The organism is Haloarcula halobia, assembly GCF_029338255.1.
Taxonomy (GTDB): Archaea; Halobacteriota; Halobacteria; order Halobacteriales; family Haloarculaceae; genus Haloarcula; species Haloarcula halobia.
Window position 1 is genome coordinate 224,983 of the sequence record NZ_CP119787.1, and the last position, 56,196, is coordinate 281,178.

Here is a 56,196-nt window from a genome sequence, read left to right on the forward strand (position 1 = left end):
CTGCGAGTACAATGGCACCACCACTCACGAGTACTATTGTTGAAGCCGAGAGATTAATATCAAATCGAGTCTGTAACCTTCGCCGGCTTAGAGGGAACGCAAGCACGCCGGCGAACATGGTTAATAATCCGACAAGTATGAGAGTTGCTCCACCGGTGTGTGTTCCGACCAGTATCGCATTACCGCCGACCCACCATGTAGTGGTACTTGCGAGCACCAAGCCGAAACCGAACAGATAGCCTACAATCGTTCGGAACAAGATGTTCGGATATGATAGGACAGTAAAATAAAATTTGGCACAAATGAGTATGCTCGGATACAATACGGTTCTCAACAATCGGTGCGGATGGATTTCCCACTTGCTGACTTCACCCTCCGTATCTTGCACAGCATTCGTATCTGATGGTGGAGAGTGCAGGACAGTTGTTTGAACCGATTGGCCACTGCACCTCTGCAAGACCCTCCGGTAACCCCTGCTTTCGAGACTGCACCTCGATCCAGATCGAGCGTGACAAGCTGCCCGGCGAGTGCTGCGGGGTCGTCTCGAGACTCCACAAAAGAGCCACCGCTCAGGAAGATCCCCGGCACCGAATCGAGCGCCGGCGATGGCGCCGGTACCCGCACCGACCGTATCCGTATCGCCACCGCGGTTCACAACGACGCCATCGTTCGCGCTACTCGCTTTCGGGCGTCGTAGAGCGCTGTCTGGAGTGTATGGACAACGTAGCCCGTCGTTTCTAATTGCGAACTGTCGGCGATATCTGGGACGGGTCTGAGTGGTTCGGCGAGTTCGACCGGAGCGTCACCTGTGACACGATCGAGCGCATCTGGCAGTGGGTCGCTGTCGTCTCGCAAGTGGCCGGCGATCGGGAGGTCGCGAACGAGCTCTACGCGACAGGATACACGGTGAGAGTCGGCGATCCCGAATCGGACTCGGCACTCCGACGTGCCCGGGCTAGAACGCGCCGATACGCTGATAGCAACCGTCGATGACGAAACGAATCCGGGTGTCCTCCTCTCGGCCCGCGAGGTCGACCCCGACGTACGGGCGGTGAGCCTGACAGAGGAGCCGACCACCGCGGACGCTCACCGGTATGGGGGGCAGACCACGTGATCTCGCCCGAACAGATACTGCGGGAACAGCTCGCGGGCAAAGCAGTCGGCACATTCGATTCGGCGGTCATCGATGTCATCGAGATCGACGAGAGGATTCGCTCCCCGGGCACGCAGTTGAAACTCGTCCGGACGACGGCCCCGGATGCTGATGGTGGATCACCCGCCGACGCGGACGTCCGGAACCGGACCGGCTGTACAGTGGTCGCCGTCGAACGGGACGGCAGCGTCGTCACGACGCCAGGAGCCTCGTTCGTGATCGAGCGCGATGACCAACTCGTTGTCGCCGGGACCGACGAAAACAGCACCCGGTTCCAGACCGAGTTCGTTCGATGGGTCTTCTGCCGGCTGACGACGATGCAGGCGTCCCGGAGTGCTCCAGCTGATCGAGAGAATCGGTCGGGTGGCCGGCTTACAACAGGAAAGCGAAGAGGAGATACGATCCCACGACCGAGAGCGACGGCGTGAGGACCCAGAGGATGACGATTCGGCTCGTTGCTGCCGGGTCGAACAGGCTCTCGGCGGTCAGTTCTTCGATGTCCTCCTCGCCGATCGGGGGGACTGACGGGGATTCGCTGTGCTGCTCCGCGGTATCCGGGGTCTTTCCGGACGCGAGGTCGCCCACAGTTGGACCTACTGGATCGTTCTCCTCGGTCGACGGGGCTGCGAGGGCGCCAGTCGTGAGATTCGGCCCCGGCTTGGCCCTGGACGGCGGTGTCGCGAGCTCCGCGAGCGTGACGGCGCGACTTGCCCGCCCCCAGCCCAGGCCGATGATACAGCAGGTCGTGCTCACAGCGAGACTCGCCGGAATACCGTAGTACGAGAGGACGGTGATGATCGTCGCACCCACGGTGGAGACGATGAGTGCTGCCAAAATGGGGAGGTCCGTGATGCCGTCACCGACCGTCGCGAGGGTACGCCTCGCGATCGTGAAGCCACCGAGGCTGATGGCGCCGACGGCAAGAAGCACACCCTGGTCGATAGTGACCGCGCGGTTGCCGACGAGTGGGGCGACAGCGTTCGCGGCGTTCGAGGCACCCGCGCTGAAGCCCATGTAACAGGCGATGCCGAGCACCAGCGCCGATCCGACGAGGTCACGTGGTGCAGCGTTCGTGTTGAATCGGATGCGCGGCACACGGCCCGAGCGGTCGACTTGGAGCAACTGTCGCTGGAGTCGCGTAAACGACAGTCGAGCTTCGAGTTGCGGATAGACGTACCGTCCGATGACGGCACCGATCGCCAGGCCGACGAGCGGAGCGACGATCCACGCGGAAACGATCGTGAACATCAACGCCTCGTTGAGCGACCCCGTCGCGAGGCCCAGACCCACGATTCCCCCTACAGCCGTCATCGAGGTCGAGGCGGGGACGCCATAGACGTTCGAAATTAGTAACGAAGCCCCGGTGAAAAACAGCACACCGACACCGGCTACGGGAGTGAACTGTGCAGCCGGCACGATCCCCTCGCTCATCGTCACAATGACGTTGCGGCCGACCGTCCACGCCCCCAGAAACGCGAAGACGCTGAAGAGCGCTGCCGCGGTCGCCTTCCTGACGAGTCGGCTCCCGACGGCCGGCCCGAACGCGACGCCTGTCGACGACCCGCCGATGTTGAACCCGACGAACGCTGCGACCAGCAGACCGACGATGACGAGCAGTGAGACCATGGTGAGCGTCCTAGAAACTCCATTCAACGTACAGACATATTGGCCTGTTCATCCGCAGCCTGTGCCCCAGACCACCGAGATGACTCCGTCAGTTCCGGACGACGTTCAGCGCAATTCTGGGCCAGTACGCTCCTGCTCCCCGTCGAACTGCTTTGCGTATACACGCGGCCGGGCAACCGTCGGCGGTTTTATCTGACAGATGGAACTATCGTCGTCGTATGACTGAACAGCCTGTCGACGTCGAATCAGCGGGCGAGAACGTCGCCGGTGAGACGCCCGTCAAGGAGCCAGAGGCCGTCACCGACGACGCGACCGTCCACGACGACGACGTCGAGCTCGAACGGACCATCGGGCTGGTCGGCGGGCTGGCGATCGGGATCGGGACCATGATCGGGGCAGGAATCTTCGTCTTCCCGGGACTGGCGGCGTTCAACGCGGGGCCGGCTGCTACACTCTCGTTCGCAATCGGCGGCCTGATCGCGCTGCTGGTGGCGCTGCCGACCTCGGAACTCGCCACGGCGATGCCCCGGAGCGGTGGCGGCTACTATTTCATCTCGCGGGGAATGGGGACGGCCTACGGCTCGATCGTCGGGTTGGGGCTGTGGCTTGGTCTGATGTTCGCGTCCGCGTTCTATCTGGTCGGACTCGGTCACTACGCGAGCGCCGTGTTCGCCGAACTCGGCGTCGGATTGCCGTTCAGTCCCGTCATCGGCGTCGGGCTGCTGTTCGGCGCTGCACTGACGGCATTGAGTATCGGCGGTACGGAGAACACCGCGAAGATCCAGAACGCGGTCGTCGGGATCCTTCTCGTGGTGCTCACGGGCTTTCTCTCATACGGGGTCCTCGACGCTGTGGGCGTGTTCGGGGGCGGAACCGTTCCGGAGCAGTTCTTTTCGAGAGGATACTTTCCGGTGTTGACGACCGCGGCACTCGTGTTCACGTCGTATCTGGGGTTCGCCCAGGTCGCGACCGTCGCGGGCGAGATCAAACAGCCGGGCCGGAACCTCCCGCTGGCGATGGTCGGCTCGGTCCTCATCGTCACGGTCTTTTACGTCGTGACGATCTTCGTCGCGACCAGTGCGTTCGGAGCCGACCGGCTGGGCCAGTACGGGGAGACGGCGATGGTCGAGGTCGCCCGCGACTTCCTCGGGCTACCCGGTGCGGTCGCAATCCTGGGTGCCGGGTTACTGGCGACGTTCTCGAGTGCGAACGCGTCGATACTCAGCGCCTCGCGGGCAGTGTACGCGCTGAGCCGTGACGCCCTGCTCCCGCGCAAGGCGAGCGAGGTCAACCTCCGCTACGGGACGCCACATATCGCCCTGCTCGTCGCTGGCGGTCCGATACTCGTCCTCGTGGCGACCGGACAGGTCGAACTACTCGCGGAGGTCGCCTCGTTCCTCCACCTCATCATGTACGGGCTGATGTGTGTCGCGCTGATCGTGTTGCGACGGCGGAATCCGGACTGGTACTCACCCAGCTACCAGGTACCGGGCTATCCGGTGGTTCCGGCAATCGGCGCGCTGGCCAGCTTCGGACTGATCGCGTTCATGCAGCGCGAGTCGATCGGTATCGGTATCGTGGTCATGATCGTCTCGTACCTCTGGTACCGTTATTACGCTGGAGACGTCACACTCAAAGGAGATATCTGATCATGACGGACCGTCCATCGATACTCGTCCCGATTCGCGTACTCGAAGGGGAGTCGGTCCCGGAGGGTGTTCCTGAACTCCTCGCGAACGCTCACGTCGTCCTCCTCGGGTATCACGTCATTCCGGAACAGACAGCACCGGGGCAGGCACAGATGCAGTTCGAGGAGCGCGCCAAGAACCGTCTCGACGAATACGAGACGATATTCGAGGAGGCGGGAGCGACCGTCGAGCGGCGGCTCGTCTTCACTCACGACGGCCAGAAGACGATCGACCGGATGACGACCGAGCACGACTGTCTGGCCGTGCTCGTCCCGAACGCCACCGGCCCGGTAGAGGACGTCCTCGTCGCCGTCCGTGGTGCCGTGGGAATCGACCGCCTCGCCCGTGTCGTCGCAGGCCTGTTCGCGGAGACGGACGCGTCGGTGACGCTGTACCACGTTGCAGAGCCCGACGAGACGGACGAGGACGTCGGGACACTCCTGGATGGGATGGTGAACCGGCTGGAGGGGCTGGATATGGACGCCTCGAGAATCGAGACGCGGGTCGAGCGCGAACAGGCGGCCCTCGACGCGATCGTCGATGTTGCCGACGCGTTCGACGTCGTCGTCATGGGTGAAACTGATCCGTCGTTAGCGACGTTCGTCTTCGGTATGCCGGCCGATCAGGTCGCCGACCGGTTCCTCGGTCCTGTTCTCGTCGTACAGCGCGAACCTGCCCCGAACGAGGGGGAAATGGAGATGGACGATTAGCGTCAGAGTGGTGAGTGCCGATGCGCGGCACCCGGGGAGCCGTTGAAATCGTCAGAGTCCCACCCGATAGCTATCGCCCACGTCTATATCATAGACCTGGTGTTTGATCTGTGACTGCTGGAACTGGGCTTCTCCCTCTCGTCGTCATCTTCGTCGGGACGGTCGCTCTCGTTCCCCAAGTCGGTGACCGGCCACTCGCTCGCGTCGCAGTCGCGTCGGGTGCTGGCCGGTCGCATCGACTCGTCGAGGTCGTCGGCTAGGGTCGCGACGTCCCGGTCCGCGACGACGTGATAGATGCCGCCGGTCAGATGCACAGACCCGACGCGACCACAGACCAGTTCTCGGCGCGTATCTCACCCAGGTTGTCGCCCACGCGGTCGTTCCTGATTCTGTAGAACTCGACCTCACAGTGGAGAAACACGAAAGGGGGCGGAGAGATGACGTCTGAGGAGACCTCGCTTGCGTCGAAGGAAGAATTAAACGCGGAACTGAAAACCCACCTTCGCAGGGCCTGCGAGAATGGAATCGATGTGGAAGGCGGATTCGAATGTCGGAATGGGGTCGAACATCCTGACTGGGACGTGATCGTCACCGAAGTCGAAAAGAACGAGCATTCGGAGTGAACGACTTCGAGCGTGGCCGAATCGGTAGCAACTACTGGAAAGAAGAGTCGACAGAATGCCAGAGGGCGGTAGAGCCAGTGGATATTTGCGGATAATATAGAAGAGTAGCCAATGGCCATAAACCGGCCCTGTCTGGGAGTCTGTACGTCTATTTCTGTATCCCAGAGATAGCCAATTCTCAGCGTGTCATAGAAGGGTTCGCAAACCCTGTCGCGTTCAGCAAGGAACGCTCAGTACAGGTGGCCTACTGAGAGGTGAACGAGCACAGACCGTCATAATCACGATCACAGCCACTCCCAATTTGAAATTCCAGCCCATCGAAGCGATACCTGACGCCCACAACTACACAGTCGGTTTTGGAACTCACTACGCTATCTGCGGGAAGTAGCGACTGGTTCTTCCATTCATTGCTGTCAACCCGGGCGGAGACTGTATAGTTCCCGGCGGTACTCCCCCATGTACATTCGACTGCCTCACTGTGAACGACGTTTCCCTCTTTTCCAGCAATGCTGTGAGAAGAAGAGTGTACTTGTGTACCGTTCCGTTCGACTTGAACCTCGAATTCGTGCTGCTCACCGTCGAAGTTTCCAACGTCAAGATACCCCAACTGAATTGAAGAATCATCTAACAGAGACAAGCAACCTCCACCAAACAAACTCACCGAAGTACCGACAGTCGTAAGAAACGAGCGTCGATGCATGCTCCGAAGATATTAATGGTAGAGTTATAAATCGGGATGTTTGCAGACACATTGAGCGTCTATTTCGTTCTATCTGGGTCGAAATCAAATCCCTGTGAACGTTTCTATGACAGGCTCAATTCTGGTAGGTTTATTGTGTATCGTGGTGGGATTGCGAATCATTGAGCCCACGAGCACCCCATCCCACGATAGATTATTAGGTCCGTAGACCCGATACCTACGTACGATGGCCTCTTCCAGTAGTGGGCCCTCGGACGAACTTGCGACCGCGGTGGGCCGGTACGTTCTCGGCGACCTCTCGCTCGGACGTGCTGCCCAAGTGGCCGGACTGTCCCGGTGGGAGTTCGAAGAAGTGCTGGAAGACGCTGGCTTCACGGCGCTCTACGGGCCGCGAACTGACGACCAGCTACAGCGGGAGATCGACGTTGCACCCGACCTCGACGAATAGATGCCGGACGGATACCCGCAACCGGTTTTCCTCGACGCGACCGTCATCAGTAATTTCGCTAGTACGAACTTGATCGGGTTTATCGTCGACGTACGCGAAGCACCAGTCGTGACACCCGCAGTCCGTGACGAAATCGAACAGGGGGTCGATTTCGGCCACGAGTATCAGACCAGCGCCGTCGATGCGTTCGACGGCGGACTGACAGTCAGTGGCGTTCCACCCGAAACAGGTGGGGAGAGTCTCGGTAAACGACTCGATCCAGGCGAGACAGAAGCGTTGCGGGGAGCATTTGAACAAGACGGAACACTCGCCACTGACGGTCTCGCAGCACGCCATCTCGCGACGGAACTAGACGTACCCGTCACCGGATCAGTCGGCCTTCTCGTTCTCGGCATCAAGCGCGAGTACGTCGACAGTGAAACTGCAGACGAGTGGATCGATATCTGGCGGAACGAACGCGGATACTACGCCCCCGTCGAGAGCGTCACCGAAGTACTAGACGAATAGAGCCACGACCTAGCGGGAACAGGATCAACGAATCGGCCCCAGTCATGGACCTCAACAACGCAAAAATTCGGGAGACCTGTACCGACGCGGTGTTCGAGCGCGGGCAGGACTACCGCGACGAAGGGCACATCCAGCGAATTGAACGGTTTGGCGACGTGGTTACAGCCGCGGTTCGAGGAACGAATCTGTACGACGTGACCGTCGATCTGAGCGAATACACCATCAATTCGCAGTGTACGTGTCCCTACGAGGGTACGGGCGAGTGTAAACACGTCGTCGCGGTGCTGCTGGACGTCGTCGCCGATCCGCCCCAAGACGAGAGCGAACGCGTCGAAATGGTTATTGAAGATGTCTCGTCCAACGATCTACGCGCGTTCGTGCGCGATGCACTCGCCGAAAGCCCGAACCTGCGTGAGCAGTTCCTCGCACGGTTTGGCGACGGCGGCAAGTCGGTCGAAGCGTACCGTGACGAGATCGAGGAGCTGTTCAACCAGCACACACAGCACTATCCAGTCGTCACGGAAGCCATCGACTTTTCTCACTTCTTCGAAGTAGCTGAGCAGTACCGCGAACGCGAGCGCTACCGGGCGGCCGCGACCGTCTACCGTGCCTGTTCGAAGGAATCGACGACAACCACGACCGCATCGATGCCGCATACGACCACTACGCGAAGACCTTACGTTCTGCGCTCGATGAATACGTCGACTGCGTGCTCGCTGCCGACCCAAGCGACGACGAATTCGAACAATACGCCGGCGCACTCGAAGCTCAGTCAATGTCCGAACCGCGAATCAACGAGGAGCAGTTCCGACGTGCGTTCGACGCCCTCGAAGAGAGACGATGACCTTACTCGGTCCAGAAAGCCCGCTGTCGATCATCGATTTCGCCGAGGACCATCGACAGCGCGTCACGCCATTCCTCCGGATGTGACGCGTCGTCGCCGGGTGTTCGCGCGTCAGGACCCGGGTGAACGTGATCGCGAGTGTTGTGATCCGAGGGATGCCGATCCCATCGGTAGTCAAACGCGCCATCCCCGAGCTCTTCGTGGTAATGTAGCGAAAAGTCCCCGTTCTCGAACCACACGATCTCAAGGCGAGCACTCTGCACACGCTGCGGATAGAATCCGGAATCGTAGCGACAGACGATGCGATCCGGTGCGAATTCTGGTTGGATTTCGATCCCAGTGAAGCGATCGTCGGTAGCGAATCGCTCCGCGATGATGTTCAGACGGGCGAAGTCGATCGGTGTACCGCTGACGTCGTCCCTTCCGCCGCTCATGCGACAGGGCGCTGCCCGCCAGCGCCGTCCGTGTCAGTCTGCAATGCCCGTTCGAAAAGAGAAATTCGGCGGCGCGTCGTCTTCCACGCTGACACCTCCCGCCACACCGCCTCGACAGAACGATCGGTGTCAGTTGCGTGTGCAACGATCGCTACTGCGTCCGGAAATTTGACATCGAACTCCTCCGCAAACGACTCATCACGCTCCACTGCGTCTTCGAGGAAGACGAGGAGCTCGTCGTCGTCGTACTGGTTCCGGAGCTGTTGGACACGCCGCCAATTCAGGTACTCCTGATTCCGTTCGTACGTCGCGGGAGAGTCTGTGACCTGCGTGACGATCCCCATGCGTTCGAACCACGCTAAATACTCACGGGCAGCGTCCACCCCGTGTCCCGCGAGATCAGCAACCTCACCTGCAGTCGCGGGGCTGTCCAGTCCGAGCACGGCATCGAAGAAGTCGTCCCGGGTGCGGTCTCCAGAAACGAGTTCTTCCGGAGGGACGAGGTCGTCGAACTCTGGCGCGTCCCGACGCTCGTCTGAATCTGCCTTTAGTTCGGTACGTGGGTCGTCCATACTAGAGACACGTTCCCCTAGCGGGATAAATCTTTTCGCGGGCGGGATATTCCGAAAATATGGTTTCAAAACAGGCTAGTAGCCAGCGTGATCACACTGTCCGATCTCCGAGAAGTTGAGACCAGAGAAGAAACGTGCCAAGACAAGGTCGTCTTGGGCTTTAGGGTACCGTTGAGAGCCAAGGGCCGGATTTGAACCGGCGATGGGCGGCTCTGCAGGCCGCTGCGTTAGGCCGGACTCTGCCACCTTGGCGCACTCATCAGTAGTCGAGTCGCTCGCTTAAGGCTAGCGAATTCGACTAGCCCTCGCCTTCCGATTGCCCCGGTTCGTCGACGCCCGCAACGGGGACGACGTTGAGAATCGACGACCGCACGTCTTCGACGAGTCGAAGCGCTCGTCGGGGACCCGCTCGAGTAATTCGGCCAGCGGTTCGTCACCGTCGGCATAGACGAGCTGGACGTCGTCGAACTGCTCGTGTACGTCGGTTTTCGAGAGCGGAAAGTCGCGGTCCCGACCAGCGAGTCCAGTTCGTTCAGTTTGACGGTGCGAGTCATAGACGACGTTGGACCTCCAGGCGCTTGGTTACCTATCGCCTATCTGCGCCTGGCCGTGGGTAAGCGCTGTGGGTCCTGACGCTGATCTGTATATGAAAAGAGCCCTCGCGGAGAGTCGGTGATGACTCTCTGCGAGGGCTGAAAGTATGAGTGGTCGGCGGCGAACCGAGTTTCCCAGAGGCTCGCGCACTCCAGTACTCACCGGAACGCTGGCGGGCTTATCTTCCGTGTTCGGGATGGGTACGGGAGGCAACCCCGCCGCTATGGCCGCCTTAACGCCGAGTCACGGAGTCGAACCGTGATGATACCGGTCTCGGTCGGTCCTAGAACCGTGTGTCCGTGCGATCCAGTTTGCGCCTGGACTCGTTCAAATACTCTCGACGAGTCACAGTGCGTATGATTGATGGCTTCAGGTTGTTAGTACTCGTAGGCTCAACACTTCGTTACCTCAGTGCGTACACCTCGAGTCTATCGACCGCGTCTTCTACGCGGACCTTCAGCGGTGTCTCTTTTCCAGGTGGGTTTCGAGCTTAGATGCGTTCAGCTCTTACCCCGTGTCGCGTGGCTACCCGGCACGTGCTCTCTCGAACAACCGGTACACCAGTGGCGACCAATCGTAGTTCCTCTCGTACTATACGATCGTTCCCGTCAGACACCATAACACACCCAGTAGATAGCAGCCGACCTGTCTCACGACGGTCTAAACCCAGCTCACGACCTCCTTTAATAGGCGAACAACCTCACCCTTGCCCGCTTCTGCACGGGCAGGATGGAGGGAACCGACATCGAGGTAGCAAGCCACTCGGTCGATATGTGCTCTTGCGAGTGACGACTCTGTTATCCCTGTGTGCTTTTCTGTCATCAATTGCCCGCATCAAGCAGGCTAATTGGTTCGCTAGACCACGCTTTCGCGTCAGCGATCCTCGTTAGGAAGATCACTGTCAAGTCATCTTTTGCTCTTGCACTCTTCGCCGGGTCTCTGTCCCGGCTGAGATGACCTTAGGGCGCGCTCGATATCTTTTCGAGCGCGTACCGCCCCAGTCAAACTGCCCGGCTACCGGTGTCCTCCTCCCGGAGTGAGAGTCGCAGTCACCGACGGGTAGTATTTCACTGATGGCTCGGTGGCCGCTGCGCGGGTACCTGTGTACCGCCTCCTACCTATGCTGCACATCGGCGACCACGTCTCAGCGACAGCCTGCAGTAAAGCTCCATAGGGTCTTCGCTTCCCCCTGGGTGTCTCCAGACTCCGCACTGGAATGTACAGTTCACCGGGCCCAACGTTGGGACAGTGAAGCTCTGGTTAATCCATTCATGCAAGCCGCTACTGATGCGGCAAGGTACTACGCTACCTTAAGAGGGTCATAGTTACCCCCGCCGTTGACAGGTCCTTCGTCCTCTTGTACGAGGTGTTCAGATACCTGCACTGGGCAGGATTCAGTGACCGTACGAGTCCTTGCGGATTTGCGGTCACCTATGTTGTTACTAGACAGTCCGAGCTTCCGAGTCACTGCGACCTGCTCATTTCCTGAGCAGGCATCCCTTATCGCGAACTTACGGGACTAACTTGCCGAATTCCCTAACGTCGGTTGCTCCCGACAGGCCGTGGCTTTCGCCGCCATGAACACCTGTGTCGGTTCTCGGTACGGACATCATGCTCGTCTTTTCACGGGCCCCAGGTTGAACCACGTTTCCCTGTCTCGCCGTTCGTCCGCTTCGTGCCGTTATGGCTTCCACGGAGTTGGACGATTCGACCGGGCGAAGGCCCGGCGTGGTCGACCCCAGGGCGTCAACTTTGAATGCATGATGGCACGGGAATATTAACCCGTTTCCCATTTCGTCATAGTCGAGTTGCGGTATGACTTAGGACCGGCTAACCCCCAGCTGATCAGCAGTGCTGAGGAACCCTTATTCATGAGGCCGTCGGGGTTCTCACCCGACTATCGCTGCTACTATGGCCAGGATTTTCGTCACTATTCGGTCCACAGGAGTTCTCACCCCTGCTTCCACCCAAATAGAGCGCCAACCTACTCGGTCACCCTGTGACGGGTGCGGATAGGTCTCGGTGGTGGATTTGAGTCCCGATCATTTTGGGCGCCTCAAACCTCGGCCGGTAAGCTGTTACGCTTTTCTTAGAGGGTAGCTGCTTCTAAGCTCACCTCCCGGCTGTCTAGGGCTCGAGACCACCTTCAGAGGATTACACTTAATCCACACTTGGGGACCTTAACCTATCTCTGGGTTGTTCCCCTCCTGGTGCACAGGCTTACCCCGCACACCGGAATCCCCGCGTCAGCGGCGTTCGTAGGTTTGGAGTTTGACAGGTGTGCCGACTCCTCTCGGAGGCGGTCACACCAATCGGTCGCTCTACCCCACGAACTACCTCGGCGGAGGTCATGCTTCGACATGTTTCGGTTGGAACCAGCTGTTGCCGGACTCGATGGGCCTTTCACCCCTACACGTAGATCACGAGAGGGTATTGTAGGACACCAACTCTAACAGGCCTCCACGTGCCTTTCGGCACGCTTCACCTTGTCCACGCGTAGATCGTCCGGATTCGGGTCGTGTCCATATGGCTCCCCGCCCTTGAAGACGGCGGCCCTCGCCGTGAGGCTGCGGCCATGTCGGTTTCCCTGTGCCTCCCCGGATGCTCCGGTTAGACTTGCCATGTAGACACACTCCCTGGCTCGTTTTTCAAAACGTACGATAGAACATCGGCTTCCCGTGAGTCTTACTGGAGACTCGCGTCTCGGTCATTCGTCAGGGGACCTTGTATGCCCTATCGCTCCATCGCCAGCTGAGTTCAAGCTCTATTTCACCTCCCTTCTGAGGGTACTTTGCAGCGTTCGTTCACACTACTTGTGCACTATCGGTCTCGAGGAGTGTTTAGCCTTCGCAGTCGATGCCTGCGACATTCGCGAGGGATATCCAACCCCCGCTACTCTGGAACCACCGCACAGCGTACTGACCTCGAGTACGGGACTGTCACCCTGTTTCGTGCTCTGTTCCAAGAGACTTCGTCGAGATGGTCGGCTGATGAGGGGTGGCCCTGACACCACATTGCCCGTGAGGGCTTCGGTTTGGGCTGTATCGCGTTCACTCGCGGTTACTAACGACATCGCGTTACGCTTTCTTTTCCTGCCGGTACTAAGATGTTTCAGTTCCCGGCGTTCCTCATTGCGCGAGGCAATTGCTGAGGAGATTCTCATTCGGAAATCCGTGGTTCTTGGCCTCCGTGCGGCTCCCCACGGCTTATCGCAGCTTGGCACGTCCTTCATCAGCTCTCGAGCCGAGCTATCCACCAGCTGGCATAGTAGCCAACGTCAATTGTGACTCGTTGAACTGTAGTTGAACGAGTCCAGTGGACGCCTGGATCGCACGTACACACGGTTTCATTCTCGCCCCCAAGGTGGGAGAGGTGGGCGAGTCGACCCTTCCCAACCGCGGTTTCACCCGGGTTGGTGCATCAGTCGTCGTACCAGTCCCGAATCCCGTCCCACACTTAAGGGGAGCGATTCGGGGCCGGCACGTCGTATGGACCCACTGGGATTCGAACCCAGGGCCTCCGCCTTGCAAAGGCGGCGCTCTCCCGCTGAGCTATGGGCCCGGCAGATCCGCATTCGTTAGCCCTGATAGTTCTTAGGTGCTCGGTCGGCGACAGTCCTCGAACCCCGTGTAAGGTGGGCTGGGGCAGTGCCCCAGTCCCGTTCTGTAGGAGGTGATCCAGCCACAGATTCCTCTACGGCTACCTTGTTACGACTTAAGCCCCCTTGCGGAGCCCAGATTCGACCTGGGTATCCAGGCCTCATCCGGACCCCACTCGGGTGCTTTGACGGGCGGTGTGTGCAAGGAGCAGGGACGTATTCACCGCGCGCTTCTGACACGCGATTACTACCGAATCCAGCTTCATGCGGGCGAGTTTCAGCCCGCAATCCGAACTACGATCACGTTTGGAGATTAGCTCCGCCTCTCGGCGTCGCATCCCACTGTCATGACCATTGTAGCCCGCGTGTTGCCCGGTCCATTCGGGGCATACTGACCTACCGTTGCCCATTCCTTCCTCCGTTTTAACAACGGCAGTCTCCGTAGTGTACCCGACTATCGCTAGATATCGCTGGCAACTACGGATGTGGGTCTCGCTCGTTGCCTGACTTAACAGGACGCCTCACGGTACGAGCTGACGGCGGCCATGCACCTCCTCTCAGTAGCGTCGAGTAAAGTCGTCAACCTGACTGTCATCACTACTGTCGGGACCGGTGAGATGTCCGGCGTTGAGTCCAATTAAACCGCAGGCTCCTCCGGTTGTGGTGCTCCCCCGCCAATTCCTTTAAGTTTCATCCTTGCAGACGTACTTCCCAGGCGGCTCGCTTCTCGGCTTCCCTAGGGCGCAGCGCAGGCTCGTAGCCTGCGGCACACCGAGCGAGCATCGTTTACAGCTAGGACTACCCGGGTATCTAATCCGGTTCGAGACCCTAGCTTTCGTCCCTCACCGTCGGGTCCGTCCTCCTGAGGTGCTTTCGCCATTGGTGGTCCGTCCAGGATTACAGGATTTCACTCCTACCCCGGACGTACCCCCCAGGTCTTCCGGCCCCAAGCCAGACAGTTTCCGCTGGACGCCGACGTGTTGAGCACGTCGATTTCCCAACGGACTTGTCTGGCCGGCTACGGACGCTTTAGGCCCAATAATATCGGTCATCACTCGTGCTGCCGGTATTACCGCGGCGGCTGGCACCGGTCTTGCCCAGCACTTGTTCCTGTACCTCCCTACGGTACAGAAAAGCGAGGACTATATGCCCTCGCACTTGGAGTCCCCTTATCGCACTGTCGTGCAGTGTAAAGGTTTCGCGCCTGCTGCGCCCCGTAGGGCCCGGAATCTTGTCTCAGATTCCGTCTCCAGGCTCTTGCTCTCACAACCTGTACCGATTATGGGCATGGTGGGCCGTTACCCCACCATCTACCTAATCGGCCGCAGCCACATCCTATGGCGCCGGGGCGTTTCCAGCTCTCGGCACTCCAGCGTGAGAGCTGTATCAGGGATTAGCCTCAGTTTCCCGAGGTTGTCCCTGTCCATAGGGTAGTTTGGCCACGTGTTACTGAGCTATACGCCGCGGGTCTAACCCGCGCGACTAGCATGGCTAAATCGGACTCCAATAGCAATGACCTCCGGCAGGATCAACCGGAATGTATCCCGGCACAATGCCGGGGGGTTAGGCGGGTCACACCCACTGTGGGGTGTGGTCGCTATCGAAGGGTGTTCGAGGACACTCGCCGACCGAGTGTCACCGAACTATCAGGGCTAACATCAGATTCCATCTTGACGGCGGACCGCAGGGGTGGAATCCTCATGTACTCCGGACCTGTTCGTTACGTCGTAGCCATCTTAAAGGCTTCGAGTCACGCCGGCGAGTCGACCTCGCCGCGGTCCGATCGTGGACGGGTTTCGGTGGCCCCGACCAGGCCTCGTTCGCGTTCAATCCGAGTGCCCTGTTACACTTAAGGGCATCGGAACGGAGCTCGCGTCGGAACCGCCCGACGCGAATCGCCTTCGCGTTTGCATCCGAACGCCCTGATGTAGTTAAGGGCAACGGATGCCGTCCGACCTGGCGGGGGGGCGTCGCCCCGCGCCACGTTCGCATTCGATTCCGATGGCAGTGTCACACTTAACCCCGTCGAACCGGACCGGCTTCGGCACGCGATTACACGGGGGAGGGAGTCCCACGCGGTCGCTGGTGACCCGCCGGGGCCGACCGCCTCGTGCACTGCAGGCCGGCCGGTGGGACGCTGCCGCGGTCCGGCCCCTGAGTATTCAGCGTCCGGGGAGGCACGGAGCGGGTGTGGTGGGGCAGTGAGCGTCGCGCGCGCTGCGCGCGAGGAGAGGAGCATCCGAGGGCGAGCGCAGAGACGCCGGTGCCACACGAGACGAAACACTGCCGGGACCGGGCGGTGCCCCTCGCCGCCTGCTGGAAACCACGACGTCGTCACTGCCTGTGATTGCGCTGTCGGAAAAGACTCGTCCGGAACGGATGGGTCTAGATGTCGTCGAGGTGTTCGACCCCCTGCTTCGAGACGTTCCCCTTCGTGATGTCGCCGGGCATCCAGTCGGGCTTGTCGTCGGGGGCCTCCTCCACCCAGGCCCACGCCTCGTAGATGTGGACCTTGTGTGTCCCCTTCTCGCGGAGTCGAATCTCCTGGCGCTCGGCCGCCTCCTCACTGCTTGCGGGTTCGAGCCGGCGGGCCGCCTTCAGTGCGGCCTGTCGGGGTGTCCCCCCAGAGAAGACGCTCGATTCGTTGCCATCCTCACGGAGCGCAAAGTTGCGCTTATCACTGTCACGTGCCATGGTTTTCACCGCTCCATGTCAACTCAACACATGACCGAACATAAATATACCCCCGGATTCGCCGGTCCTGCTGCGGTACTGTTATATACCAGAAACCGACAGGATGGAATCGCCCCCCCTGAAGCGGGCGATTCTGACGGGGTCGCTCGCTCGCGCGCGCCGGTTCGAGGCGGTGGAGCGGCGTGGCACGGTAGACTTAAGTGTATCCTGCAGCGAAGCACCGTGTAGGATAGCTCGATGGTGCGAAAAAAGAAGCTTCAGCCCGAGTGGCGCCAAAGACGAAGACGGCGAGTACCACAACGTACACATCAACATCCACGAAGACGAACTCGCAGTCGCCGGCATGGAGATCGGCGACGAAGTGTTCGTCCGGGTGCGTGACAACAAGATCATCATCCAGAAGGCCGACCCCGACGAGGTCGAGCACGACTTCTGACGCCGGTGTTCTCGCTCGAATGACCTGACGACGATACGCCCCTATGAGACCCTACGATATCGCCAGACCGCTCCTCTTTCGGCTCCCGGCAGAGACCGCCAACGGCGCGGTCCACCGCCTGCTCGAGACGGTCGACGGGACGCCGGTCGCGACCGCGATGGCGCGTCGATACACCGTCGCTGACGACCGCCTGACCGTCGCGGCGATGGGGCAGTCCTTCGACAACCCCGTCGGCGTCGCCGCCGGGTTCGACAAGAACGCGACGATTCCGACCGTGCTGGCGTCGCTCGGCTTCGGGTTCGCCGAGGTCGGCGGCGTCACGGCCGAGCCACAGTCCGGCAACGCCCGCCCGCGGATGTTCCGCCTGCGCGAGGACGAGGCCATCATCAACCGGATGGGGCTGAACAACGACGGCGCGGACGTCGTCGGTCAGCGCCTGGCGAACACCGACGCGCCGTTCCCCGTCGGCGTCAACATCGCCAAGAGCGAGCACGTCGACACCGGAGCGGCCCCGGAAGACTACCGCTATACCTACGAGCGGGTCGCCGAGGGCGGGGACTTCTTCGTCGTCAACGTCTCCTGTCCCAACTCCCAGGGCTTCGAGGAACTCCAGAACCGCGACGCGATGGCGGCCATCTTCACCGAACTCCAGGACGCCGGTGCGGCACCGCTCCTGGTGAAGCTCTCCCCGGACCTCCCCGACCCGGCCGTCGAGGACGCCTTAGAGCTCGTGACCGACCTGGGCCTCGACGGCGTCGTCGCGACCAACACCACGATGGACCGCCCGGCCAGTCTGCGCTCGTCCAACCGGGTCGAGCAGGGCGGCCTCTCGGGGAAGCCGATCGAGGACCGAGCGACCAGCATGGTCCGGTTCGTCGCCGAACGCGTCGACGTGCCCGTGATCGGCGTCGGCGGCGTCTCGACGGCCGAGGGGGCCTACCGCAAGATTCGTGCCGGCGCCTCGCTGGTCCAGCTGTACACCGGCCTCGTCTACCGCGGACCGTCTATCGCCCGCGACATCAACGAGGGGCTGCTCGAACTGCTCGACGACGACGGCTTCGACAGCGTCGAGGACGCAATCGGTGCGGACCTGTAGCGGGAACGTTGAAGATGCGGGTGGGCGAACGGCCGGCGTGGCCGAGACACCTCGCCAGTTGCACATCGCGTCGTGGGACGACCGTTTTCTCGCGAGGTTGCTCGAGTCGTCCCGGTCGGGACCGTCCTCGCCGGATACGCGTAGCGTCCCAGTGCGTGTTGATTACGACAGCGCGTCGAGCCGGAACTCGAAGGCCGCCACCGGCAGTTCCAGGTCGTGTTCGACGAGCACCCGTGGGTGAACCTCGCCGACGACGCCGGCGGACTCGCCGTCCAGCACCACCTCGGCCGCCCGGCCGTCGATGAACGACGGGTGGGTGGTCGGCGGCGTCTCCAGTTTCGTGTCGAAGGCCCCGGCGAGGGCCTGCAGGCGGGCCTTCGCGTCCTCGTAGGAGGCGTCGGTGCGTGCGAGCGCCCCGGCTACGGTCCGGTGCTCGGCGACGCCGGTGTTCTCCGAGTCGTCGAGCCCCGCCGCGAGGCCGATCTCGGCGAGGTCCTGCGGGTAGCGCCGGTGGGTGTTGTTCTCTAAGACCATCAGCAGCGAGGGGAGTGCCCAGGTCCGGAGGATAGTGTAGTCCTCGCTGTACGGTTCCTGGATGGTGACGGGGTCGGCGGCCCCCACGCAGTCGTCGTCGGGGGAGACGCCCATGCGAGTGAAGTTCTCCGCCTCGTCTGTCATGTGGAAGTTCAGCAGGTCCTCGAAGCCAAGGCCAACCAGCGCGTCGCGAGCGGCGTCCTCGAGGCGCGAGCGCTCGTGGCGGCCGCCGACCGTCGAGACGTCGGGGTAGGTCGGTTCGAGCGTGTTGAACCCCAGCGCCCGGCCCACGTCGTCGACGAGGTCCAGCGGGTGGAGCACGTCGACGCGGTAGGGCGGAATCTCGACCTCGAAGGCGACGCCGCCGTCCTCGGTCTCGACCGCTTCGGCGTCGAGGCCGGCCCGCTCGGCGTAGTCGACGACCTGCTCTGGGTCCAGGTCGACGCCGATGATAGACCGGACGCGGTCCAGCGTCACCGTCTTCGAGCGCACCGAGAGGTCCGGGCGCTCGAGCGTGCTGCCGGCGTGCTCGCCGGGGGCGTCGTCGGCGTACTCGACTTCGACGCGTTCGACCTGGCCGCCACGCGCCTCGAGTGCGTAGCAGACGATGTTGCACATGTGGTCGATGGTCCACTGGTCGGTCCCGGTCATCTCGATGAACAGGTCCCGGGAGTCCTCGCTGACCTCGGTCCGGCGGCCGTTGATGACCGGCGGGAACGAGAACAGGCCGATGGAGTCGTAGATGGCGGGCACTCGGTCGAATTCCGCCACGAGGTCGCCGTAGGTCCGGCCCGTCTCGTGGTCCTCGATGACCTCGGCCGGCGTCATCTCCGCGTCCGAGTCCAGCGGGACGAACGTCTCGCCGTCGGGGTCGACTCCGGTGTAGCGGATCGACTTCCCGGAGCCCTCGACGGCGGCCTCGCCTTTCAGCATCGTCAGGTCGTGGACGCCGATGGCGCCTTTCGCGCGCTTGCGCCCCATCGTCGCGTGCAGTTTCTCCTGCAGCTGGATGAGAGATTCCAGGGCGTCTTCGCCCATATCGAGGCCGCGAACGATGGCACCCGTGACGTACGGTCGTTCCTCGGGCTGGTCCTCGACCTCGATGGTCCACTCGGCGGTGTTCGTGTTCGGGACGTACACCCCGCGGTCGTCGCCGTAGTGGTAGCGCAGCGACCGGGCGACCCCCTCCACGGAGAGGCGGTCCAGGCGGTCGGGCGCGAACTCCAGCTGGAACTCGTCGTCCTCGGTCCAGCCCTCGAACTCCAGCCCGAGGTCGAAGAGGTCCGATTTCAGCTGGTCGTCATCCTTCTCGTCGTGACCGGTCAGGTAGCGCAGTTCGTCGGGGTCGACGTCGACGACGGGCATCAGTGCATCACCTCCGTCTCCCGCAGGAGGTCAAGGTCACACAGCGTCCCGTGGACGTCGCGGATGTCCTCGAAGCCGTACATCAGCATCAGGAGACGCTCCAGCGAGAGGCCCCACGCCATCACGTCACAGTCGACGCCAAGCGGCGCTAACACCTCGTCGCGGAAGATGCCGGAGTTGCCGACCTCCACGATCTCGCCGGTCTCGGGGTGGGTCCCGAACAGCTCGAAACTCGGCTCCGTGTAGGGGTTGTAGTGGGGCTTAAACTCCAGGTCGGTGATGCCGAACTGCTCGTAGAACTCGGTGAACGTCCCCATCAAATCGCGAACGGAGAGGTCCTCGGCCATCACCCAGCCCTCGATCTGGAAGAACTCCAGCAGGTGGGTCGGGTCCAGCGTGTCGTTGCGGTAGACCTTCTCGACGCTGAAGAACCGCTCGGGCGGTTCGAGCTCGCCGATCTCGTGGCCCGAGAGGTAGCGCATCGACAGCGAGGTGGTGTGGCCCCGCAGGTCCAGACCGCGGGCGACCTCCTCCTCCCACGGCGAGTGGTAGCCCTCGCCGTCGGGGCCGACGCCCTCCAGGTGGGCAGATTTGACGCGCTCGACGAGGTCCTCGGGCAGCTCCTCGATCTCGTCGGGCGTCTCCAGGGCGAACTGGTCCCAGTGAGTCCGCGCGGGGTGGTCCTGGGGCATGAACAGGCAGTCGTTGATCCAGAACTGCGCGTCGACGTGGGGCCCCTGCATCTCCTGGAAGCCCATGCCGACGAGGGTGTCCTTGACCCGGTTCGCGGTCTGTCGGAGGATGTGCTCCTTGCCGTGGGAGACCACCTCGGCGTCGGCCGCGACGTTGTACTCGGTGAACTCGACGTCCGCCCACTCGCCGCTGGTCAGCAGTTCCGGCGTGACCTGGTCGACGGTCGCTGCGACCTCGATGCCGGCCATCAGCTGGGTGACGCCGTCGTCGGTCAGCACGACGGAGCGGACCGTCGCCTCGCTGACCTCGAGCAGCCCCCGGCGTTCCAGTTGCGAGAGCGCCTCGGTGTCGGCGTCCTCGACGCGGCCGTCGGCGACAGCTTCGAGCGCGAGCATCTCGGGGTCGTCCCCGGTGTCGGCGTCGGGGTCGGCGGTTATCTCGCCGCTGTCGATGTGCCCGTACCCCTTCCGGGCGTAGTTCGACAGCGCGATGTCGACGGCCGCGCCCTCCAGTCCCGAGGCACCGATGACCTGCCCCATCGACACCGGGTCCGCGTCGGCCCCGGCGTCCATCGCGGCCGCGTAGAGGTCCTGTTCGGGCAGACTCTCACAGATATAGGACTCGCCCTCCTCGGTCAGTGCGTAGTGCTCGACAGTCTCCTCGGTGACGTCGAGCAGGCCGTCGGCCTCCAGTTCGAAGGCGGCGCGGGTGGCCGCCTCGGGCTTGAGGCCGGCCTCGTCGGCCACCTCGTCGATACCTCGCTGCTCCTGTGCGTCGGCGGCCTCGAGGACGGCCACCTGTGCCTGTGGTCGTTTCATAGCGTGTGTCGGTCGTTGTGAACATCACTGCGGGTCGCTCAGTTAACGGTTCTCACTTGGTCCTCGCGGGCCGTTCTCCCGCTCGGACATCCGAGGTCCCGTCGAGTGGGCGGGACCTCGCTCCCCTCGGAGGGTTTCGTCGGCGCCGACCGGTCGGTCGGCCCCGAATCCACCACCCGTCAGGCAGCGACGAAGAAGCCGAACCCCGGACTGCGTGGCGACTGGCGCGCGACACCGGCACTGCGGGATTCGGATGCCATGTGCGAACGGTTGTGACGGGGCAGTAAAAGCGTTGTGACGCCGGCTAGCAACCGATTGGTGTGCCGCAGCGTACGCAACGCCAGCAGATAACATCGAAACCCGCCAGAAAGTCCCCGGGCGCTTTCAGTCCACCCAGGATAAATGACCAACCGGCTACGGGTGGACTGAAAGGGGCGACGCGTTCGGCAAACCCGGACGACGCAAGCACTGGAGCGAACGGAGTGAGCGAAGCGCGCAGCGAGGCCCGGGAGTCGAACGCGTCGGGGCTTTCTGGCGGTTCGCGGTCACCACTGTGCCCGCACCACCGAAACAGAAACCGAGGAATATTAGTCGCGTCGTCGGTCGGACTCGAGTTCGATGTCGAGTTCGTCGAGTTTCGCCGCCCACTCGTCGCGTTTCTCCTGGTGGTCCTCGAGGAACTCGCGCATGAGTTCGGCGGCCTGCTCCTTGCACCCGCCACAGAGGCGCTCGCCGCCGACACACTCCTCGTAGACCTCCGTAGCGAACTCGTCGTCGTCGCCCGACAAGAGGTACGCGTATAGTTCGTAGACCGGGCACTCGTCGGCCTTCCCGCCCTTCTCACGCTGTTCCGCGGCGGTGGCCCGGCCGCCGGTGGTCGCCGATTTGACCTTGTCGTAGCCGTCCTCGGGGTCGTCGAGCAGGGAGATGTGTGACGCCGGGATCGAGGAGGACATCTTCCCGCCGGTGAGGCCGGTCATGAAGCGGTGGTAGACCGAGGACGGCGGGAGGAAGCCGTACCCGCCGTTGTCGAGTTCGACCTCGCGGGCCAGGTCCGCGGCCTCGTCCTGCGAGAGGTCGAAGGCGTCGACGTGTTCGTCGTAGACGCGCTTCTCGCCGTCGACGGCCTCGACGAGCGCGTCGAAGGCGGCGTCGGTCGCGCGTCGGTCGAAGATGCGCGTCCGGGGCCGGATGGGTTCCTTCCCGGCGTTCTCCAGTTTCTCGACGGCAGACTCGCGGGCCTCGCCGGGTTCGAGGTCCTGCTCGCGCAGCCAGTCGGCGGCCTCGCCACAGCGGGGCCGGTCGGCGTCCTCGGCGTAGTCCGTCCGGGCGTTGTAGGCCTTCCGCAGCAGGCCGCGCTCGGCCGGGTTCGCCTCGAAGCTCGCGTACGCCTCGGTCACGCCGAAGTAGCGCATCCGGGCCGCGAGGTCCCGGACCAGGCGCATGTGGGGGTCCTGGTCGGGGCCGACGGGGATGACGGTCGGCTTGGGCTCGTCGAGTTGCGGGTAGAGGATGTCGGCCATCTGCGTGACGACCGACTGCATGTGCGAGACGTCCGTCTCGCCGTCGAAGTCGTAGATGGCCTGCAGCTCCGAGAAGTTGGCCTCGACACCCAGTTCGAACGCGAGGTCCTGGACCTCGCGGTTGGTCGACTGGCGGTAGAGTTCCCCCTCCTCGGGGTCGAAGCCCAGCGCGAGCAGCGAGAGGACGTAACTGCGGGTGTGCTCGTCGATCTCGGCCCACGAGAGGTCGCGGGCGGCGTGGGCCTCCAGATCGGCGATGAGGCCGTAGGCGTCCCCGCCCTGCTCCTGGTGCCAGATTATCTCGTCGAACACCATCTTGTGGCCGATGTGGGGGTCGCCGGTCGGCATGAACCCCGAGAGCGCGGCGAAGTCCTCGCCCTCGCGTATCGCGCGGGCGACCCGGTCGTAGTCACGGTGGCCGAAGATGACGCTCCGGCGCATCAGGTAGTGGGGGTTCGGGACGCCCGGGAGGATGTCGTCGAAGGCCCCGATGCCGAACTGGTCGAACAGTTTGCGGTAGTCCGCGACGGTCGAGGAGCCCCAAGGGTCAAGCGCCACGTCGTCGGCACCGGCGGCGTCGGCGCCGCCGTCGGTCCGGAAGTCCTCCGACTCACGCCACGGCGCCCCCGACTGGCGGCGGTCCTCGGCGGGCGATGCGTCGTCGTGGGGCGCGTCGTGGTCGGTCATGGTGTCAGTCGGCTCACGGCGAGCCAGCGTACCTCCCCATTGGCCCCGGTCAGCGCAAAAACCATTCGCTTCCGCACGCCGTGGGCGAGTCGCACGTCCAGCGCGAGGTCGCGGGGCTCGAAGGCGTGGTCGGCTGGCAGCACCCGCACGAGCAGTTCGGAGTGGCCAAGGTTGTCGACGTCCTCGACGTCGGCGTAGGTCCGGAAGTCCGCGCCGAACTTGAAGCCGGTCTTGGGCACGACGCCCGCCTCCCGGAGCGTCGAGTAGACCGCGAGCCGGCGGTCGAACCGGTCGCCCTCGACGTCGCGGCCGCGGGCGACGACGGCGTCGGCGCCACCCTCGACGGCGAGCCTCCCGTCGCTGGCGAGGTACGCCGCCTCCACGAGCGACAGCTGGACGGCGTCGTCGAGCCGCTGGCCGTAGAACGCCTGCTCGTAGAGTTGTGCCGGCGGGTCCCAGCACAGCACCCGCTCGGCAAGCAGCTCGCCCTCGGTCGGGGGGACCGTGCCGTCGCTGGTCCCCGAGACGTCGGGGCGGTCGGTCGCCAGGTAGGTTATCTCGCTCTCCTCGTCGACCACCGCGAGCACGCAGTCCCCGAGGCTCGCCGCGGGCACGCTGTCGCGCTCGCCGACGACGCGGACGCGGTAGGCGACGGCGTCGTCCCACGGCCCCTGCCCGCGGGGGTAGACCACGAAGTCCGCGCCGTCGGGGTTCTCGACCCACCCATCGCGGGCTGGCGAGAGGTAGAACCCGCGGTCCCGCAGGTCCTTGTAGACGAGGAAGGCCACCCCGGAGACGGCCGTCGACCCGAGGAAGGCCCGGAAGTCCATCCCGTCGACGCGCTCGATGTCGCCACGGTACAGCAGGTGGGCGGCCTCGACGGGCGCGAGGTCGAGGTCGCCGTTCCGGACGCGACCGTAGCCACGCGAGTCGTAGAACCGCTCGCGGGCGCGCGGGCCGGCCCGGACCACGTCACCGTCGAGCGTGAGGTCCATAGCGGGGACTGTCGGGCGGGGGACAAAGCCCCTGCGGGTCGCGCCGTGGCGTCGTCCCGGTCAGTCGGCGTGGTCGCAGGTACTGTCCAGACAGCGCCGCCCGCCGGCCGTCTCGAACGCCGGCAGGCCACAGGCACAGTCGTCGACGACCACCCCCGAGGGCACCGAGAAGGCGGTGTCGCAGTCGGGGTACCGGTCGCACCCGGCCAGCAGGCCGCCCCGGCGGACGATGCGCAGGTCGCCCTCGCAGTCGGGACAGCCCCACTCGCGGTCGAAAGCGGCCTTCACGCGGTCGTCCAGCGAGTCACAGTCACGGTCGAGACACACCTCGAAGGCCGCGCCGCGTTCGACGCGCATCGTGGGCAGGCCACAGTCGCCACAGCGGCCGCCGGTGACGGTGGCATCGCTCGGCAGGCCATACGACGCCTCGCAGCCGGTACAGGCGACGTCGCCCCGCGTCCGGACGAGCGTCCCCGAACAGTCCGGACAGTCCGCGACCGGGACGCCGGCGTTCGAGGCCGGGAACCTGGCGCTCCCGTGTTCCTCGTGGGCGACCACCCGCAGGAACTCCTCGCCGTCGCGGGCGGTGACCACGCCGTCCTCGACGGCGACGCTCTCGGCCCGGGTGAGCCACGCCACGGGCTGGTAGCCCGCGGCGTCGTGGACGAGGACGGTGTTGTCGGGTTTGACGACGACGAGGACGTCGCCCCGCTGTTCCCGCTCACGGGAGCCCTCGAAGACGGTCGTACACTGGCCGGCCATCACGCGCGTGCCGTCGTGCATGGACCGGTCTGGTCCCGGGTTCGGATATAAACTCTCGGAGGCGTCGGGAGCGGTGGCCGGGCGTGTGTCGCCGAACGCGACCGGCTCACCGGGGCCCAAACATCCAAACCGGTCGAGCGTGTGGGAGAGGGTAATGAGCCCGCCGCAGGCGATCTGTTTCGACATGGACGGCGTCCTCGTCCAGTCCGAGGACTACTGGGTGGAAAAGCAGCGGAGCCACATCCTGCCGACGGCGGCCCCGAACGACGACATCCCGCTGTCGGTCATCACCGGGCGGAGCTACAAGGAGGTCTATCCGGAGCTGGCCGAGCAGTACGAACTGGCCGTCTCGCGCGAGGAGTACGAGTCGCTGTTCGAGGCGGCCGGCCGCGAGATATACCGCGACCACGCCACGCTGCTGGAGGGCGGGCACGACCTGCTGGCGGACCTCCGGGCCGCAGGCGTCGCCCTGGCGCTGACCACCTCCTCGCCGTGGGACTGGATCGAGGTCGTCGACGAGCGGTTCGGCCTCCTGGAACACTTCGACGCCGTCGTCAGCGCCGACGACCTGGAGGGGGCCGGCAAGCCCGAACCGGGCATCTACGAACGCGGCGCGGCGGAACTTGGCGTCGAGCCGGCCGAGTGCTGGGCCGTCGAGGATTCGACCGCGGGGGCGCAGGCGGCCGCCGCCGCAGGCATGACGACGGTGGGCTTCCGGGGCGACGGCGACGAGACGGACCTCTCGGCCGCGGACTACGTCGTGGCCGGCGCGGCCGAACTCCGGGGGCTGCTGTTTGGCGACGCGGGGGCGTCTCAGGAGCAGTCGGCGTAGCCACGGCCCAGGAGGAGGCCACAGACGTTGAGCGCGACGACGGCACACAGGAGACCGAGCGACTGCGTCGTCAGTTCGCCGACGAGCAAGAGCGGGTACGCCAGCGGGGCCAGGACACCGGTCCAGAAGCCGACGGTCTCGACCGGCCCGCGACGGGCGGCCCAGGCCACCGAGCGGAACCTCCCGGACGGCGATTCAGCGGGGGAGTCGAAGGGCGGGGTGTTTGCCATGGTGGACCTCCTCGCCCAGCGGTTGTGGGTGACCGCTCGTATAAGGGGGCGACGCTCCGGGACCGTTCAGAGGGTTCAGCGCCGTTCGCCGCCGCTCGGGGGCAGATTCGGGCGGGACGGTCGACGAGAACGGTCCCGGCTGAACAGTTCACTCCGCCGGTAAGACCGGCTTAGTCGACGCGGACGGTCCGCTGCTCCGTGACCGACGGGAGCGGGAGGTCGGGGAAGGCCACCTCGACGGTGTAGGTCAGTTCGTCGGCGTCAGCGCCGAAGACGGCCACCGGGAGCGTTGCCTCACCGAGGTAAGAGGGTTTCGCGGTCATCTCGCGGCCGTTGACCGTCACCCGCAGACCCGCGCGGGCGGCCCCGCCGGTATTCTCGACGGTAACCTCCCGCATCTCGTTTGCACCCGTGGCGATGGCGTCGGGGAACGCGCCCCAGTCCACGTCGACGACCGGGAGGTCGCGGGCGTTCGAGAGCACCTGCTCGGCCACGCCCTCCGAGAGCCCGGCCCGGACGAGGCCGTCGACGCCGGCCGCGACCACGTCGGCGGGCGTCTGGAGCCCCTCGGCGGCGAGTTTTCCGGCGCGACCGGACCCGACGCCGTCGATGGCAGTCAGACCGACGGCGTCGGCGCTGATGCCGTGTTCGACGCGGGCCTCGACGCGGCAGGCGAGGTTGGCGAAGCGTGCCGGCGCGAGGTCGTCGAGGAACGCCCGCAGGGCCGAAAGCAGGCGAAGCGCGTTCTGCCGGATGACCCAGGCGTCGCTCTTGAGTTCCGTCGGCGTCGTCCCGGTCATCCCCGCCTTGCAGATGGCGAGCACCTTCCGCTGGCCGGCGTCTAAGTCCGCATCGACGTCACCCAGCACCGCGGCGACCGCGTCCTGTTCGTCCGAGCGGGCGCTGACGCTGTCGAACTCCGTCGCCCCAGCGACGGTGGTGAGGAGGTCCGCGGGCTCGATGGGAGCCGTGGCCCCGCTGTCGGCCTGCGCCTCGCAGCGCTCGGCCAGGTCGGCGAACCGGCGTGCCGTGTCGAGTCGAAGGTAGAACGTCGAGGCCAGATGCCCCAGGCGGGTCGGTTCGACGCGGAGGCCGTCCTGTTCGACGAAACCGTCGGCGACCAGCTCCGAGAGGGTGCGGCTGACCCGCTCGCGGAGGTCGCTGCCGGCGGCGTACTCGTCGGGGGCCGACTGGGCGCGGGCGAAGTAGAACGTCGTCCGGAGCCACGCCATCACGTCGTCGACGTCCCGGATCGTCCCCAGCGCGATCTCGGCGTTGAGGTGGGCGTCGAGTTCGCCCGCGAGCCGGGACTCGATCTCCTTGCCGTCCCGGAGCAGCGCGCGGTACTTGTCGGCGTCCGCGCGGTCACAGACGACCCAGGCGTAGCCCATGTCGTCGTAGCCCGGCCGCCCCGCGCGCCCGAGCATCTGGAGGATGTCGAGCGGGCTCATGTCGACCTCGCCCTCCAGGGGGTCGTGGAGCTTCGTGTCGCGGATGACGACACAGCGCGCGGGGAGGTTCACGCCCCACGCGAGCGTCGAGGTCGAAAAGAGCAGCTGTATCTTGCCCTCCTTGAACCAGTCCTCGACGCGGTTCTTGTCCTCGCGGGCGAGGCCGGCGTGGTGGAAGCCCACGCCGTCGAGCACCGATTGACGGAGCGTGTCGTTCCCCAGGTCGGCGGCGTCGTTGTGGAAGTCGTAGTCGCCCCGCGCCCCGATGGGGACGTCGCGTTCGGCCAGTTCGTCGCGGGCCTTCTTGGCGGCCTGGACGGTGTCCTGCCGGGAGGAGACGAACACGAGCGCCTGGCCTTCCTCGCGGATGTGGGGCTCGGTCAGGTCCAGCGCCCGATAGAGTCGGCGGTACTTGTCGGCGAAGGCGTTCTCGCCGTGCGAGTAGGTCTTCACGTCGGCGTTCAGGGGCACCGGACGGTAGTCGTCGCCGAAGGCGAAGGTGGTCTCGGCGGGGGCGTCCAGCCAGTCGGCGACGTCGTCGATGTTTGGCATCGTCGCCGACAGGGCGACCACGCGGGGGTCACAGAGTCGGCGCAGGCGCGAGACGGTGACCTCGAGCACCGCGCCGCGCCTATCGGAGTCGAGCAGGTGGACCTCGTCGATGACACAGCAGTCGACGTCGGTGATGAACGCGTAGCGATGGGTGTCGTGTTTCCTCGTCGCGGAGTCGGCCTTCTCCGGGGTCATCACGAGGATGTCGGCCCGCTCGGCCCGACGGGGGTTCAGGTCGCGTTCGCCGGTGACGACGTACACGGAGTAGCCCATGTCCTCGAAGCGCTCCCACTCGCGCTCTTTCTCGTTGGTGAGCGCGCGCAGGGGGGCCAGAAAGAGCGCGGTCCCGCCCGCCGCGAGGGTCTTGCAGATGGCCAGTTCCGCCAGCGCGGTCTTCCCGCTGGCGGTCGGGGCGCTGACCACGACGTTGTCCTCGCGTTCTAAGAGCGCGGGCAACGCCTCGGACTGCATGGCGTTGAACCGCTCGAAGGGGAAGGCGTCGGCGAACTCGGGGAGGGCGTCCGCGACCGCGACGCTCGGCTCGCTGTCGGCTCGAGGTGGCACGTCAGACAGCGAGCGCCGCGACGGCAAAGGCGTTTCCATCACCGAACGTGAACCCCGCTGCTGGCGAGGTGGCAGGCCCTCTCCTCGCGGGCAGCGCAGAACCATGTACTCCGGAAATCGGCGTCTCCGAGTGCTAACACGGAGGCATACGCAGTTATATAGATATAGTGTGTACCGTAGAGTATGGTGAGGGCGTTCCCTCACCGACGGCCTGGGCCCCGGCGAGCCGTATCTGTCTCGTGTGGGCCGGCCAGTTGCTATCGGGCCCGGTGTAGTGAGCCGGGCACGCCCGTGCGGTGTTCGCGGTGCTGAACTTTCCGGGACCTCGACCCCTCGAGTGGACACCGCCCTTTTCTGTCTGGCTCCGTGACCCCGGAACGTGAGCGGAGACTGGGACCCCGAGACGGTCTTCGAGGTGCTCGGGAGCGAGGAGGTCCGGCGAATCCTCGCGGTGGCGAACGTGAAGCCGATGTCGGTGCCCGAGCTCGCGGACGGCCTCGAGGCCTCCGAGCCGACGCTGTACCGGCGAATCAACGTCTGTCAGGAGTACGACCTGCTGACCGAGGCCACCCGCGTCGACGAGGACGGGAACCACTACAAGGTCTACGAGACGGCGCTCGAGCGGATCAGTTTCGAGCTCGACGGGGGCGGGTTCGAGGTGGACCTGGAACTGCGCCGGGACCTGGTCGAACAGGCCGAGGACGCCTGGGACGACATCGGCGAGGGGGGTGAGCGACGCGGGGGCGACCGGGACGCGCCGTGAGTCCCCAGACGACCCCGACGGCGATTGTCCGGAGGCTGTGCACGGCTTCACGAGGTGAAACAGCCACGAGAGCGCCCGTGACCGCCGCGTTCGGGCCGTGGAACGGGCAGTTTTCGTGCGGAATCCGGCGTACAAACTGGCGTGGCCGATGTCGGGAGTTTCGACGGCTGAAACGCCCGGCGGGGTTATAACACGCCGGCGACGCATTGGTGGCAACGGAGTCAATGTCCGTACTCGAAACTATCCGGGAGACAGTCGGGCTCACAGACGAGAAGACCGAGTACGAGTGTGACGATTGCGGTCACACGTTCCACTCCGACGCCGACTCGGGGTCCTACTGGTTCCAGTGTCCGGAGTGCAAGTCCGAGTCGCTGACCGAACTCGAGTAACGGGGCCCAGGGCGTATCGTGCGCGAACTGCGGCGTTCTCTCGCTAGTCGTCGAGGCGGGCGCGGACGAACCCAACGTCTATTGCCCGGTCGCCCCTAGCGGCGACCGATGGGACGCGCCCGGAAACCCGACTGGCTGAAGATGCGGCCGCCGTCGGGCGAGCGGTTCACCGACATCAAGCGGAGCCTCCGCGACCGGGACCTCCACACCGTCTGCGAGGAGGCCAACTGTCCGAACCTCGGGGAATGTTGGAGCGGCCGGGACGGCCCCGGGACGGCGACGTTCATGCTCATGGGCGACCGCTGTTCGCGCGGGTGTAACTTCTGTGACGTCGAGACCGGCGGGATGGAGCCGCTGGACCCCGAGGAACCCGAGCGAGTGGCTGACGCCGTCGCGGACATCGGCCTGGACTACGTCGTGCTGACCAGCGTCGACCGCGACGACCTGTTCGACCAGGGCGCGGGTCACTTCGCCGAGACCATCCGCGCCATCAAGGACCGCGACGCCGGGATCCTGGTCGAGTGCCTGATTCCGGACTTCCAGGGGGACCCGGCGCTGGTCGACGAGATCATCGACGCCGACCCGGACGTGCTGGCCCACAACGTCGAGACGGTCGAGCGCCTGCAGTGGCCGGTGCGGGACCGGCGGGCGGGCTACCGCCAGTCGCTGTCGGTGCTGGCGCGGGCGGCCGAAGCCGACGTCTACGCCAAGACCAGCCTGATGCTGGGGCTGGGCGAGTACGCCCACGAGGTCTACCAGACCCTCTCGGACCTCCGGCAGGTCGGTGTCGACGTGGTGACCTTCGGGCAGTACCTCCAGCCATCGCGGTCGCACCTCGAGGTGAGCGAGTACGTCCACCCCGACGTCTTCGACACCTGGCAGCGGGTCGCCGAGGCGGAGTTCGGTTTCGCCTACTGTGCCTCGGGACCGATGGTCCGCTCGTCGTACAAGGCGGGCGAACTGTTCGTCGAGGCCGTCGCCGACGGCCGGAGCGTCGAGGACGCACGGCGGCTGGCGCGGAGCGACTGAGCGCCAGCCGACGTTCCCACGTGGGCAGTGTCGACGTCGGGCGACACCGCGGCCCGCGAAAGCCCTAAGCGTGGTGCCCGTGAACTAGTCCCACATGTCACCCCGAGGCAGGTGGTCCCGCTGAGCGTGCTCCAGCGCGACCCCACGGACCAGGTACAGATTCTCGACGAGGAGGGGAAGGTCCGGGATGGCGCGACGGTGCCGGACCTCTCTGACGACGACCTGGTGACTGTCTACCGGCAGCTGAAACTGGGGCGTCACTTCGACCAGCGGGCGGTGAGCCTCCAGCGCCAGGGCCGGATGGGGACCTACCCGCCGATGGCCGGCCAGGAGGCCTCCCAGGTGGGCAGCGCCACCGCCCTGGCCGACGGGGACTGGGTGTTCCCGAGCTACCGCGAACACCTCGCGCTGGCAGTCCGGGGCTGGGACCTCTCGGACACCCTGCTGTACTGGATGGGCAACGAGCGAGGGAACGCCCCGCCGGAGGGGGTCCACGTCTTCTCGCTGGCGGTACCCATCGGGACCCAGATACCCCACGCCACCGGCGCGGCGTGGGCGGCGAAGCTCCGCGGCGACGACACCGTCGTGCTGACGTACTTCGGCGACGGCGCGACCAGCGAGGGGGACTTCCACGAGGGGCTGAACTTCGCCGGCGTCTTCGACGTGCCGGCGGTCTTCTTCTGTAACAACAACCAGTGGGCCATCTCGATGCCCCGCGAGCGCCAGACCGCAAGCGAGACGCTGGCCCAGAAGGCGACGGCCTACGGCTTCGACGGCGTCCAGGTCGACGGGATGGACCCCCTCGCGGTGTATCAGGTGACCCGCGAGGCAGTCGAGAAGGCCCGCGACCCACCCGACGGGCAGTTGCGTCCGACGATGATCGAGGCCGTGCAGTACCGCTTTGGCGCCCACACCACCGCCGACGACCCCTCGGTGTACCGTGACGAGGCGGAGGTCGAGCGCTGGAAGCGCAAGGACCCCATCCCGCGGGTGGAGCAGTTCCTCCGGGACCGGGGTCTGCTCGACGACGAAGGGGTCGCCAGCATCGACGAATCGGTCAAAGAGGAGGTTGCCGAGGCCATCGACACCGCCGAGTCGACCGAGCGACCCGCCCCGGAGGAGATGTTCGCGGACGTCTACGCCGAGATGCCCCAGCGTCTCGAGGCCCAGCTCGAGTACCTCCGGGACCTGCGTGACCGCCACGGCGACGCGGAGGTGCTTGAATGAGCGCGCAGACCCAGAACCTCACGCTCGTCCAGGCGGTCCGGGACGGCCTCTACGGCGAACTGGAGCGCGACGAGGACGTGCTCGTGCTGGGCGAGGACGTCGGCCGCAACGGCGGCGTCTTCCGGGCGACCCAGGGCCTCTACGAGGAGTTCGGCGAGGACCGCGTCGTCGACACGCCGCTCGCGGAGGGCGGCATCGTCGGCACCGCCATCGGGATGGCCGCCTACGGCCTGCGGCCGGTCCCCGAGATACAGTTCTCCGGGTTCATGTACCCGGCGTTCGACCAGCTCGTGAGTCACGCCGCCCGTCTGCGCACCCGAAGTCGGGGGCGCTACACCTGCCCGCTGACCGTTCGAGCCCCCTACGGCGGCGGCATCCGCGCCCCGGAGCACCACTCCGAGTCCAAGGAGGCGTTCTACGTCCACGAGCCCGGCCTGAAGGTCGTCGTGCCCTCGACGCCTCGCGAGACCAAGGGCCTGCTCGCGGCGTCCATCCGCGACCCGGACCCCGTCGTCTTCCTCGAACCGAAACTCATCTACCGGGCGTTCCGGGAGGAGGTCCCCGACGAGTCCTACACGGTCGAGCTCGGCGAGGCGAACGTCCGCCGGGAGGGCAGCGACGTCTCGGCGTTCACCTGGGGCGCGATGACCCGGCCGACGGAGGAGGCCGCCGAGTCGCTGGCCGAGGAGGGCATCGACGTCGAAGTCGTGGACCTGCGGACGCTCTCGCCGATGGACACGGACGCAATCGTCGAGTCGTTCAAGAAGACCGGGCGGGCCGTCGTCGTCCACGAGGCGCCCAGGACAGGGGGGCTCGCGGGCGAGATCATCGCGACCATCCAGGAGGAGGTCCTGCTGTATCAGGAAGCGCCCATCACACGGGTCACGGGCTTCGACGTGCCCTACCCGCTGTATGCCCTGGAGGACTACTACCTCCCCGAAGCGGCCCGCATCGAGGACGGCATCCGCGAGGCCGTCGAGTTCTGAGCGGGGCCCGAACGCCTGGGCGGGTCGGGCGACGAGTATCTTTACCACGGTCCGGCGAGCAGTGTCCCCCATGTTCGAGTTCAAACTCCCCGACCTCGGCGAGGGCGTCGCCGAGGGCGAGGTGCTCGAGTGGCACGTCGCGCCGGGTGACCGCGTCGGCGAAGACGACCTGCTGGCCGAGGTCGAGACGGACAAGGCCGCCGTCGACGTGCCCTCGCCGGTCGAGGGCGTCGTCCGCGAGCTCCACGCCGACCCGGGCGACGTCGTCGCCGTCGGCGACGTCATCGTCACCATCGACGAGGACGGGGGGACAGAGGCGACGAGCGAGGGGGACAAAGCGCCCGACGAGACGGCCGTAAGTGGGGCCGAGGGTGGCGACGGCGAGCGCGGCGGCCGGGTCTTCGCCGCGCCGAGCGTCCGCCGACTGGCCCGCGAGAAGGCGGTCGACATCGCTGACGTCGAGGGGACGGGCCCCGGCGGCAGGGTCACGGAAGCCGACGTGGAGGCGGCCGCCGACGCCGGGGGGCCGACGTCGGTGGTCTCGCGCGTCGACGAGGACGCCGGCGGGGACGAGCGCGACGAGGGGCCCGCGGTGAAGTCAGCCGTCCGGCGCGTGTCGGACGACGAGGACGCGCCGCGCGACGGCGAGCGCCGCGACCGGACGCTTGCCACGCCGGCGACCCGCCGACTCGCCCGGGAGCTGGGCGTCGACATCGACAGGGTACCGACGGACCAGACCCGCGACGGCGAACCGTACGTCGACCAGCCGACGGTCCGGGCGTTCGCCGAGGCCGGGTCGGCCGAAGGCGGGGTCGAGGCGGCGGCCGCCGCGGAGTCGGCCGCGGCCGGCGAGAAACCCGAGCGCCGCGAACCCTACCGCGGCGTCCGTCGCACCATCGGCGAGCAGATGGCCCGCTCCCGGCGGGAGGTCCCCCACGCGACCCACCACGACCGGGTCGAGGTGTCCGGCCTGGTCGAGGCCCACGAGCGCCTCGAACCGCTCGCCGAGGAGCGGGACGTCCGCCTGACCTACACCCCGTTCGTCCTGAAGTGCGTCGCCGCCGCGCTGACGGAACACCCGGTCCTCAACACGGAACTGGACACCGGGGCCGAGGAGATCGTCTACAAGGACTACTACGACGTCGGCGTGGCGACGGCGACGGACCACGGCCTGCTGGTGCCCGTCGTCGAGGGCGTCGACGAGAAGGGGCTCCTGGAGCTGGCACGCGAAGTGACCGACCTCGTCGCACGCGCTCGCTCGCGTGACCTGGCCCGCGAGGAGATGCAGGGCGGGACGTTCACCGTGACGAACTTCGGTGCCATCGGCGGCGAGTACGCCGACCCCGTCATCAACGTCCCGGAGACGGCCATCCTCGGCATCGGCGCGCTGAAAGAGCGCCCGGTCGCCGAGGACGGCGAGGTGGTCGCCCGGCCGACGCTGCCGCTCTCGCTCGCTATCGACCACCGCGTCGTCGACGGTGCGGACGCCGCACAGTTCGTCAACACGCTCAAGACCTACCTGGCCGACCCGACGCGGCTCCTCCTGGAGTAGCGCCTACGCGTTCACCCGCTCTAAGTAGTGGGTGACCACGATCTGTCCCCGGGCGGTGAGCACGGGGCCGCCGTCCTTCGACTCGATGAGCCCCTTCTCGTGGAGCGAGTGCAGCAGGCGCTTGACCTGGTTCGGTTCGGTGTCGAGGACGTTCGCGAGCGAGACGTCCATGTCGCCGGTCGAGTAGATAGTCGCCAGCGCCTCCGTCTCGGCCTCCGAGAGGGACAGCTGCGAGAGCGAGTCGATCACGCGCTGGTAGACCCGACGGATGTACCGCCCGAGCAGCGAGAGCTTGCGGTTGGAGTCGACGGCCGCGAGCGTCGTCAGCGCCGTCCCGTCGTCCATGTGGCTGACGACCAGCACCGGGCGTCGCTGTCCGTCGACGGCCCGTTCCTCCCGGTTGAAGTCGATGACCGAGTCCAGCGGAATCGTCACCGGCCCCTCGTCGGTGTCGAACTCGACGGCGCCGGTCTGCAGCGTGAGCAGGCCGCCCTTGAATCCGGCGTCGGTGACCCGCCCCCCGACCTTCGCCGGGTGCTTGAGCGTCACGTCCGCCCCGTTGAGCATCGCCTTGTACAGCACCGTCACGAACTTCTCGATGGCGTCCTCGCCGGCGGCGACAGCGACGGCCAGCCGCTTGTCACGCTCCCGGTAGGCGACGGTGACCGGTTTGCCCGGCATCGGGTCGAAGAAGTTCGGGGTGGTGCCGACCGAGACGTCGAACACCGAGTCCAGCGGGACGCGCAGGGTATCGTCCTCGCCGGCCGCCAGGACGAGCTGGCCCTTGCCGAGCAGGATCCGTCCCTCGACCGGTCCGTCCCAGTCCGTCGTCTCGGCGGCGAACGTCCCCGTGAAGTCGGCGAGCACCGATGACATGTGGCGGTCAGATAGTTCACCTGACGGGCGCGGATGTATTGAGCTTTCGTTTCACGGCGCGAGCCGTGAAGCGATACAAGAGTTAAACCGCCCCCGTCCGGACAGGTGGTATGGTCGTCGGAGACGTCACGACGGGGACGGAACTGCTCGTAATCGGGGGCGGCCCGGGCGGGTACGTCGCCGCGATACGGGGCGCACAGCGCGGACTTGACACCACGCTCGTCGAGAAGAGCGACGTCGGCGGGACCTGTCTGAACCACGGCTGTATCCCCTCGAAGGCGCTCGTCTCGGCGGCCGACGTCGCCCACGACGCCAGACAGGCCGAGGACATGGGGGTGTTCGCGGACCCGGCCGTCGACATGGCCGGCATGACCGCGTGGAAGGACGGCGTCGTCACCCGCCTGACCAGGGGCGTCGAGTCGCTGTGTGAGAACGCCGGTGTGAACCTCGTCTCGGGGACCGCCTCGTTCGTCGACGAGGAGACGGTCCGGGTCGCCCACGGCGGCGAGGGGCAGGGTTCGGAGTCGATCGCCTTCGAGCAATGCGTCGTCGCGACGGGGAGCCGGCCGGTCCAGATACCCGGGTTCTCGTTCGCCGACGACCCAATCCTCGCCTCGCGGGACGCACTGGCCCTGGAGTCGGTGCCAGACGACCTGGTCGTCGTCGGTGCGGGCTACATCGGGATGGAGCTCTCGACGGTGTTTGCCAAGCTGGGTGCGTCGGTCACCGTCGTCGAGGTGCTCGAGGACGTGCTGCCGGGCTACGAGGACGACGTCTCGCGCGTCGTCCGCGAGCGCGCCGAGTCGCTGGGCGTCGACTTCCGCTTCGGTGAGGCCGCCCGCGACTGGGAGGCGACCGACGACGGCATCCGCGTCCAGACGACCGACGAGAACGACGACGTCGTCGAGTACGACGCCGAGACGTGCCTGGTCGCGGTCGGTCGCGAACCGGTCACCGACACGCTCGACCTGGACGCCATCGGCCTCGAACCCGACGACGACGGCTTCCTCCGGACCGACGAGCAGGCCCGGACCGACGTCGAGGGTATCTTCGCCGTGGGCGACGTCGCCGGCGAGCCGATGCTGGCCCACAAGGGCATGGCCGAGGGGGAGGTCGCCGCCGAGGTGGCCGCCGGCGACCCCGCCGCGCTCGACCACCAGGCCATCCCCGCGGCGGTGTTCACCGACCCCGAGATCGGCACCGTGGGCCTGACCGCGGCCGAGGCCGAGGCCGAGGGATTCGACCCGGTCGTCGGCCGGATGGCCATGCGAGCCAATGGTCGCGCGCTCACGCTCGACGAGAAGGAGGGGTTCGTCCGCATCGTCGCCGACGCCGACACGGAGTTCGTCCTGGGCGCCCAGATCGTCGGGCCCGAGGCCTCGGAACTCGTGGCGGAGGTCGGCCTGGCCATCGAGATGGGCGCGCGACTCGAAGACGTCGCCGGGACGGTCCACACGCACCCGACGCTCTCGGAGGCCGTCCACGAGGCCGCCCTGGCCGCACGCGGCGAGCCAATCCACACCCGGTGAGCGACGGGCGGCCGATATCAGCAGAAAAGTTATAATCGATGTTGGGTAACGGGAGGCTAGTGTCGGTACGATGGCTCCCCAAGACCACCTCCCGGACGACCGGATTGCACAGTCGGTGCTCTCCGGATCGGCATACGAGCGCGTCCGGTACCAGCGATACGCCTTCTTCAGGCAGTCGGTACCCCGGACGCTGACCGCCCAGAGCGGCATCCTGGCGCTGCTCGCGCTCACACTCCCGATGTACGGCCTCTACCCCGAGAGCGCGGCGGCACTCCTCCCGGCGACCGACCCGGGCGTCGCCTCGCCGAAGGCCATCCTGCTCGCCGTGTTCGGCGGCGGGATGCTCCTGCTGAGCGCCGCGTTGCTGGTCGGCGCCGGCCTCTACCGGGCCCGGTACTCGCCGCTGACAGAGTCCCAGGCACACAGCGTCATCGACGTGGAGGACTTCGCCAGGTACGTCGGCCTCGGGACCGGCGCGCTCGCCGTCGTCCTCTCGGTCGCCATCTTCGCCGTCGGCCTCGGCGGCGGCGGAGCCGTCGGCGCCTACCTCGAGGTGACGGGCCGGAACCCGTTCGTCGACTCCGGGACGGGCGTCTCGGTCCAGGCGGTCGCGCTCGCGGCCTTCGTCGCCAGCGTCCTGCTCTTCTTCGTGGGGCGCTACCTCTCGGTGCTGCTTGCGGTCACGGCGCGGTGACCCGACCCACGCACCTATAGGACACGCGGCCGTCATCTGACGAACATGGTCTCGAACCGGAGCGGTACCTTCGACATCGGCGGCGACCTCACGGTCAGGCGACTCGGCTTCGGCGCGATGCGCATCACCGGCGACGGCATCATCGGTGAGCCGGACGACGTCGCGAACGCCCGCGCCGTCCTGGAACGGGCGGTCGAACTGGGCGTCGACTTCATCGACACCGCCGACTCCTACGGCCCCGGCGTCTCCGAGCGTCTCATCGGCGAGACGCTCGACACCGAGCGGGAGGACCTCGTCGTCGCCACGAAGGGCGGCCTGTTGCGCAACACCGACACGGACTGGCTCCCCCACGGCGACCCGGACTACCTGCGCAACGCCCAGCTGTGCTCGCGCGACCGCCTGCGGATGGACCCCATCGACCTCTACCAGTTCCACCGCCCCGACCCCGACACCCCCTTCGAGGACTCGGTCCACGCGCTCGCGGAGTTGAAAGACGAGGGGCTGGTCCGTCACGTCGGCCTCTCGAACGTCTCGGTCGACCAGCTGGAGCGGGCCCGTGACATCGTCGAGGTCGCGACCGTCCAGAACCGATACAACATCACCGACCGGGACAGCGAGGCGGTGCTGGAGGCCTGCGAGTCCTACGACGTCGGCTTCATCCCGTGGTTCCCCCTCGGGGCCGGCAGCGTCGACGAGGTCGAGGGCATCGACGCGGTGGCCCAGCGCCACGACGCCACGCGCCACCAGATCGCGCTGGCGTGGTTGCTCGAACACTCGGACGTGACGCTGCCGATTCCCGGCACCGCGGACATAGCGCACCTCGAACAGAACGTCGCGGCGACCGAGATCGACCTCAGCGACGCGGACGTGGCGCAACTGCGCTAAGCGAGACGGCGGTCCACCACAAGAAGGTTACCGCGCCGTCGTGACGGTCGGCGTACAGATGGCCCGCCCGTTCCGGCGCGAACGTCCCCTCCAGACCGCGAAACTCGCCGGGGTAGTGGTCACGCTCGGGTACGCTGTCGGCGTCTATCTCGGCATCGTGTCGTCCGGGAGCATCACGAGCCTTATCGTCGTGCCGCTTCTCGGACTCGGCCTCGTGCTCGCCGTCGTCGCCGAGTCGCTTCTCGCTGGTCACAGACTGGTCCGCGACGAGACCACGGTCGGCGACCGCCTCTCGGCCCGGCCGTTGTACACCGCCGTCCGTGCCGTCGAGGCGCTGAGCGTCGTGCTGGCGGTGGCGTTCTTCGGAGCCCTCGTCGTCTGGATTCCGTCGGGTCCGATGGCCGGTCCGGGCGCTATCGGGGTCTTTTTCGTCGTCCTGGGTCTCGGCCTCCTCGTCGTCGTCGGGACGCTCTGCCGGACGCTGGCGGAGTACTACTTCTACCGACGAGCGAGCACGTAGGCGGTTTCCCGACGAGCGACCGGGGTTCTTTTCATGTCGAGCGGTCTACCGGCTGGTATGACGACCATCACGCTGGGCCCGTCCGGGACCTACTCCCATCGGGCCGCACAGGCGCTCGGCGACGAGGACATCGAGTTCGCCGAGTCGATGACCGCCATCGTCGAGGCCGTCGCCGAGGGCGAGGCGGACCACGGCGTCGTCCCGGTCGAGAACAGCATCGAGGGCTCCGTGACCGAGTCGCTGGACGCCTTCGCGACCTACGACGTCGCCGTCGTCAGGGAGATCATCACGCCCATCCGTCACGCGCTGCTGGCCCAGGGCGAGGAGTTCGACCTCATCGCCAGTCACGCCCAGGCGCTGGCCCAGTGCCGGGGCTGGCTGGAGGAACACTACCCGGACGTCGACGTCGAGGCCGTCGCCTCCACCGCCCGCGGCGTCGAGCGCGCCCGCGAGGACGCGTCGGTGGCGGCCATCGGCCACCCCGCCAACGCCACGAACGGGGCCGAGCTCGAACTGCTGGCCGAGGACATCCAGGACAAGTCCTCGAACGCGACCCGGTTCCTGGCCGTCGCGCCCGCCAGCGAGCGCTCCCGGGCCGGCGGCAAGACCTCGTTCATCGTCTACCCCAACGACGACCACCCCGGCCTCCTGCTGGAACTGCTCAGGCCCTTCGCCGACCGGGACATCAACCTCACGCGACTGGAGTCGCGCCCGAGCGGGGAGCGCCTGGGCGATTACCTCTTCCACATCGACATCGCGGCGGGGCTCTACGAGGAGCGCACCCAGGCGGCCCTCGAGGACATCGAGGCCCTCGCCGAGAACGGGTGGGTCCGCCGGCTGGGCTCGTACGACTCACAGACGGTGTTGGACTGACCGGCCCGCGGACGGTCTGCCGAGAGAGCCGCCGGCCGGCGAACCTGACAGTCCGTTCTAGAGTTAAGTCCACGGGCGACGTACGCGTGGCCATGAGCGACAGCGACCCACTCGGCGAGCTCGAACGAGCGCTCGACCTTATCAACGACCAGTTCGGGACCGGCCTGGCGGGCGTGCCGACGGACGTCGTCGACGAGGGCGAGGCGTTCGTCGTCCACGCCGACCTCCCGGGCTACGCGAAAGACGACATCGAGGTCCAGCTCGCCGACGAACGGAAGCTCACCGTCAGCGCGACGGCGAGCGAGGACCGCGAGACCGGGGCGGGCACCTACGTCCAGCGCGAGCGCAGCCGACAGTCGGCCAGCCGGACGGTGGTCCTCCCGGAACCCGTCGACGAGTCGGCGACCAGCGCCGCCTACGAGGACGGCGTGCTGACGGTCCGGCTGACCAAGGCGACCCGGACCGACGACGGGGGGACCGATATCCCGGTGAACTGACGATGGTACTCCATCCCGGGACGGCGGTCCCGACGATACGTGCACGCAACCAGCGGGGCGAGTCGGTCCGCCCTGACTTCCGGACGCCCACCGTGCTGTACTTCTACCCGAAGGACGACACCCCGGGCTGTACGACCGAGGCGACCCAGTTCAACGAGCGCTACGAGCGCTACGCCGAGGCCGGCGTCGAGGTGTACGGCGTCTCGACTGACACCGTCGACGACCACCGCGAGTTCGCTCAGGCACAGGACCTCTCGTTTGACCTGCTTGCGGACCCCGACGGCAACCTCGCCGCGGCGTTCGACGTCGACCTCGTCGACGGGCGCGCCCGGCGGACGACGTTCGTCATCGCCCGGGGGCAGGTCGTCGGCGTCTACGAGGGCGTCCGGGCGGCGGGGCACGCCACGGAGGTCCTTCGTGACCTCCAGGACGCCGGCCTGATTCAGCTGCGCGAGCCGTAATCAGGCCTCGATGTCGATGCCCGGGCGACCGGGCGCGGCCTTCTTCACCAGGTCGTCGTCGGCCGCCTCGGCCGACTGGACGACCACCTCGGCGTCGAACTCGCGCTCGACGAGCCAGGTGGCCCGCCGGAGCGCCGCCAGCTCGCCGGCCGGGTCCAGGTGCTCGTCCAGCGACTGGGCGCGACCCGCGATCTCCTTCGCGAAGTCGGCGGCCGCCTCGCCGTGCTGGCGCAGGTCCTCGTCCTGCATGACGGTGCCGACGACGTTGCCGTCGGCGTCCCTGGCGAGTTCGACCACGCGGTGCTTCCACTGCGGGGCGACGGCGAGCGTGATGCGCTGGGGGTCCTCGATGCCGACGGTGTCGACGATGTCCCGGACGTCCTCGCGGGTGTTCTCGACCAGGCGCCGGCCGACGTCGTAGTCGGCGGGCACCTCGCCGTCGGGCCAGTCGGCCTCCGCCAGCAGACCGTCGTTGCCCAGCAGGTCCCACACCTCTTCGGCGACGTGGGGAGCGACCGGCGCGAGGAGTTTCGCGGCGACGCGAATCCCGCGTTCGAGGGTCTCGGCGTCCGGCGTGGTCGCGTCCTGGTAGCGCCGCAGCAGCGACACCAGTTCGCGCAGCGCCTGCATGGCGTGGTTGAACCGGAACTGCTCGTACTCCTCGCTCGCTCGCGCGGCTGTCGCGTCGATCTCGCGGGCGACGTAGGCCGCGATGTCCGCGCGCTCGTCGTCGTCGCTCCCGGCGTCGCTACTCGTCTCTATGTCGCCCTCGACGTAGGCTTCGGCCAGCGTGTAGACGTTCTGGAGGAACGAGTGGGCCGCCTGGACCTCCTCGGCACTCCAGGCCAGTTCCTTCTCCGGCTGGGCGGCCTCCATGATGAACAGGCGGGCGGTGTCGGCCCCGTACTCGTCGACGATGCGCTGGGGCGAGACGCCGTTGCCGCGGCTCTTGGACATCTTGTGACCGTCCTCGCCCAGCACCATCCCCTGGTTCGTGAGGTTCGAGAAGGGCTCGCGGATCCCGGAGAGCAGGTCGATGTCGTCGAGCACCTTCGTGAAAAAGCGGGCGTAGAGCAGGTGCATCACGGCGTGCTCGATGCCGCCGACGTACTGGTCGACGGGCATCCAGTCGGAGGCCCGCTCGGTGTCGAACGGGGCGTCCGCGAGGTCCGGCGAGGTGTAGCGCAGGAAGTACCACGAGGAGTCGACGAACGTGTCCATCGTGTCCGTCTCGCGCTCGGCGGGTTCGCCACAGTCCGGACACTCGGTCTGCTTCCACGCCTCGGCCGCATCGAGGGGATTGCCCGTCGTGTGGATGAACTCCGGCAGTTCGACGGGCAGGTCCTCGTCGGGAACCGGGACGTAGCCACACTCCTCGCAGTGGACCATCGGGATCGGCGTCCCCCAGTAGCGCTGGCGGGAGATGCCCCAGTCGCGCAGGTTGTACTCGGTGCGGTGCTCGCCGTCGAACGCCTCGACGAAGCGGTCCCGAGCCTCCTCGCTGTGGAGACCGTCGAACTCGCCGCTGTTGACGAGCAGGCCATCCTCAGGGTAGGCGGCCTCCTGGACGTCGACGTCCTCGGCGTCGACGTCGGCGTCCTCGGTGGGTTCGACGACCTGTACGATGTCGATGTCGTGGTGCTCGGCGAACTCGTGGTCGCGCTCGTCGTGGGCCGGTACGGCGTAGAGTGCGCCCGTGCCCACGTCGGTCAGGACGTAGTCGGCGACGTAGACCGGAATCTCCTCGCCCGTCGCGGGGTTGACGGCGTACTCGCCGGTGAACACGCCCGAGGTGACGTCCAGGTCGTCCTCGTCGGCGTGCTCGGCCATGTGGATGTACTCCGCGACGTCCTCGTTGTCCTCGGCGATTTCCTGGGCGACGGGATGACCGGGAGCCAGCGAGAAGAAGGTGGCCCCGTAGATGGTGTCCAGGCGGGTCGTGAAGATGTCCACGTCGCCGTAGCCGGGGATCTCGAAGGCGACGCTGGCGCCCTCCTGCTTGCCGATCCAGTTGCGCTGCATCTCCCGGACGTTGTTGGGCCAGCCCTCCAGATTCTCGAGCGCCTCGAGCAACTCCTCGGCGTAGTCGGTGATGGTGAGGAACCACTGGTCCATCTCGCGGTGCTCGATGGGGGAGTCACACCGCCAGCACAGTTCGGCCTCGCCTTCGACCTGCTCGTCGGCCAGGACGGTCTCGCAGGAGGGACACCAGTTCAGCTCCGAGGCCTGGCGCTCGACCAGGCCGGCCTCGCGGAACTGCGTGAACAGCCACTGGTTCCAGCGGTAGTACTCGGGTTCGCAGGTGGTCACCTCCCGCTCCCAGTCGTAGCCAAAGCCCATGTCGGTCAGCTGTGCCTTCATCGAGTCGATACACTGCATGGTCCACTCGCGGGGGTTGGTGTCCCGCTCCTCGGCAGCGTTCTCGGCTGGGAGGCCAAACGAGTCCCACCCCATCGGGTGCAGGACGTTCTCGCCGCGCATCCGCTCGAAGCGAGCGAACGCGTCCGTGATGGTGTAGTTCCGGACGTGTCCCATGTGGAGACTCCCCGAGGTGTACGGGAACATCGCCAGCACGTACTCCGGGTCCTCGGCGTCGTCGTCGATGCGGAACACGTCGGCCTCCTCCCAGGCGGCCTGCCAGGCGGGTTCGATCGCCGAGTGGTCGAACCCACGCTCGCGCTCCTCGCCAGTCGTGGTCATAGTAGTGGGGATTCGGACACCGAGATTGCTATACCTTTCCCTTCACGGGGCCACCGAGCGACGACTGGAGCCACGACCCCGCCGACCCGCTCCCGGCCTGCGTTCGTGACAGCGAAGCTATCCTTATGCGCACAGCGGCCTTACTGACGGGTATGGCCGAAAACGAACCGTCGAACGACTCGATACTCCCGGAGCCGATCCGGTCGGTGACGCCCCTCACCGGAACACGCCCCAACCAGAGTATGGACGTCATCGGGTGGGGGATCTTCCTCGGGCTGGTGCTCCTCCTGGTGCCCCTGCTCCCTTTCATCATCGTCGTCTGGCTCATCTCGAAACTCGTCGAGGCCCTGACGCCGAGCTAGGCCATGTCGGTGCCCACGAGGGAGAAGTCGAGTCCGTCCCCGGCCTCCCGGGCGTTCTCGTAGACGACGTGTGCGGCCGCGACGTCCTGGATGGCCAGCCCCGTCGAGTCAAAGAGCGTGAGAGCGTCCGCGTCCGTTCGGCCGTCGAGGTCGCCGGCGACGATGGCGCCGAGTTCGCCGTAGACGTCGTCGTCGGTGAGGCGCCCCTCGCTCCAGGGGACGTTGATCTCGCCGGAGTGGGTACACTGCTCGTAGTCGTCGATGACGAGCTTGGCGTCGAGCAATGTCCGGTCGTCGTGTTCGTGCTTGCCCGCGGCGTCGGCGCCGATGGCGTTGACGTGGGTGTGCGCGCCCAGCCACTCGCGGTCGACGATCGGCGACTCGACGGGCGTTATCGTCGAGAGGACGTCACAGCCCGCGGCGTCCTCGATGCTGCCCGCGCGCACGTCGAACTGGTCGGCGAAGTGGTCGACGAACGCCTGCTGTTTCTCGTCGCTCCGGTCGGCGACGACGACCTCGCGGATGTCCCTGACGGCGGCGATGGCCGCCAGTTGCGTGTACGACTGGACGCCCGCCCCGACGAGGCCGAGCGACGTCGCGTCCGGAACCGCCAGGTGGTCGGTGGCGACGGCGGCGGCCGCGCCGGTCCGCACCCTCGTGAGGACGGTGCCGTCCATCACCGAAAGCGGGAACGCCGTCTCGGGGTCCGAGTAGATGAGCGTCCCGAGCACCGTCGGCAGGTCGTGGTCGCTGGGGTTGTCCGTGTGGACGTTGACCCACTTGACCGCCGCGGCGTCCCACCCGTCGGCGTTCACGTAGGCCGGCATCGACCGGAAGTCGCCGTTGTACTGTGGCAGGTCGATGTAGGACTTGGCCGGCATGATGGTGTGTCCGCGCGCGTCTGCCGCGAACGCGGCCTCGACGGCGTCGACGACCGCTGGCAGGTCGGCGTGTGCTTCGACCGCGTCGGGACCGAGCAACAGCGTCTGCATACTCGACGGTGGGTCGTCGGCCCACTTATACCCCACTCGCCAGTGGCGTTTTATCGCGCCGGGTCGTGCGCTCCGTATGGACGCGGGCGTCCCGACCGCCGTACTCGCGCTCTGCCTGGTCACGGCCGGGTGCACCGGGTTCGTCGGGAGCGACCCGGCCGCGTCGGAGACAGTCACGCCTGCACCGGTGCCGGAATCGCCGCCGACGGCCGTCGCCCCCGGCCTCTCCGAGGAAAGGGTGCGCGACGTGGACGCCCTCGTGCGGGCCCACGTCGCTGGCCTCTCGAACACCTCCTACACCGTCGAGCACCGCCGGACGGTCGACGACGCGACGGGGGCGCGACGCGTCGACCAGACCACCCGCGCCGAGATCAGCGCCCAGTACCGGTCGTACACGGCGGTCCGGACCATCACGGGCCCGGCGGTCACCGACCAGGTGATCCGGGCCCACTCGGAGGACCGCCGCGCCATCCAGTGGATACTTGGCGACGGGACCAACAGCAGCAGAATCGTCGCCGACGGACGCGGTATCGGCGCGCCGCCGCGACCACCCCGCGAAGCGCTGTTCTTCGAGCCGACCTACCACTCGCGCATCAGGGCGCTCTTTCTCGGGGCGAACGTGACCGCCGTCGTCCCGGTCCACACCGGCGACGCCGAGACACGCGGGACGCGCGTCGTCTGGGTCCACGCGAGCAGCGCGGCCGACCGGTCGCAGTTCCCGGTCGCCGCTGCCGACCGGGTCGGCGACGTCAGCTTCACCGCCACGGTGACGCCGTCTGGCGTCGTCCGGTCGTACGACCTCCAGTACACCGTCGTCCGCAACGAAACCACGCTCCGGGTGACGGAGTCGCTTCGCTACACAGACCTCGGCGCCACGACCGTCGACACGGACGCCGTGGGTCCTGACGGGGCGACCGGGTGAGCGCGACGGGTCGCCCGGCCGTCGTGTAATTCAGACAATCTTTTTGCCCCCGCGAGTGGTAGGCGGTACCGCGGTTGCGGGGCGACCGAGCGCGGCAGTCACCGGCGGCAGTGACACAGGCCACCCCAGCGCGACCTGCACCCGCGGCAGGGGGCCTCCCGGAATCGCCACGATGGCTGTCGGGCGACGCCAGGGAGCAGTGACACTGATGACAAACACCGATACGCCGGACCGAGCGCAGTCGACGAGCGAACAGGTAGTCAGGGCGGTTGCAGACCACCGGGGCGTCGACCCCGGCAGCCTCGAGCAGTCGCTGTACAGCGTCATCAACCCGGACGCCCTCGATGCGCTCTTCGCTCACACCACGGGAGAGTCCGGCGTGCGGCGCCTCCAGTTCCAGTACCTCGAACACGAGGTCACCGTCGAGGGCGACGGCACCGTCACGGTGACCGACTGACGGCGGCGCCGTCGCTGGGGTCGGTCGGTCACAGCGTCGGGTTCGAGCGCGGACGCCGTCGAAATAAGAGGGAGAACGTCAGTGAGCGTTCGGTGCGGCGGTCGACGGGGAAGGCTGGCATCCGCGGCCGGAGGCCGTGGTTCTCGGAATCGCCGCGGGCGAGGTCGCAGGGCGACCTCGAACGCGAACGGCAAGGCCGTGAGCACGGCGATTCCGCCTTTTTCCCCAAGTTTTTACGCGGGGGTCGAGCGCTCGCCGGAGGCGGGCGCGAGGCCCTCGCGTAAAAAGTGGGTCTACATCATGCCGCCCATGCCGCCGCCCATACCGCCCATGCCGCCACCCATGCCGCCGCCCATGCCGCCGGGGCCGCCGGGTGCGCCGCCTTCGTCGTCGTCGTCGTCGCCCTGGCCACCCTTGAGGTCGCCCGCGGCGATGACGTCGTCGATGCGCAGGATCATGACGGCCGCCTCGGTGGCGGACTCGATGGCCTGGGTCTTGACGCGCAGCGGTTCGACGACGCCGTCTTCCTCCATGTCGACGACTTCGCCGGTGTAGGCGTCGAGGCCGGAGGTGACGGCACCGCCGTCGTGCTTGCTGCGCAGGTCGACCAGCGAGTCGATGGGATCGTGACCCGCGTTCTCGGCGAGGGTACGCGGGATGACGTCGATGGCGTCGGCGAAGGCCTCGACGGCGAGCTGCTCGCGCCCACCGACGGAGTCGGCGTAGTCACGCAGGCCCAGCGCGAGCTGGGTCTCGGGGGCACCGCCGCCGGGCAGGACCTTGCCGTCCTCCAGCGTGGCGGCGACGACGCCGAGCGAGTCCTCGATGGCGCGCTCGACCTCGTCGACGACGTGTTCGGTGCCGCCACGGAGGATCATCGTGACGGCCTTGGCGTCCTCGACGTCCTCGACGAAGATGCGCTCGTCGCCCGCGATGTCCTTCTGGGCGACGGAGCCGGCGAAGCCGAGGTCGTCGGCCTCGACGTCCTTGATGTTCGAGATGATGCGGGCGCCAGTCGAGCGCGAGAGGGCCTCGAGCTCGGACTTCTTGGCGCGGCGCACGGCCAGGATACCCTCCTGAGCGAGGTAGTGCTGGGCCATGTCGTCGATGCCCTTCTGGCAGAAGACGACGTCGGCGCCGGCGTCGACGAGGTAGTCGACGTACTCCTTGAGCTGTTGCTCCTCCTGGTCGAGGAACTGCTGGAGCTGGTCGGGGTCGGTGACGTTGACCTCGGTGTCCAGCTCGGTCTCGGGGACCTCGATCGGCGTGTCCAGCAGGGCGATGTTGGCGTCCTCGACGGCGAAGGGCATGTTGTCGTGGACGCGTTCCTTGTCCACGATGACCCCCTCGACGAGTTCGGACTCGTCGGTGGCGCCGCCGACGACGGTCTCGATCTGGATGTTGTCGGTGTCGACGGTGCCGTCGTCGTCGGCGACAGACTGGACCGCGCGCACGACGAGCTCGGAGAGGACGTCCTTGGAGGACTCGGCGCCCTTGCCGGTCATCGCGGTGCCGGCGACCTTCTCGAGCGTCTGGGTGTCCTCGGGGTCGACGTCGATGGCGTTCTCCTCGAGGATCTCCTTTGCCTTCTCGGCGGCCTGGCGGTACCCCTGGGCCAGGATGGTGGCGTGGATGTCCTGGTCCAGCAGTTCCTCGGCCTTCGAGAGCAGTTCACCGGCGATGACGACGGCCGTCGTCGTGCCGTCCCCGACCTCGTCCTCCTGGGTCTGGGCGACCTCGACGATCATGTTGGCCGCCGGGTGCTCGATGTCCATCTCATCGAGGATGGTGACGCCGTCGTTCGTGACGACGACGGACCCGGAGTTGTCGACGAGCATCTTGTCCATGCCCTTCGGCCCGAGCGTGGTCCGGACGGCCTCCGCGACGGCCGTCCCGGCAGTGATGTTCATCGACTGTGCGTCTTTCCCGGATGTCCGCTGGGACTCCTCGGAAAGTACGATCATGGGCTGGTTGCCCATCTGCTGTTGAGCCATAGTCAAGACGATGATTGAATGTGATTCTATATAACTGTTTTGGTGCCGGCCGACGTATCGTCGGGCAGTCCCCCACTCGCCGGGGTGTGACAGTAGATACCGTGGTGGGTTTAAATACACGCTCTCGCCGCCTGCAAGCGGGTAAGCGTGAACTATCGGGCGGCTTTGTATTCCGTCCGGCCGAACTCCCACCGGGAGGACACCGATGGGCGTCCTCGAGAGCATCTCCGACCTGTTCGGGACCGAATCGGCCGAGAAGTACCGCTGTGACGACTGCGGCGCGGTATGCAAAGTCGAGGCCGGATCGGACGACCCGACCTGTGGACAGTGTGGGTCGACGGCGGTCGAGTTCGTCAACCGCGTCTGAGCGGGCTGACGACGGTTACGCCGGTTTTCAGTACCCCATCCCGAACCGGCGTTCGCGCAACTCGGGTGTGATCTGGATGCGCTCGACCGACTGGCCCGTCCGGTACCAGACGAACGCCGCGCGCGTGAACAGTTCCCGGCAGTCGATGCGGACCTCGCGGGGGTTGCCTTCGGTGTGCTCGTGGATGTCCTCGATGGCCGCCCGGGTGAACAGGTCCGGCGCCTCACCCTGGTAGGGTTCGTCCCGGAAGTACGCGAACGACCGGGCGATGTACTCCGCGATGTCGTCGGGGCTGAACGGGTCGATGTTCTCGTAGTAGCGCAGGCGGGAGTCGAGCGTCCCGCGTATCTCGGCGACCCGTCGCTTGCCCTCGGGGGTCCCGGTCAGGAACAGGCGGACTCCGGCATCCCCGGCCACCTGCAGCGGCGACAGGAGGTCCACCTCGAGGACCTCTATCTCGTCGACGACGAGCAACAGCGTCTTGTCGTCCTGTCGGATGCGGCGCATCACCTCGTGGACGGCCGCCTTGGTGTCGGCGGTGGCCCACGGGATCCCGTTGCGGACCTGCGAGTAGTTCGACGGGTCGATGGAGTAGCCCGCCCCGTACGCCGCCGTCAGCACCGTCCGGTAGAGCTGGCGGGCGGTCGTCTCGCGGGGATTGTCCAGGTGCGTGACGATGAAGTCGTCGTGTTTCGAGAGGTCACGCAGGACGATCTCGCGGAACGCCGACTTCCCGGTCCCGTAGGGGCTCACCAGCCCGATGTGCTGGTCCTGCAGGAGCCAGGAGGTGACCTGGTTCAGCATCTCCGTGTCGTGGCGGACGTAGAGCGGTTCCGGCATGTGGTCGAGTCCCGCCTCCTCGGTGAACGGGAGGTCGGTGACGTCCTCGATGTCGCCCCCGAGCGCCTCGCCGAAGGCGAGCAGCCGCTCTTCGACCTCCTGTAACTGGTCGAGCAGGACGCCCTCGGAGGGTGCTTCCGAGCGCGCTCGCTCGCCGGCACGGACCTCCTCGAGTCGGTCCATCACCTCGTCGACGGTCTGGCCGGCCTCGCCGTCGGTCCCCGCTGGGCCGTCGGAATCGTCAGACACGGTTGTACTCCAGCGTAGTTGACCGCCTGCAGCGTTATATGTTACGGAGAATCAAGGAGAAAGCCCCTCCGAGCCTGTCATAGAAAGCTTCGCACACTCTGCCCGTCCAAGCCTTGGTACGATCACGTTCAAGCAGAAAGGCTTCAAACTCGACACCGAGCACAACCGCGTCCGACTCTCCAAAGGCTCGAACCTCAAAGAGTATTGGTCGGACTTCATCCTCTGCGAGTACCAGACTCGTCCCGATGTTGACCTCTCCACCGTGGAGAACGTCCAACAAGTTCGGGCGGTTTGGACCGGTGTCGAATGGGAGCTACACTTCGTCTGCAAAGTCGAAATCGAAGTGTCAGAGGAACCCGGTAACAAAACCGTTGGTGTTGACCTCGGCATCAACAATTTCGCCGCCCTCGCCTACGAAGACGGGCACAGCGAACTGTACCCGTTGAACTGCTTGAAACAGGATGACTACTACTTCAGCAAACGCATCGCCCAGTGTGACGACTCGACTTCCGAGCAAGCCACGCGGTTGAACCAGAAAAAATCGACTCGCCGCACTCATTACTTCCACGCGCTCTCGAAACACATCGTTCAGCGGTGTGTTGGTGAGGGGATTGGAACCATTGTGGTAGGTGACCTCTCCGGTATCCGTGAGGACGAGGAGAACGATGAGTCGAAGTATTGGGGAAAGCACGGCAACCTCGACCTGCATTCGTGGGCGTTCGACCGCTTCACCGACCTACTCGAATACAAGGCCGAAATGGAAGGTATCACGGTCGAACAAGTGTCCGAGCGGGATACCTCGAAGTCGTGTTCGTGTTGTGGTCGGGAGCGTGACGCGAACCGTGTTGAACGGGGGTTGTACGTCTATGATGAGTGCGACTTGGTAGCGAACGCGGACGTGAACGGTGCTGAGAACATACGACAGAAAGTATCTCCGAGTCTCGCCACGGATGGCGGTGATAGGAGTAACGGCTGGTTGGCACAGCCATCGACGTTCCTGTTCGACAAGGAAACTGGTGCGTTCGCACCTCAAGAAGAGGTCACGTCGTAAACCACAATATCCCAACGGCGGTTGGGAATCCTCGCCCTCTAGGGCGGGGAGGATGTCAAGCCGGTCAGGCCCAGTCTTCGAGGACGACGACGGCGGTGGTCGAGAGCCACTCGCCGTCGGCGTCGGTCCGCAAAATTGCCTTCTCGTCACGTTCCTCGTAGGTCACTTCACTCATCGTATTACACTATATGGGCTGTCCGAAGGAGTTCTCTACACCTACCCAGTTAGGGACGCCCGTGCGGGCGGATGCACTGACAGCGGTGACGCCCGCTCACCCGGTGAACTGGTGGTACTCCAGCTCCTTGTGTTTCATCTCGTTGTGCTTGCGCTCCAGGAACGAGTAGACCGAACCGTGGGGCGCGCCGTCGAGCAGCATCTCGACGGCCTCCCGGACGGCGTCGACCTGTTCGGGGCCGCCGATGATAGAGAGCGTCGACCCGTAGATGACGACGGCCGCGCCGGACAGCTCCTGCATCAGCTCGCGGGTGCGCCCGCCCTCGCCGATGAGTCGACCCTTGTGGCGCCGGAGGTCGTTCTTGTTGCGCGAGGCCGCCTCGATGTCGATGACCTCTAACATCATCATGTCGTCTTCGAGCAGTGCCAGGGCGTCCTCCGGCGCGAACCCGCGGCCGATGGCCTTCACGATGTCCGGCCCCTTCAGCGCCGTCACGGGGTCGCCGACGGACTCGACTTTCACCGACCCGTCCTCGGAGTCGATGTCGAGACGCACCTCCGCTCGCTCCTCGATCTCGCGCATCGTCTCACCGCCCTCGCCGATGAGCACGCCGATGCGGTCCTGCGGAATCTTCACGTGTTGCATAAGTATACGTCTCTGTAGGGCGCTCAGCCTGTTTAAAACTTCGGCGTCGGGACCGGGCGGTGTGGCGTCGGGCGATTTTGGCGGGCGCCGGCTATCGACCGCGCGCTCGGGCCTCACACCGGTGGCCGGCCAGCCGGGCGACGCCCTGCCTGACCGTCCCCGTCTTCGTCGTCCGGAGCGTGACGTACTCGAGCTCGACGCGCTCGACGTCGACGGCGTGGTTCCGGTTCCACCGGCTGCAGTGATACGCCAGGAACAGGCGTCGCTCGTCGCCGTACCCGGGTTCGAGCAGGTTGCTCACGTACTTGCGCCAGCGCTGGTTGGGGTACTGGGCCGCCAGGTCGTCGGCCAGGGCGGGGGGTCGTTCCTCGGTGACCGGCCCGCCGCGGGCGACGTCGACGGTGGTCCCGTTCTCCAGGCGGCCGGGCAGGCGGTACCACCCCGTCTCGCGCAGGGGGTCCGGCGCGAACATCGTCCAGTGCTGGGTCAGCGACGCCGTCTCGCCGTAGGTCTCGAGCGGTTCGGGCACCGTGTCCTGCGGGCCGACGTCGGCCCGGTTCGTCAACACCTGAACGTTGTAGAGGCCGACGAACAGCACCGAGACCACGATGACGACCGCGGCGAGGACCCGGAGCCCCCGGCGCACGCTGTCGAACCGCTCGTGGGGCGCGGCCGTCGGATACAGCCCGCGCGCCAGCGCAGTCGCGCCGGTGGTCCGTAGCCGCGCTCGGCCACGCTCGACCCGGGCGGCCGGAAGCAGGCGGTCCCAGACCGTCGGCGGGAGAAAGAGGAGCAACGTCGTGACGACCACGAGCGGGAACAGGCCCAGGTGCATCGAGAGGGCCATCCCGACGTGCATCGCCACGAACGCCGCCGCGAGCGCGGCCCGCTTCCACCCGGTCAGCAGGACCAGGCCGGGCGAGAAGGTCCACAGCACGTACACCGCGTACCCGAGCGCCGTCGTTACCAGCGGGAGCGTGCTCAGCAGCTCGCCGAACGGCGTCGTGAAGTGGCCCAGCTGGAGGGCGTAGGTCAGGCCGTCGCCCGCCCGCCAGACGACGCCCATGTGCTTGAGCGCGACGTTGGTGCCGTACATGAACACGACCTGGCCGAGCAGCGCGGCGGTCCCCATCGAATGGACCGTCTCGGGCGGGGCCTCGCGGTGGAGGGCGTCGACGGAGAAGCGCGCCCCGAGGGGGACGAACAGCGACCAGAACAGCGACATGCGCAGGAGGGTGTCGCCGCCGTTGAGCACCAGCGGGAAGCGAGCGTGCAGGGAGAGCCAGAGCACCCACGTCAGCAGCGTCGCCAGCCGGGTCCGGTAGCCGACGAGGAAGCAGACGGCCACGAGCGCCTGGAGGGCAAAGAGGGCGGCGAGTGCCGGCCCGTCGCCCACGGCCAGGTGCACCGAGAGCGGGTCGTAGAGGCGAATCGCGGCCGGCCGCGGGAACACCCCGCCGTCGCTGTAGTGTGCCCCCAGGTCACGCGCTCGCAGGAGGACGTCGAGGACGAGCAGCGTCCCGAGAAGGATGCGAAAGACGCCCAGCGCCCGCGCGTCGACGGCGACCCGTTCGCGGATGCCGGCCCGGACCCCCGACGGGAGGTGGCGTCGCCACGTGGCCATACGTGCTGTCGACAGGACCCGGCCTTAGGGCTTTGGCCCTACTCCTCGTCGCGGTCGGCGGGCGTCCCCTGGGGCACCGCGTCGTCGTCGCTGCCCGGCGCGGTGTCCTCGTCGTCCCGCGGCGTGGCGTACTCCCGCACGTACGAGAGAAGGTCCTCGGGCGTGGCGTCGGCGCCCTGCCGGGCGAAGAAGTTCGCGACGTTCCGGCAGTCCCGCTCTAAGAACTCCTCGGCGTTCGGGTGGTAGACGGTCACGGCCTGCCCGAGGTCGATGATGTAGAGCTGGCCCTCGTGGAAGACGATATTGTACTCCGAGAAGTCGCCGTGGACCAGGCCGGCGTCGTAGAGCCGGCGCATGTACTCCTTGACGACCTCGTAGGCGGTCTCGGGGTTCTCGATGTGGACCTCGTTCAGACGCTTGGCCCGGCCCTCCTCTGTCCCCAGATACTCCATCACCAGGACGTTCCGCTCGACGGCGATGGGTTCGGGCGTCCGGACGCCGGCGCGGCGGGCCCGCTTGAGGTTCGAGGACTCCTTGCGGACCCAGGCGGTGACGACCTTCTTCTTGTCCGACCCGATGCCCTCGAATCGGGGGTCGCCGTCGAGGTAGCCCCGCATGTCCTTGAAATCGGAGGCGTTGATGCGGTAGACCTTCACCGCGACCTCGTGGTCGCCCGACAGCGCCGTGTAGACGTTGGCCTCCTTGCCCGTCGAGATGGGGCCGCCGAAGGCGTCGATGTGGCCGTCCTGGACCAGCTTGTAGAGCGCGCCGTAGGTGGCGTCGTCGAAGACGCTGGCCTCGACCTTGAACTGGTCTGCGTCCTTGATGCGCTTGCGGAACTCGCTGAACTCGCGGTCCCGCTTGCGGGCGATGCGGTCGGCCTCCGTGTCGGAGACGTCGAGTTCCTCCCACTCGTCACCCGGGGCCTCGGCCTCGTCGGTGTCGAGCAGGCCGAAGTCCGCCTCGCTGTCGGTCACGACTCGACCTCCGTCGGCGCGTGGGCGCGGGCCATCAGTGGGGCTACTCCTGGATGTGTCCCTCCTCGCGCAGCTGGTCTGCCTCCTGCTTCTCGTAGCGCCACGTGATGTCTGCCTTCTCGTCCTGCCAGTCCCACGGCTCGACGAGCACCACGTCGTCTTCCCGGATCCAGATGCGCTTCTGCATCTTGCCGGGAATCCGGGCCGTCCGTTCGACGCCGTCCATACAGCGTACCTTCACGCGGTTCGCGCCGAGCATGTCTGTCACGACAGCGAACACCTCGCTGTCGTCGGGCATCCGCAGGTCCTTTCGGCCGTCGTTGTCGCTCATACCAGACAGTTCGACCCCGGGAGGTTTAGTTTCTGCGAGGTTTCCCCGGGCCGAGGGGCCGGCGGCGTCGACCGGCGTTGCTCGCCCGTCGCGGCCCGACAGCGCCGGCCGACAGCGAAGTGGCAAAGCCCAAGGTCCGACCGGCCCACGCCCCGACAATGACGTACACGTTGCCGACCGACGCCGGAGACTGGGTCGCCGCCTGGCGCGAGCGAATCAACGACCGCGAGGCGTTCGCCGCGGCCGCCGAGGGGTTCGACGCCACCTTCTGCTTCGAGATCTACGACGACGGCCGCTACGACGGCGAGCCGATAGTGTTCACCGTCGCCCTCGACGACGGGACGTGTACGGGCGCGCGACTGGCCGACGACGACGCCGACTACGACTTCGCGCTGCGTGGCCCCTACGATGCCTGGGCGGCGCTGCTCCGGGGGGAACTCGACGTCGCCGAGGCCGTGATGGACGGCACCTTCGATATCGAGGGGAACACGATGACCCTGCTGAGTCGCCAGGACGCCGTCGCGGAGATGATCACGGCGGCACAGAACGTCGACACCGAGTTCGCCCACTGAGCGGCAGGACCGGGGGGCTTTTGATGCCACGCCGACCGTTGGAAGACATGTTCGACAAACTCGGCACGGTCGGTCTCGCCGGAGTCGTCGTCCTGCTTGGCGGCATCAGCCTCGTCGCCTGGCAGAACCTGATCCTCGCCGCGGGCCTGGCGCTGGTCGTCGGCGGCGTCGGCCTCATCGTCTACGGCCTCGTCACCAGTCTGCTGGGCGCGTTCGGCCTCGGCGGCATGGGCGGTGGCGGCATGGGTGGCGGCGGCATGGGTGGCGGCGGCATGGGCGGCATGTAAACACGGGACGGGAACGATCCCCGAATCGCGGGGCCCGTCCGTCGCTGGAACCGGACGACGCGACACGAACGCCGTCTCGCTCGCGACGTGACTCACGCGTCGGCCCGGCCGGCCGGGACGGTGTGAACCTCGACCGGCGCCGACCGGACGACGCGTTCGGTGACGCTGCCGACGTGCCGGAACCGGTCGAGGCCGGTCCGGCCGTGGGTCCCCATCACCACCAGGTCGGCTGCGTAGTCGTCGACGGCGTCGAGTATCTCCTCGTGGGGGACGCCCCGGCGGAGGTGCTTCTCGACGGAGACCCCGTGTTCCGTACCGCGATCGCTCGCCGCCTCCAGGGCGGCCGTCGCCTCGCGCTCGGCCGCCTCGACGGGGGCGTCGAACTCGTCGGCCACGAACCGCTCGTCGACGACGTACAGCGCGTGGACCGGCGCGTCGAACCGGCCCGCGAGGGCGAACGCCACGTCGGTCGCTGCGGCGGCACCCTCGCTGCCGTCCGTCGGGAGCAGTACCTGGTCGTACATCGTGTTCCGTGTCACCACGCGACTACAAGTAAGCACCGGCGGACGCCGACACCCGACCGGCCCACGCCACGCGTCGCAGTCAGTTCTCGCCGCTGGCCGGGCGGTCGGCGCGGTGTT

Annotated in this window: 51 protein-coding genes, 2 tRNA genes, 3 rRNA genes and 4 pseudogenes (2 of these 60 cut by a window edge); 30 read left to right on the forward strand and 30 right to left on the reverse strand. The window is 66.3% G+C overall.

Annotated elements, in window-relative coordinates; translation table 11 throughout:
• On the reverse strand, positions 1–655 hold the 5' portion of the coding sequence (locus P1K88_RS18365) for an ADP-ribosylglycohydrolase family protein (RefSeq protein ID WP_379786679.1). Its footprint begins 44 nt before the window's first position; 655 of the gene's 699 nt are visible here — the first part of the coding sequence; it begins with the start codon at positions 653–655; its stop codon lies off the left edge, out of view.
• 455 nt (positions 656–1,110) lie between these two features.
• On the opposite strand from P1K88_RS18365, the gene P1K88_RS01145 reads away from it, so the two are divergent.
• Positions 1,111–1,581, forward strand: coding sequence for a cation:proton antiporter regulatory subunit (locus P1K88_RS01145; RefSeq protein ID WP_276411895.1), 471 nt, complete (start codon positions 1,111–1,113; stop codon positions 1,579–1,581).
• Here the strand turns inward: P1K88_RS01145 and P1K88_RS01150 are convergent.
• Complete coding sequence (locus tag P1K88_RS01150; protein WP_276411896.1) at positions 1,526–2,779, reverse strand: inorganic phosphate transporter; 1,254 nt, start codon at positions 2,777–2,779, stop codon at positions 1,526–1,528. The genes P1K88_RS01145 and P1K88_RS01150 overlap by 56 nt on opposite strands.
• 218 nt (positions 2,780–2,997) lie before the next feature.
• Here P1K88_RS01150 and P1K88_RS01155 point away from each other — a divergent pair, with 218 nt between their 5' ends.
• Positions 2,998–4,428 (forward strand): APC family permease, encoded by a 1,431-nt coding sequence (locus P1K88_RS01155; protein WP_276411899.1) that lies wholly within the window; start codon positions 2,998–3,000, stop codon positions 4,426–4,428.
• 2 nt (positions 4,429–4,430) lie between these two features.
• Complete coding sequence (locus P1K88_RS01160; protein WP_276411900.1) at positions 4,431–5,177, forward strand: universal stress protein; 747 nt, start codon at positions 4,431–4,433, stop codon at positions 5,175–5,177.
• Between the two features lie 83 nt (positions 5,178–5,260).
• On the opposite strand, the gene P1K88_RS01165 is transcribed toward P1K88_RS01160, so the two are convergent.
• Positions 5,261–5,491, reverse strand: a complete 231-nt coding sequence (locus P1K88_RS01165; protein ID WP_276411901.1) for a hypothetical protein — start codon at positions 5,489–5,491, stop codon at positions 5,261–5,263.
• Between the two features lie 123 nt (positions 5,492–5,614).
• Between P1K88_RS01165 and P1K88_RS01170 the strand changes: the two genes are divergently transcribed.
• The 4 genes and pseudogenes from P1K88_RS01170 to P1K88_RS01185 all read left to right on the forward strand — a co-directional run bounded on the left by P1K88_RS01170 (position 5,615) and on the right by P1K88_RS01185 (position 8,299).
• On the forward strand, positions 5,615–5,800 hold the full coding sequence (locus P1K88_RS01170; protein ID WP_276411902.1) for a hypothetical protein: 186 nt from the start codon (positions 5,615–5,617) through the stop codon (positions 5,798–5,800).
• A 926-nt stretch (positions 5,801–6,726) separates the two neighbouring features.
• Positions 6,727–6,948, forward strand: coding sequence for a UPF0175 family protein (locus tag P1K88_RS01175; RefSeq protein WP_276411903.1), 222 nt, complete (start codon positions 6,727–6,729; stop codon positions 6,946–6,948).
• Entirely contained in the window at positions 6,949–7,455 is a 507-nt protein-coding gene (locus tag P1K88_RS01180; RefSeq protein WP_276411905.1) for a PIN domain-containing protein, read from the forward strand.
• Between the two features lie 44 nt (positions 7,456–7,499).
• Positions 7,500–8,299 (forward strand): annotated as a pseudogene (locus P1K88_RS01185) (SWIM zinc finger family protein).
• A 2-nt stretch (positions 8,300–8,301) separates the two neighbouring features.
• On the opposite strand, the gene P1K88_RS18370 reads toward P1K88_RS01185, so the two are convergent.
• From P1K88_RS18370 to P1K88_RS01220, 9 genes and pseudogenes are all read right to left on the reverse strand, one after another.
• Complete coding sequence (locus P1K88_RS18370) at positions 8,302–8,733, reverse strand: toxin-antitoxin system TumE family protein (protein WP_379786678.1); 432 nt, start codon at positions 8,731–8,733, stop codon at positions 8,302–8,304.
• Complete coding sequence (locus tag P1K88_RS01190; RefSeq protein ID WP_276411908.1) at positions 8,730–9,305, reverse strand: DUF7342 family protein; 576 nt, start codon at positions 9,303–9,305, stop codon at positions 8,730–8,732. Before P1K88_RS01190 ends, P1K88_RS18370 begins: the two co-directional genes overlap by 4 nt.
• Positions 9,306–9,481: 176 nt before the next feature.
• Positions 9,482–9,557, reverse strand: a tRNA-Cys gene (locus tag P1K88_RS01195).
• Between the two features lie 33 nt (positions 9,558–9,590).
• Positions 9,591–9,758: pseudogene (locus P1K88_RS18570) on the reverse strand (hypothetical protein); the annotation flags it as partial.
• Between the two features lie 253 nt (positions 9,759–10,011).
• Positions 10,012–10,134 (reverse strand): 5S ribosomal RNA (gene rrf / locus P1K88_RS01200).
• Positions 10,135–10,256: 122 nt separating this feature from the next.
• Positions 10,257–13,180: ribosomal RNA gene (locus tag P1K88_RS01205) — 23S ribosomal RNA — on the reverse strand.
• A gap of 208 nt (positions 13,181–13,388) precedes the next feature.
• Positions 13,389–13,460 (reverse strand) — tRNA-Ala (locus P1K88_RS01210).
• A 106-nt stretch (positions 13,461–13,566) separates the two neighbouring features.
• A 16S ribosomal RNA gene (locus P1K88_RS01215) occupies positions 13,567–15,036 on the reverse strand.
• The 16S, 23S and 5S rRNA genes sit together here with 1 tRNA gene alongside, the layout of an rRNA operon.
• Before the next feature lie 846 nt (positions 15,037–15,882).
• On the reverse strand, positions 15,883–16,191 hold the full coding sequence (locus P1K88_RS01220) for a non-histone chromosomal MC1 family protein (protein WP_276411909.1): 309 nt from the start codon (positions 16,189–16,191) through the stop codon (positions 15,883–15,885).
• Between the two features lie 237 nt (positions 16,192–16,428).
• Here P1K88_RS01220 and P1K88_RS01225 point away from each other — a divergent pair.
• Together P1K88_RS01225 and P1K88_RS01230 are read left to right on the forward strand one after the other, a co-directional pair.
• Positions 16,429–16,627, forward strand: a pseudogene (locus P1K88_RS01225) (hypothetical protein).
• Positions 16,628–16,670: 43 nt separating this feature from the next.
• On the forward strand, positions 16,671–17,723 hold the full coding sequence (locus P1K88_RS01230; protein WP_276411911.1) for a quinone-dependent dihydroorotate dehydrogenase: 1,053 nt from the start codon (positions 16,671–16,673) through the stop codon (positions 17,721–17,723).
• A gap of 162 nt (positions 17,724–17,885) precedes the next feature.
• Here the strand turns inward: P1K88_RS01230 and pheT are convergent, their stop codons facing one another.
• The 5 genes from pheT to P1K88_RS01255 all read right to left on the reverse strand — a co-directional run bounded on the left by pheT (position 17,886) and on the right by P1K88_RS01255 (position 25,121).
• The gene (gene pheT, locus P1K88_RS01235) at positions 17,886–19,622 is read right to left on the reverse strand and encodes a phenylalanine--tRNA ligase subunit beta (protein WP_276411914.1); all 1,737 of its coding nucleotides are present in this window, start codon (positions 19,620–19,622) and stop codon (positions 17,886–17,888) included.
• A complete protein-coding gene (pheS, locus tag P1K88_RS01240; RefSeq protein ID WP_276411915.1) occupies positions 19,622–21,133 on the reverse strand; it encodes a phenylalanine--tRNA ligase subunit alpha in 1,512 nt (503 codons plus the stop codon). Before pheS ends, pheT begins: the two co-directional genes overlap by 1 nt.
• A 587-nt stretch (positions 21,134–21,720) precedes the next feature.
• Positions 21,721–23,343, reverse strand: a complete 1,623-nt coding sequence (locus tag P1K88_RS01245; protein WP_276411916.1) for a tryptophan--tRNA ligase — start codon at positions 23,341–23,343, stop codon at positions 21,721–21,723.
• Entirely contained in the window at positions 23,340–24,338 is a 999-nt protein-coding gene (endA, locus tag P1K88_RS01250) for a tRNA-intron lyase (RefSeq protein WP_276411918.1), read from the reverse strand. Before endA ends, P1K88_RS01245 begins: the two co-directional genes overlap by 4 nt.
• Positions 24,339–24,398: 60 nt before the next feature.
• Entirely contained in the window at positions 24,399–25,121 is a 723-nt protein-coding gene (locus P1K88_RS01255) for a PDDEXK family nuclease (RefSeq protein WP_276411920.1), read from the reverse strand.
• Positions 25,122–25,254: 133 nt separating this feature from the next.
• Here P1K88_RS01255 and P1K88_RS01260 point away from each other — a divergent pair, with 133 nt between their 5' ends.
• Complete coding sequence (locus P1K88_RS01260; RefSeq protein ID WP_276411921.1) at positions 25,255–25,932, forward strand: HAD family hydrolase; 678 nt, start codon at positions 25,255–25,257, stop codon at positions 25,930–25,932.
• Here P1K88_RS01260 and P1K88_RS01265 read toward each other — a convergent pair.
• Positions 25,914–26,162 (reverse strand): DUF8028 family protein, encoded by a 249-nt coding sequence (locus P1K88_RS01265; protein WP_276411923.1) that lies wholly within the window; start codon positions 26,160–26,162, stop codon positions 25,914–25,916. The two genes, P1K88_RS01260 and P1K88_RS01265, sit on opposite strands and share 19 nt — an antisense overlap.
• 170 nt (positions 26,163–26,332) lie before the next feature.
• Positions 26,333–28,729, reverse strand: coding sequence for a DEAD/DEAH box helicase (locus P1K88_RS01270; RefSeq protein ID WP_336407587.1), 2,397 nt, complete (start codon positions 28,727–28,729; stop codon positions 26,333–26,335).
• A gap of 379 nt (positions 28,730–29,108) precedes the next feature.
• Between P1K88_RS01270 and P1K88_RS01275 the strand changes: the two genes are divergently transcribed.
• From P1K88_RS01275 to P1K88_RS01300, 6 genes are all read left to right on the forward strand, one after another.
• A complete protein-coding gene (locus P1K88_RS01275) occupies positions 29,109–29,492 on the forward strand; it encodes an ArsR/SmtB family transcription factor (RefSeq protein ID WP_276411925.1) in 384 nt (127 codons plus the stop codon).
• Between the two features lie 224 nt (positions 29,493–29,716).
• Positions 29,717–29,881, forward strand: a complete 165-nt coding sequence (locus tag P1K88_RS01280) for an FmdB family zinc ribbon protein (RefSeq protein ID WP_276411927.1) — start codon at positions 29,717–29,719, stop codon at positions 29,879–29,881.
• 108 nt (positions 29,882–29,989) lie between these two features.
• Complete coding sequence (gene lipA, locus P1K88_RS01285) at positions 29,990–30,910, forward strand: lipoyl synthase (protein ID WP_276411928.1); 921 nt, start codon at positions 29,990–29,992, stop codon at positions 30,908–30,910.
• Between the two features lie 120 nt (positions 30,911–31,030).
• Positions 31,031–32,137 (forward strand): pyruvate dehydrogenase (acetyl-transferring) E1 component subunit alpha, encoded by a 1,107-nt coding sequence (pdhA, locus tag P1K88_RS01290; RefSeq protein WP_276414102.1) that lies wholly within the window; start codon positions 31,031–31,033, stop codon positions 32,135–32,137.
• Positions 32,134–33,123, forward strand: a complete 990-nt coding sequence (locus P1K88_RS01295) for an alpha-ketoacid dehydrogenase subunit beta (protein WP_276411930.1) — start codon at positions 32,134–32,136, stop codon at positions 33,121–33,123. Before pdhA ends, P1K88_RS01295 begins: the two co-directional genes overlap by 4 nt.
• Positions 33,124–33,193: 70 nt before the next feature.
• Positions 33,194–34,675 (forward strand): 2-oxo acid dehydrogenase subunit E2, encoded by a 1,482-nt coding sequence (locus P1K88_RS01300; RefSeq protein WP_276411932.1) that lies wholly within the window; start codon positions 33,194–33,196, stop codon positions 34,673–34,675.
• 3 nt (positions 34,676–34,678) lie between these two features.
• Here the strand turns inward: P1K88_RS01300 and P1K88_RS01305 are convergent, their stop codons facing one another.
• Entirely contained in the window at positions 34,679–35,551 is an 873-nt protein-coding gene (locus P1K88_RS01305) for a CheF family chemotaxis protein (protein ID WP_276411934.1), read from the reverse strand.
• Between the two features lie 110 nt (positions 35,552–35,661).
• Between P1K88_RS01305 and lpdA the strand changes: the two genes are divergently transcribed.
• From lpdA to P1K88_RS01340, 7 genes are all read left to right on the forward strand, one after another.
• Positions 35,662–37,080, forward strand: a complete 1,419-nt coding sequence (gene lpdA / locus P1K88_RS01310; RefSeq protein ID WP_276411935.1) for a dihydrolipoyl dehydrogenase — start codon at positions 35,662–35,664, stop codon at positions 37,078–37,080.
• Positions 37,081–37,150: 70 nt separating this feature from the next.
• On the forward strand, positions 37,151–37,774 hold the full coding sequence (locus P1K88_RS01315) for a hypothetical protein (protein ID WP_276411937.1): 624 nt from the start codon (positions 37,151–37,153) through the stop codon (positions 37,772–37,774).
• A 45-nt stretch (positions 37,775–37,819) separates the two neighbouring features.
• Positions 37,820–38,659: an aldo/keto reductase gene (locus P1K88_RS01320; RefSeq protein WP_276411938.1), complete on the forward strand. Its 840-nt coding sequence runs from the start codon at positions 37,820–37,822 to the stop codon at positions 38,657–38,659.
• Between the two features lie 40 nt (positions 38,660–38,699).
• Entirely contained in the window at positions 38,700–39,179 is a 480-nt protein-coding gene (locus tag P1K88_RS01325; protein WP_276411939.1) for a hypothetical protein, read from the forward strand.
• A 57-nt stretch (positions 39,180–39,236) separates the two neighbouring features.
• A complete protein-coding gene (gene pheA / locus P1K88_RS01330) occupies positions 39,237–40,052 on the forward strand; it encodes a prephenate dehydratase (RefSeq protein WP_276411940.1) in 816 nt (271 codons plus the stop codon).
• Positions 40,053–40,144: 92 nt separating this feature from the next.
• Complete coding sequence (locus tag P1K88_RS01335) at positions 40,145–40,549, forward strand: Hsp20/alpha crystallin family protein (protein ID WP_276411942.1); 405 nt, start codon at positions 40,145–40,147, stop codon at positions 40,547–40,549.
• 2 nt (positions 40,550–40,551) lie between these two features.
• Complete coding sequence (locus P1K88_RS01340) at positions 40,552–41,010, forward strand: peroxiredoxin (RefSeq protein ID WP_276411944.1); 459 nt, start codon at positions 40,552–40,554, stop codon at positions 41,008–41,010.
• On the opposite strand, the gene leuS is transcribed toward P1K88_RS01340, so the two are convergent.
• Positions 41,011–43,710, reverse strand: a complete 2,700-nt coding sequence (gene leuS / locus P1K88_RS01345; RefSeq protein WP_276411946.1) for a leucine--tRNA ligase — start codon at positions 43,708–43,710, stop codon at positions 41,011–41,013.
• 152 nt (positions 43,711–43,862) lie between these two features.
• Between leuS and P1K88_RS01350 the strand changes: the two genes are divergently transcribed.
• Positions 43,863–44,072: a DUF7535 family protein gene (locus P1K88_RS01350; RefSeq protein WP_276411947.1), complete on the forward strand. Its 210-nt coding sequence runs from the start codon at positions 43,863–43,865 to the stop codon at positions 44,070–44,072.
• Here the strand turns inward: P1K88_RS01350 and P1K88_RS01355 are convergent.
• Positions 44,069–45,064, reverse strand: a complete 996-nt coding sequence (locus tag P1K88_RS01355; protein WP_276411949.1) for an ornithine cyclodeaminase family protein — start codon at positions 45,062–45,064, stop codon at positions 44,069–44,071. The genes P1K88_RS01350 and P1K88_RS01355 overlap by 4 nt on opposite strands.
• A 76-nt stretch (positions 45,065–45,140) precedes the next feature.
• Between P1K88_RS01355 and P1K88_RS01360 the strand changes: the two genes are divergently transcribed.
• Both P1K88_RS01360 and P1K88_RS01365 read left to right on the forward strand, forming a co-directional pair.
• Complete coding sequence (locus P1K88_RS01360) at positions 45,141–45,986, forward strand: hypothetical protein (protein WP_276411950.1); 846 nt, start codon at positions 45,141–45,143, stop codon at positions 45,984–45,986.
• A 208-nt stretch (positions 45,987–46,194) separates the two neighbouring features.
• Positions 46,195–46,443 (forward strand): HalOD1 output domain-containing protein, encoded by a 249-nt coding sequence (locus P1K88_RS01365; protein WP_276411952.1) that lies wholly within the window; start codon positions 46,195–46,197, stop codon positions 46,441–46,443.
• Between the two features lie 293 nt (positions 46,444–46,736).
• On the opposite strand, the gene thsA is transcribed toward P1K88_RS01365, so the two are convergent.
• Entirely contained in the window at positions 46,737–48,422 is a 1,686-nt protein-coding gene (gene thsA / locus P1K88_RS01370; RefSeq protein ID WP_276414103.1) for a thermosome subunit alpha, read from the reverse strand.
• A 220-nt stretch (positions 48,423–48,642) separates the two neighbouring features.
• On the opposite strand from thsA, the gene P1K88_RS01375 reads away from it, so the two are divergent.
• Complete coding sequence (locus P1K88_RS01375; RefSeq protein ID WP_276411954.1) at positions 48,643–48,804, forward strand: hypothetical protein; 162 nt, start codon at positions 48,643–48,645, stop codon at positions 48,802–48,804.
• Between the two features lie 27 nt (positions 48,805–48,831).
• Here the strand turns inward: P1K88_RS01375 and P1K88_RS01380 are convergent, their stop codons facing one another.
• Entirely contained in the window at positions 48,832–49,827 is a 996-nt protein-coding gene (locus P1K88_RS01380; RefSeq protein ID WP_336407604.1) for an ATP-binding protein, read from the reverse strand.
• Positions 49,828–50,011: 184 nt separating this feature from the next.
• Here P1K88_RS01380 and P1K88_RS01385 point away from each other — a divergent pair.
• Positions 50,012–50,944: pseudogene (locus tag P1K88_RS01385) on the forward strand (RNA-guided endonuclease InsQ/TnpB family protein); the annotation flags it as partial.
• Positions 50,945–51,215: 271 nt separating this feature from the next.
• On the opposite strand, the gene P1K88_RS01390 reads toward P1K88_RS01385, so the two are convergent.
• The 4 genes from P1K88_RS01390 to eif1A all read right to left on the reverse strand — a co-directional run bounded on the left by P1K88_RS01390 (position 51,216) and on the right by eif1A (position 54,696).
• Positions 51,216–51,764, reverse strand: a complete 549-nt coding sequence (locus P1K88_RS01390; RefSeq protein ID WP_276411957.1) for a KH domain-containing protein — start codon at positions 51,762–51,764, stop codon at positions 51,216–51,218.
• A gap of 91 nt (positions 51,765–51,855) precedes the next feature.
• Positions 51,856–53,388: an HTTM domain-containing protein gene (locus P1K88_RS01395; protein ID WP_276411958.1), complete on the reverse strand. Its 1,533-nt coding sequence runs from the start codon at positions 53,386–53,388 to the stop codon at positions 51,856–51,858.
• Positions 53,389–53,426: 38 nt separating this feature from the next.
• Complete coding sequence (rio1, locus tag P1K88_RS01400; protein WP_276411960.1) at positions 53,427–54,365, reverse strand: serine/threonine-protein kinase Rio1; 939 nt, start codon at positions 54,363–54,365, stop codon at positions 53,427–53,429.
• Between the two features lie 43 nt (positions 54,366–54,408).
• A complete protein-coding gene (eif1A, locus tag P1K88_RS01405) occupies positions 54,409–54,696 on the reverse strand; it encodes a translation initiation factor eIF-1A (protein WP_276275659.1) in 288 nt (95 codons plus the stop codon).
• Positions 54,697–54,854: 158 nt separating this feature from the next.
• Between eif1A and P1K88_RS01410 the strand changes: the two genes are divergently transcribed.
• Both P1K88_RS01410 and P1K88_RS01415 read left to right on the forward strand, forming a co-directional pair.
• The gene (locus P1K88_RS01410; RefSeq protein ID WP_276411964.1) at positions 54,855–55,268 is read left to right on the forward strand and encodes an SCP2 sterol-binding domain-containing protein; all 414 of its coding nucleotides are present in this window, start codon (positions 54,855–54,857) and stop codon (positions 55,266–55,268) included.
• Positions 55,269–55,315: 47 nt separating this feature from the next.
• Positions 55,316–55,555, forward strand: a complete 240-nt coding sequence (locus tag P1K88_RS01415) for a DUF7470 family protein (protein ID WP_276411965.1) — start codon at positions 55,316–55,318, stop codon at positions 55,553–55,555.
• 92 nt (positions 55,556–55,647) lie between these two features.
• Here the strand turns inward: P1K88_RS01415 and P1K88_RS01420 are convergent, their stop codons facing one another.
• Positions 55,648–56,079 carry a universal stress protein gene (locus P1K88_RS01420; RefSeq protein WP_276411966.1) on the reverse strand — a complete coding sequence of 144 codons (432 nt, stop codon included), beginning with the start codon at positions 56,077–56,079 and terminating at the stop codon, positions 55,648–55,650.
• Between the two features lie 79 nt (positions 56,080–56,158).
• Positions 56,159–56,196, reverse strand: the final stretch of a protein-coding gene (locus tag P1K88_RS01425) for a DUF460 domain-containing protein (RefSeq protein ID WP_276411968.1). The gene runs 1,942 nt beyond the window's last position; only the last 38 of its 1,980 coding nucleotides appear in the window; its start codon lies beyond the right edge, outside the window; the stop codon is at positions 56,159–56,161.

Excerpts from the sequence above, each read along its gene's own strand:
- P1K88_RS01150 (WP_276411896.1), bottom strand. The coding sequence starts at position 2,779 with ATGGTCTCACTGCTCGTCATCGTCGGTCTGCTGGTCGCAGCGTTCGTC.
- P1K88_RS01155 (WP_276411899.1), top strand. The coding sequence starts at position 2,998 with ATGACTGAACAGCCTGTCGACGTCGAATCAGCGGGCGAGAACGTCGCC.
- P1K88_RS01160 (WP_276411900.1), top strand. The coding sequence starts at position 4,431 with ATGACGGACCGTCCATCGATACTCGTCCCGATTCGCGTACTCGAAGGG.
- P1K88_RS01170 (WP_276411902.1), top strand. The coding sequence starts at position 5,615 with ATGACGTCTGAGGAGACCTCGCTTGCGTCGAAGGAAGAATTAAACGCG.
- P1K88_RS01175 (WP_276411903.1), top strand. The coding sequence starts at position 6,727 with ATGGCCTCTTCCAGTAGTGGGCCCTCGGACGAACTTGCGACCGCGGTG.
- P1K88_RS01180 (WP_276411905.1), top strand. The coding sequence starts at position 6,949 with ATGCCGGACGGATACCCGCAACCGGTTTTCCTCGACGCGACCGTCATC.
- P1K88_RS18370 (WP_379786678.1), bottom strand. The coding sequence starts at position 8,733 with ATGAGCGGCGGAAGGGACGACGTCAGCGGTACACCGATCGACTTCGCC.
- P1K88_RS01190 (WP_276411908.1), bottom strand. The coding sequence starts at position 9,305 with ATGGACGACCCACGTACCGAACTAAAGGCAGATTCAGACGAGCGTCGG.
- P1K88_RS01220 (WP_276411909.1), bottom strand. The coding sequence starts at position 16,191 with ATGGCACGTGACAGTGATAAGCGCAACTTTGCGCTCCGTGAGGATGGC.
- P1K88_RS01230 (WP_276411911.1), top strand. The coding sequence starts at position 16,671 with ATGAGACCCTACGATATCGCCAGACCGCTCCTCTTTCGGCTCCCGGCA.
- pheT (WP_276411914.1), bottom strand. The coding sequence starts at position 19,622 with ATGCCCGTCGTCGACGTCGACCCCGACGAACTGCGCTACCTGACCGGT.
- pheS (WP_276411915.1), bottom strand. The coding sequence starts at position 21,133 with ATGAAACGACCACAGGCACAGGTGGCCGTCCTCGAGGCCGCCGACGCA.
- P1K88_RS01245 (WP_276411916.1), bottom strand. The coding sequence starts at position 23,343 with ATGACCGACCACGACGCGCCCCACGACGACGCATCGCCCGCCGAGGAC.
- endA (WP_276411918.1), bottom strand. The coding sequence starts at position 24,338 with ATGGACCTCACGCTCGACGGTGACGTGGTCCGGGCCGGCCCGCGCGCC.
- P1K88_RS01255 (WP_276411920.1), bottom strand. The coding sequence starts at position 25,121 with ATGCACGACGGCACGCGCGTGATGGCCGGCCAGTGTACGACCGTCTTC.
- P1K88_RS01260 (WP_276411921.1), top strand. The coding sequence starts at position 25,255 with ATGAGCCCGCCGCAGGCGATCTGTTTCGACATGGACGGCGTCCTCGTC.
- P1K88_RS01265 (WP_276411923.1), bottom strand. The coding sequence starts at position 26,162 with ATGGCAAACACCCCGCCCTTCGACTCCCCCGCTGAATCGCCGTCCGGG.
- P1K88_RS01280 (WP_276411927.1), top strand. The coding sequence starts at position 29,717 with ATGTCCGTACTCGAAACTATCCGGGAGACAGTCGGGCTCACAGACGAG.
- lipA (WP_276411928.1), top strand. The coding sequence starts at position 29,990 with ATGGGACGCGCCCGGAAACCCGACTGGCTGAAGATGCGGCCGCCGTCG.
- P1K88_RS01295 (WP_276411930.1), top strand. The coding sequence starts at position 32,134 with ATGAGCGCGCAGACCCAGAACCTCACGCTCGTCCAGGCGGTCCGGGAC.
- P1K88_RS01300 (WP_276411932.1), top strand. The coding sequence starts at position 33,194 with ATGTTCGAGTTCAAACTCCCCGACCTCGGCGAGGGCGTCGCCGAGGGC.
- P1K88_RS01305 (WP_276411934.1), bottom strand. The coding sequence starts at position 35,551 with ATGTCATCGGTGCTCGCCGACTTCACGGGGACGTTCGCCGCCGAGACG.
- lpdA (WP_276411935.1), top strand. The coding sequence starts at position 35,662 with ATGGTCGTCGGAGACGTCACGACGGGGACGGAACTGCTCGTAATCGGG.
- P1K88_RS01315 (WP_276411937.1), top strand. The coding sequence starts at position 37,151 with ATGGCTCCCCAAGACCACCTCCCGGACGACCGGATTGCACAGTCGGTG.
- P1K88_RS01320 (WP_276411938.1), top strand. The coding sequence starts at position 37,820 with ATGGTCTCGAACCGGAGCGGTACCTTCGACATCGGCGGCGACCTCACG.
- pheA (WP_276411940.1), top strand. The coding sequence starts at position 39,237 with ATGACGACCATCACGCTGGGCCCGTCCGGGACCTACTCCCATCGGGCC.
- P1K88_RS01335 (WP_276411942.1), top strand. The coding sequence starts at position 40,145 with ATGAGCGACAGCGACCCACTCGGCGAGCTCGAACGAGCGCTCGACCTT.
- P1K88_RS01340 (WP_276411944.1), top strand. The coding sequence starts at position 40,552 with ATGGTACTCCATCCCGGGACGGCGGTCCCGACGATACGTGCACGCAAC.
- leuS (WP_276411946.1), bottom strand. The coding sequence starts at position 43,710 with ATGACCACGACTGGCGAGGAGCGCGAGCGTGGGTTCGACCACTCGGCG.
- P1K88_RS01350 (WP_276411947.1), top strand. The coding sequence starts at position 43,863 with ATGGCCGAAAACGAACCGTCGAACGACTCGATACTCCCGGAGCCGATC.
- P1K88_RS01355 (WP_276411949.1), bottom strand. The coding sequence starts at position 45,064 with ATGCAGACGCTGTTGCTCGGTCCCGACGCGGTCGAAGCACACGCCGAC.
- P1K88_RS01360 (WP_276411950.1), top strand. The coding sequence starts at position 45,141 with ATGGACGCGGGCGTCCCGACCGCCGTACTCGCGCTCTGCCTGGTCACG.
- P1K88_RS01365 (WP_276411952.1), top strand. The coding sequence starts at position 46,195 with ATGACAAACACCGATACGCCGGACCGAGCGCAGTCGACGAGCGAACAG.
- thsA (WP_276414103.1), bottom strand. The coding sequence starts at position 48,422 with ATGGGCAACCAGCCCATGATCGTACTTTCCGAGGAGTCCCAGCGGACA.
- P1K88_RS01375 (WP_276411954.1), top strand. The coding sequence starts at position 48,643 with ATGGGCGTCCTCGAGAGCATCTCCGACCTGTTCGGGACCGAATCGGCC.
- P1K88_RS01380 (WP_336407604.1), bottom strand. The coding sequence starts at position 49,827 with ATGGACCGACTCGAGGAGGTCCGTGCCGGCGAGCGAGCGCGCTCGGAA.
- P1K88_RS01390 (WP_276411957.1), bottom strand. The coding sequence starts at position 51,764 with ATGCAACACGTGAAGATTCCGCAGGACCGCATCGGCGTGCTCATCGGC.
- P1K88_RS01395 (WP_276411958.1), bottom strand. The coding sequence starts at position 53,388 with ATGGCCACGTGGCGACGCCACCTCCCGTCGGGGGTCCGGGCCGGCATC.
- eif1A (WP_276275659.1), bottom strand. The coding sequence starts at position 54,696 with ATGAGCGACAACGACGGCCGAAAGGACCTGCGGATGCCCGACGACAGC.
- P1K88_RS01410 (WP_276411964.1), top strand. The coding sequence starts at position 54,855 with ATGACGTACACGTTGCCGACCGACGCCGGAGACTGGGTCGCCGCCTGG.
- P1K88_RS01415 (WP_276411965.1), top strand. The coding sequence starts at position 55,316 with ATGTTCGACAAACTCGGCACGGTCGGTCTCGCCGGAGTCGTCGTCCTG.
- P1K88_RS01420 (WP_276411966.1), bottom strand. The coding sequence starts at position 56,079 with ATGTACGACCAGGTACTGCTCCCGACGGACGGCAGCGAGGGTGCCGCC.